The organism is Saccharothrix longispora (assembly GCF_030852425.1).
Classification (GTDB): domain Bacteria; phylum Actinomycetota; class Actinomycetes; order Mycobacteriales; family Pseudonocardiaceae; genus Actinosynnema; species Actinosynnema longispora.
The window spans coordinates 1,017,642-1,074,657 of record NZ_NSDM01000001.1; the positions used below are offsets into that span (position 1 = coordinate 1,017,642).

General features: G+C 72.5%; 52 protein-coding genes and 1 tRNA gene (2 of these 53 only partly in view). 19 read left to right on the top strand and 34 right to left on the bottom strand.

The window, feature by feature from the left end; genetic code table 11:
- Positions 1-327: the end of a FecCD family ABC transporter permease gene (locus CKY47_RS05185; RefSeq protein ID WP_306744428.1), read on the top strand. Its footprint begins 753 nt before the window's first position; 327 of the gene's 1,080 nt are visible here — the last part of the coding sequence; its start codon lies beyond the left edge, outside the window; the stop codon is at positions 325-327.
- The gene (locus CKY47_RS05190; RefSeq protein WP_306744429.1) at positions 324-1,118 is read left to right on the top strand and encodes an ABC transporter ATP-binding protein; all 795 of its coding nucleotides are present in this window, start codon (positions 324-326) and stop codon (positions 1,116-1,118) included. Before CKY47_RS05185 ends, CKY47_RS05190 begins: the two co-directional genes overlap by 4 nt.
- Before the next feature lie 4 nt (positions 1,119-1,122).
- Here the strand turns inward: CKY47_RS05190 and CKY47_RS05195 are convergent, their stop codons facing one another.
- Positions 1,123-1,944, bottom strand: coding sequence for a (2Fe-2S)-binding protein (locus tag CKY47_RS05195; RefSeq protein ID WP_306744430.1), 822 nt, complete (start codon positions 1,942-1,944; stop codon positions 1,123-1,125).
- Between the two features lie 340 nt (positions 1,945-2,284).
- On the opposite strand from CKY47_RS05195, the gene CKY47_RS05200 reads away from it, so the two are divergent.
- Positions 2,285-4,846 (top strand): ATP-dependent Clp protease ATP-binding subunit, encoded by a 2,562-nt coding sequence (locus CKY47_RS05200; protein WP_306744431.1) that lies wholly within the window; start codon positions 2,285-2,287, stop codon positions 4,844-4,846.
- 83 nt (positions 4,847-4,929) lie between these two features.
- Here CKY47_RS05200 and pcp read toward each other — a convergent pair whose 3' ends face one another.
- A complete protein-coding gene (gene pcp / locus CKY47_RS05205) occupies positions 4,930-5,556 on the bottom strand; it encodes a pyroglutamyl-peptidase I (RefSeq protein WP_306744432.1) in 627 nt (208 codons plus the stop codon).
- Between the two features lie 18 nt (positions 5,557-5,574).
- Between pcp and CKY47_RS05210 the strand changes: the two genes are divergently transcribed.
- The gene (locus CKY47_RS05210) at positions 5,575-6,546 is read left to right on the top strand and encodes an endonuclease/exonuclease/phosphatase family protein (RefSeq protein ID WP_306744433.1); all 972 of its coding nucleotides are present in this window, start codon (positions 5,575-5,577) and stop codon (positions 6,544-6,546) included.
- On the opposite strand, the gene CKY47_RS05215 is transcribed toward CKY47_RS05210, so the two are convergent.
- From CKY47_RS05215 to CKY47_RS05225, 3 genes are read right to left on the bottom strand one after another with little or no spacing between them, the layout of a single operon-like run.
- On the bottom strand, positions 6,518-7,312 hold the full coding sequence (locus CKY47_RS05215; protein ID WP_306744434.1) for an SIR2 family NAD-dependent protein deacylase: 795 nt from the start codon (positions 7,310-7,312) through the stop codon (positions 6,518-6,520). The genes CKY47_RS05210 and CKY47_RS05215 overlap by 29 nt on opposite strands.
- Positions 7,309-7,617 carry an antibiotic biosynthesis monooxygenase family protein gene (locus CKY47_RS05220; RefSeq protein ID WP_306744435.1) on the bottom strand — a complete coding sequence of 103 codons (309 nt, stop codon included), beginning with the start codon at positions 7,615-7,617 and terminating at the stop codon, positions 7,309-7,311. Before CKY47_RS05220 ends, CKY47_RS05215 begins: the two co-directional genes overlap by 4 nt.
- 10 nt (positions 7,618-7,627) lie before the next feature.
- Positions 7,628-9,091 carry a M1 family metallopeptidase gene (locus CKY47_RS05225; RefSeq protein WP_306744436.1) on the bottom strand — a complete coding sequence of 488 codons (1,464 nt, stop codon included), beginning with the start codon at positions 9,089-9,091 and terminating at the stop codon, positions 7,628-7,630.
- 17 nt (positions 9,092-9,108) lie between these two features.
- Here CKY47_RS05225 and CKY47_RS05230 point away from each other — a divergent pair, with 17 nt between their 5' ends.
- Positions 9,109-9,852, top strand: coding sequence for an alpha/beta fold hydrolase (locus CKY47_RS05230; protein WP_306744437.1), 744 nt, complete (start codon positions 9,109-9,111; stop codon positions 9,850-9,852).
- Here CKY47_RS05230 and CKY47_RS05235 read toward each other — a convergent pair.
- The 3 genes from CKY47_RS05235 to CKY47_RS05245 are packed head-to-tail and all read right to left on the bottom strand — an operon-like array spanning position 9,801 to position 11,687.
- Positions 9,801-10,298, bottom strand: coding sequence for a 2'-5' RNA ligase family protein (locus CKY47_RS05235; protein ID WP_306744438.1), 498 nt, complete (start codon positions 10,296-10,298; stop codon positions 9,801-9,803). The genes CKY47_RS05230 and CKY47_RS05235 overlap by 52 nt on opposite strands.
- Positions 10,298-11,179, bottom strand: coding sequence for an HhH-GPD family protein (locus tag CKY47_RS05240; RefSeq protein WP_306744439.1), 882 nt, complete (start codon positions 11,177-11,179; stop codon positions 10,298-10,300). The genes CKY47_RS05235 and CKY47_RS05240 overlap by 1 nt, the downstream gene beginning before the upstream one ends.
- 16 nt (positions 11,180-11,195) lie before the next feature.
- On the bottom strand, positions 11,196-11,687 hold the full coding sequence (locus tag CKY47_RS05245; RefSeq protein ID WP_306744440.1) for a beta-class carbonic anhydrase: 492 nt from the start codon (positions 11,685-11,687) through the stop codon (positions 11,196-11,198).
- Positions 11,688-11,825: 138 nt separating this feature from the next.
- Here CKY47_RS05245 and CKY47_RS05250 point away from each other — a divergent pair, with 138 nt between their 5' ends.
- A complete protein-coding gene (locus CKY47_RS05250) occupies positions 11,826-12,470 on the top strand; it encodes a hypothetical protein (protein ID WP_306744441.1) in 645 nt (214 codons plus the stop codon).
- Positions 12,471-12,541: 71 nt separating this feature from the next.
- Here CKY47_RS05250 and CKY47_RS05255 read toward each other — a convergent pair whose 3' ends face one another.
- A complete protein-coding gene (locus CKY47_RS05255; RefSeq protein WP_306744442.1) occupies positions 12,542-13,645 on the bottom strand; it encodes a LacI family DNA-binding transcriptional regulator in 1,104 nt (367 codons plus the stop codon).
- Positions 13,646-13,752: 107 nt separating this feature from the next.
- Positions 13,753-14,802, bottom strand: coding sequence for a LacI family DNA-binding transcriptional regulator (locus tag CKY47_RS05260; RefSeq protein ID WP_306744443.1), 1,050 nt, complete (start codon positions 14,800-14,802; stop codon positions 13,753-13,755).
- Between the two features lie 229 nt (positions 14,803-15,031).
- Between CKY47_RS05260 and CKY47_RS05265 the strand changes: the two genes are divergently transcribed.
- From CKY47_RS05265 to CKY47_RS05275, 3 genes are all read left to right on the top strand, one after another.
- Positions 15,032-16,288: an extracellular solute-binding protein gene (locus tag CKY47_RS05265; protein ID WP_306744444.1), complete on the top strand. Its 1,257-nt coding sequence runs from the start codon at positions 15,032-15,034 to the stop codon at positions 16,286-16,288.
- A 65-nt stretch (positions 16,289-16,353) separates the two neighbouring features.
- Positions 16,354-17,271 (top strand): carbohydrate ABC transporter permease, encoded by a 918-nt coding sequence (locus tag CKY47_RS05270; protein WP_371320611.1) that lies wholly within the window; start codon positions 16,354-16,356, stop codon positions 17,269-17,271.
- Positions 17,271-18,164, top strand: coding sequence for a sugar ABC transporter permease (locus CKY47_RS05275; protein ID WP_306744445.1), 894 nt, complete (start codon positions 17,271-17,273; stop codon positions 18,162-18,164). Before CKY47_RS05270 ends, CKY47_RS05275 begins: the two co-directional genes overlap by 1 nt.
- A gap of 185 nt (positions 18,165-18,349) precedes the next feature.
- On the opposite strand, the gene CKY47_RS05280 is transcribed toward CKY47_RS05275, so the two are convergent.
- The gene (locus CKY47_RS05280; RefSeq protein WP_306744446.1) at positions 18,350-18,754 is read right to left on the bottom strand and encodes a type II toxin-antitoxin system VapC family toxin; all 405 of its coding nucleotides are present in this window, start codon (positions 18,752-18,754) and stop codon (positions 18,350-18,352) included.
- Positions 18,747-19,022, bottom strand: coding sequence for a type II toxin-antitoxin system Phd/YefM family antitoxin (locus tag CKY47_RS05285; protein WP_306744447.1), 276 nt, complete (start codon positions 19,020-19,022; stop codon positions 18,747-18,749). Before CKY47_RS05285 ends, CKY47_RS05280 begins: the two co-directional genes overlap by 8 nt.
- A gap of 127 nt (positions 19,023-19,149) precedes the next feature.
- Between CKY47_RS05285 and CKY47_RS05290 the strand changes: the two genes are divergently transcribed.
- The 4 genes from CKY47_RS05290 to CKY47_RS05305 all read left to right on the top strand — a co-directional run bounded on the left by CKY47_RS05290 (position 19,150) and on the right by CKY47_RS05305 (position 23,110).
- Positions 19,150-20,250, top strand: coding sequence for an ABC transporter ATP-binding protein (locus CKY47_RS05290; protein WP_306744448.1), 1,101 nt, complete (start codon positions 19,150-19,152; stop codon positions 20,248-20,250).
- Between the two features lie 156 nt (positions 20,251-20,406).
- Positions 20,407-21,450 (top strand): metal ABC transporter solute-binding protein, Zn/Mn family, encoded by a 1,044-nt coding sequence (locus CKY47_RS05295; protein ID WP_306744449.1) that lies wholly within the window; start codon positions 20,407-20,409, stop codon positions 21,448-21,450.
- Positions 21,447-22,274 (top strand): metal ABC transporter ATP-binding protein, encoded by an 828-nt coding sequence (locus CKY47_RS05300; RefSeq protein ID WP_306744450.1) that lies wholly within the window; start codon positions 21,447-21,449, stop codon positions 22,272-22,274. Before CKY47_RS05295 ends, CKY47_RS05300 begins: the two co-directional genes overlap by 4 nt.
- Complete coding sequence (locus tag CKY47_RS05305; protein ID WP_306744451.1) at positions 22,274-23,110, top strand: metal ABC transporter permease; 837 nt, start codon at positions 22,274-22,276, stop codon at positions 23,108-23,110. The genes CKY47_RS05300 and CKY47_RS05305 overlap by 1 nt, the downstream gene beginning before the upstream one ends.
- A gap of 219 nt (positions 23,111-23,329) precedes the next feature.
- On the opposite strand, the gene CKY47_RS05310 is transcribed toward CKY47_RS05305, so the two are convergent.
- From CKY47_RS05310 to CKY47_RS05350, 9 genes are all read right to left on the bottom strand, one after another.
- Entirely contained in the window at positions 23,330-24,790 is a 1,461-nt protein-coding gene (locus CKY47_RS05310) for a sensor domain-containing diguanylate cyclase (RefSeq protein ID WP_306744452.1), read from the bottom strand.
- A 237-nt stretch (positions 24,791-25,027) separates the two neighbouring features.
- Entirely contained in the window at positions 25,028-26,251 is a 1,224-nt protein-coding gene (locus CKY47_RS05315) for an MFS transporter (protein ID WP_306744453.1), read from the bottom strand.
- Positions 26,252-26,612: 361 nt separating this feature from the next.
- Entirely contained in the window at positions 26,613-28,034 is a 1,422-nt protein-coding gene (locus CKY47_RS05320; protein ID WP_306744454.1) for an MBOAT family O-acyltransferase, read from the bottom strand.
- Positions 28,035-28,154: 120 nt separating this feature from the next.
- Entirely contained in the window at positions 28,155-29,123 is a 969-nt protein-coding gene (gene rlmB, locus CKY47_RS05325; protein ID WP_306744455.1) for a 23S rRNA (guanosine(2251)-2'-O)-methyltransferase RlmB, read from the bottom strand.
- Between the two features lie 4 nt (positions 29,124-29,127).
- Positions 29,128-30,522, bottom strand: coding sequence for a cysteine--tRNA ligase (gene cysS, locus CKY47_RS05330; protein WP_306744456.1), 1,395 nt, complete (start codon positions 30,520-30,522; stop codon positions 29,128-29,130).
- 45 nt (positions 30,523-30,567) lie between these two features.
- Positions 30,568-31,179 carry an HAD family hydrolase gene (locus tag CKY47_RS05335; RefSeq protein WP_306744457.1) on the bottom strand — a complete coding sequence of 204 codons (612 nt, stop codon included), beginning with the start codon at positions 31,177-31,179 and terminating at the stop codon, positions 30,568-30,570.
- A 180-nt stretch (positions 31,180-31,359) separates the two neighbouring features.
- Positions 31,360-31,833, bottom strand: coding sequence for a 2-C-methyl-D-erythritol 2,4-cyclodiphosphate synthase (gene ispF, locus CKY47_RS05340; protein ID WP_306744458.1), 474 nt, complete (start codon positions 31,831-31,833; stop codon positions 31,360-31,362).
- Positions 31,830-32,531, bottom strand: a complete 702-nt coding sequence (ispD, locus tag CKY47_RS05345; protein WP_306744459.1) for a 2-C-methyl-D-erythritol 4-phosphate cytidylyltransferase — start codon at positions 32,529-32,531, stop codon at positions 31,830-31,832. Before ispD ends, ispF begins: the two co-directional genes overlap by 4 nt.
- A gap of 30 nt (positions 32,532-32,561) precedes the next feature.
- Positions 32,562-33,050 (bottom strand): CarD family transcriptional regulator, encoded by a 489-nt coding sequence (locus CKY47_RS05350; protein ID WP_065915127.1) that lies wholly within the window; start codon positions 33,048-33,050, stop codon positions 32,562-32,564.
- A gap of 287 nt (positions 33,051-33,337) precedes the next feature.
- Between CKY47_RS05350 and CKY47_RS05355 the strand changes: the two genes are divergently transcribed.
- Together CKY47_RS05355 and radA are read left to right on the top strand one after the other, a co-directional pair.
- Complete coding sequence (locus CKY47_RS05355) at positions 33,338-34,141, top strand: copper chaperone PCu(A)C domain-containing protein (RefSeq protein ID WP_306744460.1); 804 nt, start codon at positions 33,338-33,340, stop codon at positions 34,139-34,141.
- A 212-nt stretch (positions 34,142-34,353) separates the two neighbouring features.
- Positions 34,354-35,718, top strand: a complete 1,365-nt coding sequence (radA, locus tag CKY47_RS05360) for a DNA repair protein RadA (protein ID WP_306744461.1) — start codon at positions 34,354-34,356, stop codon at positions 35,716-35,718.
- 68 nt (positions 35,719-35,786) lie between these two features.
- Here radA and otsB read toward each other — a convergent pair whose 3' ends face one another.
- From otsB to CKY47_RS05375, 3 genes are all read right to left on the bottom strand, one after another.
- Complete coding sequence (gene otsB / locus CKY47_RS05365; protein WP_306744462.1) at positions 35,787-38,321, bottom strand: trehalose-phosphatase; 2,535 nt, start codon at positions 38,319-38,321, stop codon at positions 35,787-35,789.
- A gap of 52 nt (positions 38,322-38,373) precedes the next feature.
- The gene (locus CKY47_RS05370) at positions 38,374-39,813 is read right to left on the bottom strand and encodes an alpha,alpha-trehalose-phosphate synthase (UDP-forming) (RefSeq protein ID WP_306744463.1); all 1,440 of its coding nucleotides are present in this window, start codon (positions 39,811-39,813) and stop codon (positions 38,374-38,376) included.
- A 154-nt stretch (positions 39,814-39,967) separates the two neighbouring features.
- A complete protein-coding gene (locus tag CKY47_RS05375) occupies positions 39,968-41,305 on the bottom strand; it encodes a threonine/serine exporter family protein (RefSeq protein WP_306744556.1) in 1,338 nt (445 codons plus the stop codon).
- Between the two features lie 306 nt (positions 41,306-41,611).
- Between CKY47_RS05375 and CKY47_RS05380 the strand changes: the two genes are divergently transcribed.
- A tRNA-Thr gene (locus tag CKY47_RS05380) sits at positions 41,612-41,684 on the top strand.
- Between the two features lie 173 nt (positions 41,685-41,857).
- On the opposite strand, the gene CKY47_RS05385 is transcribed toward CKY47_RS05380, so the two are convergent.
- A complete protein-coding gene (locus CKY47_RS05385; protein WP_306744464.1) occupies positions 41,858-43,468 on the bottom strand; it encodes a vWA domain-containing protein in 1,611 nt (536 codons plus the stop codon).
- 170 nt (positions 43,469-43,638) lie between these two features.
- Here CKY47_RS05385 and mgrA point away from each other — a divergent pair, with 170 nt between their 5' ends.
- On the top strand, positions 43,639-44,667 hold the full coding sequence (gene mgrA / locus CKY47_RS05390; protein WP_306744465.1) for an L-glyceraldehyde 3-phosphate reductase: 1,029 nt from the start codon (positions 43,639-43,641) through the stop codon (positions 44,665-44,667).
- A gap of 97 nt (positions 44,668-44,764) precedes the next feature.
- Here the strand turns inward: mgrA and CKY47_RS05395 are convergent, their stop codons facing one another.
- Complete coding sequence (locus CKY47_RS05395; RefSeq protein WP_306744466.1) at positions 44,765-46,228, bottom strand: sensor histidine kinase; 1,464 nt, start codon at positions 46,226-46,228, stop codon at positions 44,765-44,767.
- Complete coding sequence (locus tag CKY47_RS05400) at positions 46,225-46,926, bottom strand: response regulator transcription factor (RefSeq protein WP_306744467.1); 702 nt, start codon at positions 46,924-46,926, stop codon at positions 46,225-46,227. Before CKY47_RS05400 ends, CKY47_RS05395 begins: the two co-directional genes overlap by 4 nt.
- Positions 46,927-47,234: 308 nt before the next feature.
- On the opposite strand from CKY47_RS05400, the gene CKY47_RS05405 reads away from it, so the two are divergent.
- Positions 47,235-47,462, top strand: a complete 228-nt coding sequence (locus tag CKY47_RS05405; RefSeq protein WP_306744468.1) for an FAD:protein FMN transferase — start codon at positions 47,235-47,237, stop codon at positions 47,460-47,462.
- A gap of 158 nt (positions 47,463-47,620) precedes the next feature.
- Here CKY47_RS05405 and CKY47_RS05410 read toward each other — a convergent pair whose 3' ends face one another.
- On the bottom strand, positions 47,621-48,661 hold the full coding sequence (locus CKY47_RS05410) for an ADP-ribosylglycohydrolase family protein (RefSeq protein ID WP_306744469.1): 1,041 nt from the start codon (positions 48,659-48,661) through the stop codon (positions 47,621-47,623).
- 217 nt (positions 48,662-48,878) lie between these two features.
- On the opposite strand from CKY47_RS05410, the gene CKY47_RS05415 reads away from it, so the two are divergent.
- On the top strand, positions 48,879-51,671 hold the full coding sequence (locus CKY47_RS05415; protein WP_306744470.1) for an AfsR/SARP family transcriptional regulator: 2,793 nt from the start codon (positions 48,879-48,881) through the stop codon (positions 51,669-51,671).
- A gap of 173 nt (positions 51,672-51,844) precedes the next feature.
- Here the strand turns inward: CKY47_RS05415 and CKY47_RS05420 are convergent, their stop codons facing one another.
- The 6 genes from CKY47_RS05420 to CKY47_RS05445 all read right to left on the bottom strand — a co-directional run.
- The gene (locus CKY47_RS05420; RefSeq protein ID WP_306744471.1) at positions 51,845-52,618 is read right to left on the bottom strand and encodes an SGNH/GDSL hydrolase family protein; all 774 of its coding nucleotides are present in this window, start codon (positions 52,616-52,618) and stop codon (positions 51,845-51,847) included.
- Positions 52,619-52,857: 239 nt separating this feature from the next.
- Positions 52,858-53,856 carry an N-acetylglucosamine kinase gene (locus CKY47_RS05425; protein WP_306744557.1) on the bottom strand — a complete coding sequence of 333 codons (999 nt, stop codon included), beginning with the start codon at positions 53,854-53,856 and terminating at the stop codon, positions 52,858-52,860.
- Between the two features lie 14 nt (positions 53,857-53,870).
- Positions 53,871-55,157, bottom strand: coding sequence for a 6-phospho-beta-glucosidase (locus CKY47_RS05430; RefSeq protein ID WP_306744472.1), 1,287 nt, complete (start codon positions 55,155-55,157; stop codon positions 53,871-53,873).
- Positions 55,154-56,023, bottom strand: coding sequence for a carbohydrate ABC transporter permease (locus tag CKY47_RS05435; RefSeq protein ID WP_306744473.1), 870 nt, complete (start codon positions 56,021-56,023; stop codon positions 55,154-55,156). Before CKY47_RS05435 ends, CKY47_RS05430 begins: the two co-directional genes overlap by 4 nt.
- Positions 56,020-57,012, bottom strand: coding sequence for a carbohydrate ABC transporter permease (locus CKY47_RS05440; RefSeq protein WP_306744474.1), 993 nt, complete (start codon positions 57,010-57,012; stop codon positions 56,020-56,022). The genes CKY47_RS05435 and CKY47_RS05440 overlap by 4 nt, the downstream gene beginning before the upstream one ends.
- Positions 57,009-57,016 carry the final stretch of an ABC transporter substrate-binding protein gene (locus tag CKY47_RS05445; RefSeq protein WP_306744475.1) on the bottom strand. It continues 1,321 nt past the right edge of the window, so the window shows 8 of its 1,329 coding nt (coding positions 1,322-1,329); its start codon lies beyond the right edge, outside the window — the gene reads right to left on this strand; the stop codon is at positions 57,009-57,011. The genes CKY47_RS05440 and CKY47_RS05445 overlap by 4 nt, the downstream gene beginning before the upstream one ends.

Below are 57,016 nucleotides of genomic sequence, written 5' to 3' on the forward strand. Positions count from 1 at the left end.
CGCGGGCTGGGCGTGCGGCTCGACGGCGCGCGCACCGTGATGCTGCTGCTGGCCGTGGTGCTGGCGGCGGTGGCCACGGCGGCGGCCGGCCCGGTGGCCTTCGTGGCGCTGGCGTCGCCCCAGGTCGCGCTGCGGCTGGCGGGCACGGCCACGCCGCCGCCGCTCGGGTCGGCGGTGGTCGGCGCGCTGCTCGTGGTGGCGTCCGACCTCGTCTCGCGGCTCGCGTTCGGCGGGATCGAACTGCCGGTGGGCGTGGTGACGGCCGTGCTCGGCGCTCCTTATCTCATGTACCTGCTCGTTCGGAGTCGTCGGGAGGCTCGGGTATGACCGCGGTGCGACTCCAGGCGCAGGACCTGTCGGTCGGGTACGGGGAGCGGGCGGTCGTCTCGGGGCTGGACCTGGACGTCGTGGCCGGGTCGGTGACGGCCGTCATCGGACCGAACGGGTGCGGGAAGTCCACGCTGCTGCGCGCGCTGGGGCGGTTGCTCCCGGCGCGGGGCGGGGCCGTGCTGCTCGACGGCAAGCGCATCGACCGCACGCCCACGCGCGAGGTCGCCAAGGTGCTGGCGATGCTGCCGCAGGCGCCGCAGGCACCGGAGGGGCTGACCGTCGCGGACCTGGTGGCGCGGGGTCGCCACCCGCACCAGGCGTGGTACCGGCAGTGGTCGCCCGCCGACGAGGAGGCGGTGGGCGAGGCGCTGCGGATGACCGGGATGGCGGACCTGGCGTCGCGGACCGTCGACGAGCTGTCCGGCGGCCAGCGGCAGCGCGCGTGGATCTCCATGGCGCTGGCGCAGGGCACGGACCTGCTGCTGCTCGACGAGCCCACAACCTACCTGGACCTGGCCCACCAGATCGACGTGCTCGACCTCGTGCAGCGGTTGCACGTCGACTTCGGCCGGACCGTGGTCATGGTGCTGCACGACCTCAACCTGGCCGCGCGGTACGCGGAGCGGCTGGTGGCGATGAAGGACGGCGGGATCGTGGTCGCCGGGACGCCGGACGAGGTGCTGACCGAGGCCAACCTGCTGGAGGTGTTCGGGCTGGAGGCCCGGGTGGTGGCGGACCCGGTGTCCGGGACGCCGCTGGTGGTGCCCGTCGGGCACCGGCACCGCTGAGGCGTCAGGAGCAGACGCGCGGGCAGGTGCCGCACGCCTCGGCGTTCGGCAGGACGAAGTGGAAGCAGCAGCTCTCCCGGCGGCGGGTCCAGCCCGTGTCGGTGGCCTTGAGCGTCGACGCCGAGGTGAACGGGTCGAGCTTGGCCGGAAGCAGCAGCGCCGAGTCCATCACGCCGGCCGTCTCGTCGCCGCACAGCCGGCCTGCGGTCCACGCGGCGCTGTCCAGCGCGTCCGTGGCGGCGGCCCACAGCATGCGGCGGCCCAGCCGGACGGTGGGGCCGAAGGAGCCCACGAACCCGGCGGCGTGCGCGGCGAACCGGGTGCGGAGGAGGGCGGCGAGGGCGTTCTCGTCGGAGACGACGGTGGCGGCGGGGTGGTTGCCCGCCGGGTCCTCGGGCAGGCACGCGAAGTCGTCGGTCAGCAGGGCCACGCCGACGGTGTGCGGACGGCCCTCCGGGGCGATGCGCAGGGCGACGTCGGCGGGTCGGAGCGACGGCACCCGGCGGGCGGTGTGGAAGAGGAGGCCGCCGAGCACGCCGACGACGTTGAGGTACCAGCTCATCACGTACCCGGCGGTCGTGCGGTCGGGCGCCTCGCCGTACTGCTCGCGCAGCCACTCGGCCAGGGACTTCCGCCACACGTCGAACCGCTGGGGCTCGTCGAGGAACTCCGCGCACGTCGTCCACTCGGCCCGTTCGGCCTGGTCGACCGGGAGGCCGAACCTGAGCTCGAAGTGCGGCGCGCGCGAGGCGGCGCGCAGGAGGGACTCGGCGACCGGCGTCGTCGCCGAGGTGGTGCGTGCCCTGACCCTCGCCGGTACCGTCATCTCCAGAAGGTCCTCGTGTTCGGAGTGGTTGAGGTTTGCCTAACCTTACCCAGGTTCGCCTAACTTGCACCGTGGTGTGGTGTCGGTCACTTCGGGGTGTCGCCGAACGGTTGAATGTTCGCGTTGAGCGGACAGGACCCGTTCCGTGGAATCTGCCTGGCAGATCACGCGTTGATACCGATGTCAGAGATCCCCGCGGACGACTGCCGGCGAACGGGAACCGAGAGTGCCGGGGGCTGACGACTACAGTGGTCCCACGGTGCCGCGCTCTCCACGGTCGGCCAGACGGCCAGCCGGTGGTGAGCCCGAGGACCGCCGGCGCAGCAGTCAGGGAGTGCGAATGTTCGAAAGGTTCACCGACCGCGCGAGGCGGGTGGTTGTCCTGGCCCAGGAAGAGGCCAGGATGCTCAACCACAACTACATCGGCACCGAGCACATCCTCCTGGGGTTGATCCACGAGGGTGAAGGTGTCGCCGCCAAGGCGCTGGAGTCGCTGGGGATCGCGCTGGAGGGTGTGCGCCAGCAGGTCGAGGAGATCATCGGCCAGGGGCAGCAGGCCCCGTCCGGCCACATCCCCTTCACCCCGCGTGCGAAGAAGGTGCTGGAGCTGTCCCTCCGCGAGGCGCTCCAGCTCGGCCACAACTACATCGGCACGGAGCACATCCTGCTCGGCCTGATCCGCGAGGGCGAGGGTGTCGCCGCGCAGGTCCTGGTCAAGCTGGGTGCCGACCTCAACCGCGTGCGCCAGCAGGTCCTCCAGCTGCTGTCCGGCTACTCGGGCGGCAAGGAGCCGGCGGAGTCCGGCGGCCGCGGTGAGGGCACGCCGTCGTCCTCGTTGGTGCTCGACCAGTTCGGGCGCAACCTCACCGCCTCGGCGCGGGAGGGCAAGCTCGACCCGGTGATCGGGCGCGCCAAGGAGATCGAGCGGGTCATGCAGGTGCTGTCCCGCCGCACCAAGAACAACCCGGTCCTGATCGGCGAGCCCGGCGTGGGCAAGACCGCCGTCGTCGAGGGCCTGGCCCAGATGGTCGTCAAGGGCGAGGTGCCCGAGACGCTCAAGGACAAGCAGCTCTACACCCTGGACCTCGGGTCCCTGGTGGCGGGCTCGCGGTACCGCGGTGACTTCGAGGAGCGCCTGAAGAAGGTGCTCAAGGAGATCCGCACCCGCGGTGACATCATCCTGTTCATCGACGAGATCCACACCCTCGTGGGTGCGGGCGCGGCCGAGGGCGCGATCGACGCGGCTTCCATCCTGAAGCCCATGTTGGCGCGCGGCGAGCTCCAGACCATCGGCGCGACGACGTTGGACGAGTACCGCAAGTACGTCGAGAAGGACCCCGCTCTCGAGCGCCGGTTCCAGCCGATCCAGGTCGGCGAGCCGTCGCTGGAGCACACCATCGAGATCCTCAAGGGTCTCCGCGACCGGTACGAGGCCCACCACCGGGTCTCCATCACCGACTCCGCGCTGGTGGCGGCGGCCACGCTGGCCGACCGGTACATCAACGACCGGTTCCTGCCGGACAAGGCGATCGACCTGATCGACGAGGCCGGCGCGCGGATGCGCATCCGCCGGATGACCGCGCCGCCGGACCTGCGCGAGTTCGACGAGAAGATCGCCGACGTGCGTCGCGACAAGGAGTCCGCGATCGACGCGCAGGACTTCGAGCGGGCCGCGAAGCTGCGCGACGCGGAGAAGCAGCTGCTCGGTCAGAAGGCCGAGCGGGAGAAGCAGTGGAAGGACGGCGACCTCGACGTCGTCGCCGAGGTGGACGACGAGCAGATCGCCGAGGTGCTGGCGAACTGGACCGGTATCCCCGTGTTCAAGCTCACCGAGGAGGAGACCACGCGTCTGCTCCGCATGGAGGACGAGCTGCACAAGCGGATCATCGGCCAGGTCGACGCGGTCAAGGCCGTGTCGCAGGCGATCCGCCGGACGCGGGCCGGGTTGAAGGACCCGAAGCGGCCGTCCGGTTCGTTCATCTTCGCCGGCCCGTCGGGCGTCGGCAAGACGGAGCTGTCGAAGGCGCTGGCGAACTTCCTGTTCGGCGAGGACGACGCGCTCATCCAGATCGACATGGGCGAGTTCCACGACCGGTACACCGCCTCGCGGCTCTTCGGCGCCCCTCCCGGGTACGTGGGTTACGAGGAGGGTGGCCAGCTCACCGAGAAGGTGCGGCGCAAGCCGTTCTCCGTGGTGCTGTTCGACGAGATCGAGAAGGCCCACCAGGAGGTCTACAACACGCTGCTCCAGGTGTTGGAGGACGGCCGCCTGACCGACGGCCAGGGCCGGACGGTGGACTTCAAGAACACCGTCATCATCTTCACCTCGAACCTCGGCACCTCGGACATCTCGAAGGCCGTGGGCCTGGGCTTCACCTCGGGTCAGGACACCGCGTCCAACTACGAGCGCATGAAGAACAAGGTCAACGACGAGCTGAAGAAGCACTTCCGGCCCGAGTTCCTCAACCGCATCGACGACATCATCGTCTTCCACCAGCTCACGCAGAACGAGATCATCAAGATGGTGGACCTGATGATCGCCCGCGTCGAGCAGCAGTTGAAGAACAAGGACATGGCGATCGAGCTCACGGATCGCGCGAAGATGCTGCTGGCCAAGCGCGGGTTCGACCCCGTGCTGGGCGCCCGGCCGCTGCGCCGGACCATCCAGCGCGAGATCGAGGACCAGCTGTCGGAGAAGATCCTGTTCGGGGAGATCCAGCCCGGCCAGATCATCATCACCGACGTCGAGGGCTGGGACGGCGGGGAGAACGAGCCCGACGACAAGGCCCACTTCGTGTTCCGGGGCGAGACCAAGCCGATGCGGGTGCCGGACGCGCCCCCCGTCGACATGGCCGCTTCCGGCGGCGAGGGTGGCGGCGACTCGGAGGCCGAGTCCGCCTAGTCCCACCGAGCAGTGCCGAAACGCCCCCCGGGTCCGCCCGGGGGGCGTTCGACCGCGCGGAGCGGGTGCCGGCCCGGCGGGCGCTAGTGCAGCGTGCCGGCCGTGGTGCGCAGGTCGGTCCGCGTGGTCAGGGCGGTCCGGATGATCAGGTCCAGCGCCTTGGCGGTGGTCTCGACCGGGAGGCTGGGGGCGTCCTCGGTCTGGTCCGGCGAGAAGGGGACGTGCACGAAGCCGGCCCGGGTGCCCGGGTGCCCGGTGGCCGTCAGGTGCATCAGGCCGTAGAAGACGTGGTTGCAGACGAACGTGCCCGCCGTGTGGCTGACCGAGGCGGGGATGCCCTCGGCGGTGAGGGCGGCCACCGCCGCTTTGACCGGGAGGGTGCTGAAGTAGGCGGTGGGGCCCTCCGGAAGCACCGGTTCGTCCACGGGCCGGTTGCCCCGGTTGTCCGGGATGCGGGCGTCGTCCAGGTTGACCGCGGTGCGCTCCGGGGTGACGCCCGGCCTGCCGCCCGCCTGGCCGGTGGCGATGACCAGGTCGTAGTGCCGCTCGTCCAGGGCGTTCTTCAGGACCTCGATGGACTCGTGGAAGACGCAGGGCAGTTCCAGGGTGGTCAGGGTGTAGCCGGTGGGCTCCACCGCCTTGACCGCTTCCCAGGACGGGTTGGTGCGCTCCCCGCCGAACGGCTCGAAGCCCGTCAGCAATACCTCCATTCGGGCAGACTAGATGGCGTGGTCGACACGGTGGGACGCCGCACCAGGCGAGGGGGCGTCACCTTCCTGCTGGTGGTGGCCGCGGTGGGGTTCTCGGGGGCCGCCTTCGTCCGGCTGCTCGGGGTCGACGGCACGCGGCACATGGTGGCCACCACGGCGCTCACGCCCTACTGGACGGCCGCCGGCGTGCTGCTGGGCGCGGTGGCGCTGCTGCTGCGGCGGTGGGGCGTGGGGGTGGTGGTGCTGCTCGTCGCGCTGGTGCTGGTGTCGGCGGTGGCGCCCCGGGTCTTCCCCGACTCCCGCCCGGTGGGGGTGGGGAGGTCGGTGGTGGTGATGTCCGCGAACCTGCTGGTGGGGAAGGCCGTCGCGGAGGACGTGGTGGCGGCGGTCCGGGAGCACCGGGTCGACGTGCTCGCCCTCCAGGAGCTGACGCCCGCGATGGTGGCGGACTTCGAACGGGCCGGGTTGGGGCGGGAGCTGCCCCACCGGCACTTCCTGGACGAGCCGGGCGGGTCCGGGTCCGGGATCGCGTCCCGGTGGCCGCTGTCGCCCCGGGTCCTGACGCCGCCCAGCACGTTGCGGCAGGCCGGGGCGTTGGTGGACCTGCCGGGGGACGACGTGGAGGTGCTGTCGGTCCACCCGCTGCCGCCGGTGGTGGACGCCGGGCCGGAGGACTGGCAGCGGGACCTGGGCGGGTTGCCCGAGCGGGACCTCGACGCGCCGGTGCGGGTGCTGGCCGGGGACTTCAACGCGACGCTCGACCACGTGGGCGTGCGGCGGTTGCTGAACGGCGGGTACGTCGACGCGGCCGACCAGGTGGGGGCGGGGTTGGCGCCCACGTGGCCGGCCGGGGCCCTGTGGCCGCCGCCCGTCGTCATCGACCACGTGCTGGTGGACAACCGGTGCCCGGTGGACTCGTTCGCGGTGGTGGACATCTCCGGCACCGACCACCGGGCCGTGGTCAGCCGATTCGTCGTGCCAACTCGCTGAGGGCCTCCGCGGCGCCCATCGCCAGGGAGACGCCCCTGCCGTGGCGGACCTCGGGCTCCCGGGGGTTGATGCGGATCAGGTTCCCCGTGGTCGCGGCGGCCAGTTCCGCCTGGCGGCGGATCGTGGGGACGGCCGTGCCCGCGCCGATCTCGACGACGGTGAGGTCGCGGTGGGCGCGGCGCCAGGCGGTGAGCTCGTCCAGGGCCCGCCGGGAGCGGGTGGGGACCCAGGACCGGTCGCCGAACATGAGGATGTTCGGCCTGGCCAGGCCGCCGCAACGGGGGCACGTCGGCAGGTCGCCCGTGGCCCTCATGGTGGTGGGGTCGACGGTGACGAGGTGGTCGTTCCGCCAGACGTCGTCCGTGCACGGCCCGGTGCACTGGAGGTGGTGGATCGAGCCGTGCACCTCGGCCACGTGGGGGAAGCCGGCCTCCTGGAACTGGCCGTCCACGTTCGAGGTGAGGACGCGCGCGCCCCACGACCGCAGGACCCCGAAGCCCGCGTGGGGCGTCGTCCCGCGGTAGAGGTGCAGGCGGTGGCCGTAGAAGCCCCAGGCCAGGGCCGGGTCCTCGGCGAAGTGCACCGGGTCGGCCAGCTCCTCGAAGCCCAGGCCCAGGCGTTCGTAGGGCGGGTAGGCCCGCCAGAAACCGCTCGTGCCGCGGAAGTCCGGCAGGCCCGAGTCCACGCCCATGCCCGCGCCGGCGCACACCAGGAGTGCGTCGGCGTCGCGGACGAGGTCGGCGGCCCGGTCGAGGGCTTCGGTCAACTCTTGTTCGTGGAGTCGAGCACGACCTCGAACTCCAGCAGGTCCGAGCCGGTGCCCACGGGACGCGCGCGCTCGCCCGAGTGGGCCTCCTTGGCGCTGCCCTTCAGCCAGTTCTGGAAGTCCTCCTCGGTCTCCCACTGGGTGACCACGAAGTACCGCTCGTCGCCCTTGACCGGGCGGAGCAGCTGGAAGCCGAGGAAGCCGGGCTCGTTGTCCACGGCGCCCAGGCGCGCGGCGAACCGCTTCTCCAGCTCGGGGCCGGAACCGTCGGGCACGTGGATCGCGTTGATCTTCACAACCGCCATGGCGACGACGTTACCGCAGTGGTCCGGGGTAGAGGTGCTCGTCGGACGGGCGCTCGTCGCCGCGGAACCAGGCGGCGAAGAAGGCGTCCAGGTCCTGGCCCGAGGTCTTCCCGACGTGCTCCTCGAACTCCGGCCAGGAGGCGTTGCCGCCCCGGTGGTCGGCCAGCCAGGTCTTGAGGGTCGCGTCGAAGTGCTCGTCGCCGATCCGGCGGCGCAGGGCGTGCAGGGCGAGTTGGCCCTTGTCGTAGACGCCGCGGAACTCGTTGCCCCGGCCCATGTCGTAGAGCTTGCGGCCCCAGTAGGAGTCGCGGTCGCCCACGCGCTCCACCTCCGCCCGGTAGCGGGCGTCCAGGTCGGCGCCCCCCTTCTCGTCCCACAGCCACTGGGCGTAGCTGGCGAAGCACTCGTTCAGGCAGATGTCGGCCCAGTTCTCCAGGGACACCGAGTTGCCGAACCACTGGTGGGCGTTCTCGTGCACCACGGTGTCCAGGTCGGCCCAGCCCGCGTAGACGGGCCTGGTCTGGGTCTCCAGCGAGAAGCCGATGTCGTCCGCCAGGAAGATGCCGCCCGCGGCGGTGAACGGGTACGGGCCGAACTCCTCGGACAGGAAGGCGAGGACCTCGGGGAGCCGCCGCTGGTGCTGCCGGGCCTGTTCGGCGCCGGGGGCGTAGGCGTCGACGACGGGGGTGCCGTCGGGCAGCGCGGAGCGCTCGACGGTCCACCTGTCGATGGCGATCGTGGTCAGGTAGGTGGCCATGGGCTGGTCGGCCTCCCAGCGGAACGACGTCCAGCCGTCGGCGGTGGTGCTCCCCTTCTCCAGGCCGTTGGAGACGACCGACCAGCCCTCGGGGACCCGGGCGGTGAGGGCGAAGGCGGCCTTGTCGCGGGGGGTGTCGTTGGCCGGGAACCAGGTGGTCGCCGAGTGCGGTTCCCCCGCGGCGAAGGCGCCGCCGGTCGACGAGGTCTGCCAGCCGCTGCGGCCCAGGGCCCGGTCCTCGAAGACGGTCGGTTCGCCGCGGTAGCGGACGGTGGTGGTGAACTCCCGGTCGCGGGGGAGGGGCGTGCCCGGGGTGATCACCAGTTCGTGGTCGCCCTCCTGGGTGAAGGTCGCCGCCGCGTCGTCGGTGGTGACCTCGGTCGCCGTGAGGGCGTAGAGGTCGAGGTTGTAGCGGGACAGGTCGGCGGTCGCCCGCGCGGTGATCGTGGCGGTGCCGTCGAGCTGCCTGGTGGCGGGGTCGTAGCTGATCGAGACGTCGTAGCGCTGGACGTCGTAGCCGGTGTTGCCGTCCTGCGGGTAGTACGCGTCGCCCGCGCCGTCGCCGCCCTCGGCGTTCGCCGCGGCGGGCGCCGCCGGACCGGTGGTGGCGGGCGCCGCGGCGTCCTCGCGGGGGATGCGCGCCACCACGATCCCGGCCACCACCAGCACCAGGGCGGTGACGAGCAGGTACGGGCGCGCCTTGGTGCCGATGGCCATGCCGACATGATGCACGCATGGGCGTCGCGGAGTTCGGCGGCTCGGGTCGGGGCATCGTGCTGCTGCACGGGCTGATGAGCCGGGCCAGCACCTGGTGGACGGTGGCTCAGTGGCTGAAGCCGTACGGGCGGGTCGTCGCGCCCGACGCGCGGGGGCACGGTCGGAACCCGCGGCGGGGGCCGTTCCGGACCGAGGACTTCGCGGCCGACGCGGCGGCGGTGGTCGAGGAGCGCGGGCTGGGGCCGGCGGTGGTGATCGGGCACTCGATGGGCGGGCTGCACGCGTGGGCGCTGGCCGCCGCGCGGCCCGACCTGGTGGCGGCGGTCGTCGTGGAGGACGTCGTGCCGGACAACCGGGGGAGGACCGTGGACGAGTGGCGCTGGTACTTCGACGCGTGGCCGGTGTTCGAGTCGTTGGCCCACGTGCGGTCGGTGGTGGACGTGCCCCGGGTGGAGGAGCTGTTCGAGGAGCGCGACGACGGGTGGCACCTGATCGCGCGGATGGAGGACCTGTACGAGATCGCGGCCGAGTGGGGCGAGCGGTCCTACTGGGACCTCGTGGACGCGGTGCGGTGCCCGATGCTGGTGGTCGAGGCCGGTCGCGGCGGCATGCGGCCGGGGCAGATGGAGGAGGTCGCGCGGCGGACCGGCGCGTCGTACCTGCTGGTGCCCGAGTCCGGGCACGTCGTGCACGACCAGGCGCCCGAGGTCTACCGGGGCGCGGTGGAGGCGTTCCTGAGCGGGTCCGTGCCGCCGGTCTGAGTGTCGACGACCGCGACCTGCCGGACCCGGGCGCGGACCGGGGTCACCGGGTGGAGGGCGGCGAAGGCCCGGGCGACCTCGTGGTCCTCGCCCTCCAGGAGCGTGCAGCGGGGCGTCCAGCTGCTCGGCAGGTGGCGGGCGTCCGGGTGCTTCACGCGGCCCGCCAGGACGTCGTGGACGGCCGAGTGGACGGCCAGCAGCTCGCCGTCCACGACCGCGGCGAGGTGCAGGTGGCCCTCGGTGGCGGCGAGGGCGTGCAGCCACAGGTCGGGCAGCCAGAGGCGCGACAGGTCCTCGCGGAGCTCGGCGCGGACCTTCGGGCCGATCGTGCCCGCGGCGGCGAAGGTCAGGTGCGGCGGGTGCGGGTGGGTGGTGCCCGCCCGGCGCCAGAGGTCGCGGACGGCCTGGTCCGCCTCGGCGTCGAACAGCACCACCAGCTTGTGCATCAGTGCTCCCCGGGCAGCGCGAACAGGCCGTCGCGGGTCTGCTCGACCAGGCCGTCCACCAGCAGCGAGTGCAGGCAGCGGTCGCGCTGGCCCGCGTCGGACCAGGCCAGGTCGAGGACGGCCTTCTCCACCGGCTCGGTGGTGCCGCGCAGGACGTCCAGCAGGCGGCCCCGGACCTGGCGGTCCGTGCCCGCGAACTTCTGCGCGGCCTTGACCGGGCCGTCGTGGGCGGGGCGGCCGGCCCGCTGCCAGCGGCAGGTCGCGAGGACGGGGCAGTCGGCGCACCTGGGCGTGCGGGCGACGCAGACCAGCGCGCCCAGTTCCATCAGGGCAGCGGAGTAGGTGGCGGCCCGCTCCCGCGGGAGGAGGGCTTCGGCGTCGCGGAGGTCCCTGGTGGTGGACGGTGGCCCGGCGTCCGCCGCGCCGTGCACCGCGCGGGCCACGACGCGTCGCACGTTCGTGTCGACCACCGGGACGGCCTGCCCGTACGCGAAGGCGGCCACCGCGCGGGCGGTGTAGGCGCCGATGCCGGGCAGGGCGAGCAGCGTGTCGACGTCGGAGGGCACGACGTCGTCGTGGTCCTCCGCGATCGCCCGGGCGGCGGCGTGCAGGCGCAGGGCGCGCCGGGGGTAGCCCAGCTTGCCCCACGCCCGCAGCACCTCGCCCTGCGTCGCGGCGGCCGTCGAGGACGGCGTCGGCCAGCGCTCCAGCCAGTCCCGCCAGATCGGCTCGACGCGGTTCACGGGCGTCTGCTGGAGCATGACCTCGCTGACCAGCACGCCCCACGCGGTGCACTCCGGGCGTCGCCAGGGCAGGTCGCGGGCGGTGTCGGCGAACCAGTCGAGCAGGGTGTCGGCGGGGATGTTCGCGGAAGCGCTCATGGCACCCGACAGTGTGTCAGACGACCTCGGTCAGCTCGCCGGTGTGCACGTCGTAGACGAAGCCGCGCACCGTGTCCCGGTGGATCAGGAACGGGCTGTGCCGGACGCGGTTCATCGAGCCGCGGACGCTGTCCTTGACCTCGCGGAACGCCTCCACCGACCAGGTGGGGCGCATGCCGGAGTCCTGCTCCAGCTCGTCCTTGAAGTCGTCCTCGGTGACCAGTTCCAGGCCGCAGTTGGTGTGGTGCACCAGCAGCACCTCGCGGGTGCCGAGCTTGCGCTGGCTCAGCGCCAGGGAGCGGATGGCGTCGTCGGTCACGACACCGCCCGCGTTGCGCAGCACGTGCGCCTCACCCTGCTTGAGCCCGAAGATCTCGAACACCCGGATGCGGGAGTCCATGCAGGTGAGGATGGCGACCTGCATCGAGGGCCTGGGTGAGGATCGATCACCCGGCACCACGTTGCCCAGTTCGGCGTTGCGTCGCAGCAGTTCGTCGATCGCGGTCATGGCACACCTCCCGTTTCCCTGGGATTGGAACCCGGCTCCCGCATGCCGGCAAGTGGTTCGGGTGGACAATCACGTTCACCGCATCGTGGGACCGGGACCTACCGCGGGATTCCACGTCGCCCGGCTACCTTCGATCGCGTGACCGACCCCCCAGGACCGCACCCTACGGCGGTGTACCGGCGTCGGCGCGCGCTGGCCGTCGGCGCGGCGGTGGCGTCCCTGGTCCTCGTCGCGTGGTTGGTGGGCGCCCTCGTCGGCCACGGCGACCCGGCGTCCGTCGCGGGACCGCCACCGCCCTCGTCGTCGAGCCCGCCCGCGCAGGCCGGGACGCCGGTGGCCGCGTCGTCCTCGTCGACCGCGCCGCCGGCCCCGACGCCGACCCCCGGCCCGCCGCCGCCGTGCGGTGACGCGCAGGTGTCGGTGGTGGCCGAGGTGGGCTCGCCGTCCACGCCGGCGGGGCAGCCCGTGGGGTTCGCCATCGTGGTGTCCAACACCGGGCAGCTGCCGTGCGCCAAGGAGATCGGCCGCCGGGTGCGCGAGCTCGTCGTGACGACGGTCGACGGCGCCACCCGCCTGTGGTCGAGCAACGACTGCCTCGCCACGGCCGGGTCCGAGGTGCGCGTGATGCAGCCGACCGAGCGGTTCACCTACGGTCTCCGGTGGTCCGGCACCACGTCCCGGCCGGGGTGCGCCGAGGTCGGGCGGCTCGGTCCGGGCGACTACCTGCTGTCCGCCGTCGTGGCCGGTCTGGTGAGCGACCCGGTGGTCTTCCGGCTCACGTAGTCGCCGGGCTCCGGCCCGGGAAGCGGGGCAGGGGTCCCCGGAACCGGGAACCCCTGCCCGACGCGATCAGCTCACGGGCCGAACCAGCGCTCCTCCGCGGTGCCGCGCGGCGCGGCGGCCGTCGAGCCCGCCACCAGTTCCGTCGACAGGGTCACCGCGCGCGGCCGGGAGCGCTCCGCCGAGTCCAGGAGCAGCTTGCCCGCCGCGCGGCCCTTCTCCAGGACCGGTTGGCGCACGGTGGTCAGGCCCGCCTGCTCGGCCTCGCGGATCCCGTCGAACCCGGTGATGGACAGGTCCTGCGGGACGCGCAGCCCACGCCGCTCGGCCTCGGTCATCGCACCCAGGGCGAGGATGTCCGACGTGCACACCAGCGCGGTGATCTGCGGGTCGCGGTCCAGCAGCTGCGCGGCGGCCGAGGCGCCCGAGGCGATCGTGTGGTCGAAGCGCTCCACGACCGGGACGTCCGTCCACTCGACGTCCACGGTGCCGAACGCCTGCGCCAGGCCGGCCAACCTCGCCCGCTGCACGTGGAAGTGCGCGGAGCGCTGGCGGTCCGGCGTGACGAAACCGTCGTTGCGGTCGCGGTTCAGGCGCATGCACACGACGCCGATGCGGCGGTGGCCCAGGGAGATCAGGTGCTGCGCCATCGCGTGCATGGCCGCCTGGTCGTCGATGCCGACCCGGTCGACGTTGTCGAGGTCCGGCTGGTCGCACACGACCGTCGGCACGGGGCGTTCGAGCACCGCCGCCAGGTGCGGGTCGTCGTCCGGCACGGAGTAGACGACGAAACCGTCCACGCCCGCCCGGTGCACGGCCGCCACGTCCTCGCGCTCGGGGCTCGCGGGCACCAGGAGGAGGCCCTGCCCGGCGTCCTCGCAGGCCAGCGCCAGGCCTTCCAGGAACCCGATCGCCGCCGGGTCGCGGAACGCGTAGGACAGGTTCTCGGTGAGCAGCAGCCCCACCGCCCCCGCCTTGCGCGTCCGGAGGGAACGGGCCACCGGGTCGGGCCCGGGGTACCCGAGTCGTCTCGCTGTCTCCAACACCCGGCGTCGCAGCTCCGGCGAGAGCTGGTCGGGACGGTTGTACGCGTTGGACACCGTTGTCCGGGAAACACCCAGCTCCGCCGCCAGTGAGGCGAGCGTCGCGGGGCGTCGCACATGCATCGACCGCGCCATGAAGTGACCGTAACGGTTCAGAACCAATTACAGAAGTGGGGGTGACCGGCGTCCCTCGACATTCCCATCTGTGCAGCTAGTCGTAGGTTACCTCGTAGTACATTGGTCTAAACCAATGAGGGTGGCGAGGACGACTCCCGCACGACCAGCCTCGGCCGGAAGACGCGCGTGTAGTTGCCCGCCGGCCGCCTGCGCCGATCGGGGTCCAGGCGGTGCACCAGTTCGTCCACGGCCGCCGCCGCCATCTCCTCGATCGGCTGCGCCAGGGTGGTCAGCGACGGCGAGCAGTACGACGCCAGCGGGATGTCGTCGAAGCCCACCACGGACAGCTCGTCGGGCACCGCCAACCCGCGCCGGTGCGCCTCCCGCAGCACGCCGATCGCCATGTGGTCCGACGAGCAGATCACCGCCGACGGCCGCACGGTGTCCAGCAGCGTCGCCACCGCCGCCGCGCCGCCCTCGGGCCCGAACGGGCCGTGCGCCACGAGGTCCGACGTCGCCGGCAGCCCGTCCTCCTCCAGCGCCGCCGCCCACCCGGCCCGCTTGAGCCGCGACGGCAGCGCCCGCGCCGGCCCCGACACGAACCCGATCCGCCGGTGCCCCAGTTCCACGAGGTGCCGCGTCGCCGCGTACCCGGCGTGCTGCTCGTCCACGGTCACGTCCGGCACGTCCAGCGACGGCGTCGCCCCGTTGACGAACACCATGTGCACGCCGTCGGCCAGCAGCTTGGCGTAGTACGACGGCCGGGGCGCCTGGCCCAGGGGCACCTCGACGTTGGTGATCTCCGGCGACACGAACACCATGCCCTCGACGCCGCGCGCGAGCAGCATCCGGACGTACTCCTCCTCGCCCATGGCGGCCGACCCGGTGGCGCGGGTGTTGCACAGCAGCGACGAGTACCCCAGGCGGGCGGCGCGCACCTCCAGCGCCTCGGCGAACGCCGGGAACACCGGGTTCGACAGCTCCGGCACCAGCAGCCCGATCACCCCCGTGCGCTGGAGCGCGCCGAGCCCGCGCGGCGTGTACGGCATCTCGGCGAGGACGGCCAGCACCCGTTGGCGCGTTTCGTCGTTGACACCCGCCCGGCGGTTGAGCACCCGGCTGACCGTGGAGATGCTGACCCCGGCTGCCCTGGCGATCTCGGACAGACCGGACACCGTGCGCCTCCTCACGTGGGATGTGTGACGTGCAGCCTGCCGCCAGCGGCAAATTTTTGCAACGCCCACCTCGGTTTCGCGCGTGGAGGTGCGGCCGTTACGGCTTGGTTACCGTCGGCCCCTTGACCCGGTGCAGGTCGGCGGGATGAAATCCGCGTCAACAATTTCGCAAGTTCTTGCAAGAGCCTTCATCGCCGATGAAGGGCAGCATGGAGGGACGACAGCAACGATGCGACGTACCACCCTCGTGACCGCAGTGGCGGCAGCCTCCGCCCTCGTCCTCACCGCGTGCGGCGGTGGCGACGGCGGGTCGGCGTCCGGCGACTCCGGCGAGATCACCTTCTGGGACACCAGCGGCCCCAACGAGAGCCCGGTGTTCGCCAAGATCGCGCAGGACTGCGCGACCAAGGGCGGCTACAAGGTCAAGACCGAGACCGTCGCCTTCGACCAGGCGCTGAACAACTACCGGACCGCCGCGCAGGGCGGTCAGGGCCCCGACGTGTTCCGCGCCGAGGTCGCCTGGGTGCCGCAGCTGGCCAAGCTCGGCTACGTCGTCGACCTGACCGGCACGGAGCTGGCCGGTGACACCTCCGACTTCCTGGAGACCCCGCTGGGCTCCACGAAGTTCGACGGCAAGACGTACGGCGTCCCCCAGGTCACCGACTCGCTCGCCCTCTTCTACAACAAGAAGCTGCTGGCCGACGCCGGCGTCGAGCCGCCGAAGACCTGGGACGAGGTCGAGGCCGCCGCCGCGAAGCTCGGCGGCGAGAAGACCATCTTCATCAACAACGACGCCTACTACGCGCTGCCGTTCATCTACGGCGCGGGCGGCGACCTCGTCGACGCCGACGCGAAGAAGATCGTGGTCAACTCCGCGGAGAACGTGAAGGCGCTGGAGACCGCCAAGGGCCTGCTCGACGCCAAGGCCGCGACCACCGCGCTCGACCCGGCGAACTCCTACAACAACATGCAGGCCGCGTTCACCTCCGGCGAGGTCGCCATGGTGGTCAACGGCCCGTGGTCGGTCGCCGACTACCTCAAGGGCACCGCGTTCACCGACGCCGCCAACCTGGGCATCGCGCCCGTGCCCGGCGAGACCGCCGGCGAGGGCTCCGCGCCGGTCGGCGGGCACAACTACACGATCCGCCAGGGCACCAAGGCCAAGGACTCGTCGATCAAGTTCGTCGCCTGCATGAGCGGCGTCGAGTCGCAGGTGGCCGTCGCCAAGGAGCTGGGCCTGCTGCCGACCCGCAAGTCGGCCTACGAGAACGCCGACGTGAAGGCCAACGCGGTCGTGTCCGCGTTCGAGCCGGTCGTCACCTCCGCGCACCCGCGCGCCTGGATCCCCGAGGGCGGCCAGCTGTTCGACCCGCTGAAGATCGCCTACGCCGACGTCCTGGCCGGCAAGAAGGACGCCAAGACGGCGCTCGACGAGGTGGCCAAGTCCTACAAGGACACCGTCGTCCCCGAGTACACGGTCGGCTGATCGCGACCTCGCGGGGGACCCGGTCGGTCGGGTCCCCCGCGAGGACCGCTCGAAGGGAGGCTTCGGTGCGCAGGTTCCTGGACCGGCACTGGTACGCGTACGCCATGGTGCTGCCGGTCGTGGTGGTCATCGCCGTGCTGGTGCTGTTCCCGCTCGCCCAGGGCGTGTTCTTCACCTTCACGAACATCAACGAGGGCAACATCGCCAACCCGATCCTGGATCGACCGGCGACCTACGTCTCCGTCGGGTTGGACAACTACCTGAACATCCTGTCCGGCGACTCCAGCTACGGCGCCTTCTGGGGCACGCTGGTGCGCACGCTGATCTGGACGTTCGGCTGCGTGTTCCTGCACTACACCATCGGCCTGGGCCTCGCGCTGCTGCTCAACCGGGAGGTGCGCGGCCGGGCCGCGTACCGGGTGCTGCTGATCCTGCCGTGGGCCGTGCCCGCGTTCATCAGCGCGTTCGCGTGGAAGTACATGTTCAACGCGCAGTACGGGATCATCAACCAGGCCCTGCGGGCCGTCGGCCTGCCCGACCCGGTCTGGCTGGGCCAGTCCGACTGGGCGCTGGTCGCGGTCATGATCGTGAACACCTGGCTCGGCGTGCCGTTCATGATGGTGGCGCTGCTCGGCGGCCTCCAGTCCATCCCCGGCGACCTCTACGAGGCGGCCGAGGTGGACGGCGCGTCCCCGTGGCAGCGGTTCCGGCACGTCACGCTGCCCGGCCTCCAGGCCGTGTCCAGCACGGTGGTGCTGCTCGGCATCATCTGGACGTTCAACATGTTCGCGATCATCTACCTGGTCACCGGGCCGAACCCGAACACCCGCATCCTGGTGACCTACGCGTTCGAGCGGTTCTTCTCCGGCGCGTCCCGCGACTTCGCGGTCGCGTCGACCTACGGCGTGCTGATCCTGTCCGTGCTGCTCGTGTTCGCGGGCATCTACCGGCGGGCGCTGCGCAAGCAAGGCGAGGTGTGGTGATGACGGTCGAGGCCGCGTCCCCGAAGGCCGTCGCGGCGGCACGCCCGGTGAAGCGCTCGCAGCGCTCCCGGGTGGCGAGCGTCGGGCTGCACGCCGCGCTCGTCGTGGCGTCGCTGATCGCGGTGTTCCCGGTGTTCTGGGTGCTGGTGACGTCGTTCAAGCCCGACGCGCGGGCCGTGGAGACCACGCCGAAGCTCGTCAACGAGTCGAGCCTGGACAACTACACGCGCATCCTGTCGGGCGAGAAGGGCGACTTCCTCGCCTGGTTCGGCAACTCGGTGGTCATCGCGCTGATGACCACGGTGCTGGCCGTGTTCCTGTCGGCGACGACCGGGTACGCGGCCTCGCGGTTCCGGTTCCCCGGCAAGCGGTCGCTGATGCTGTCGTTCCTGGTCGTGCAGATGTTCCCGTTCGCGGTCCTGATCGTGCCGCTGTACAACATCCTGCTCGCGCTGGGGTTGCAGGGCACGTCGTTCGGCCTGGTGCTGGTGTACTGCACGACCGCGGTGCCGTTCTGCACGTACATGCTGAAGGGCTACTTCGACACCATCCCCACCGACATCGACGAGGCGGGGCGCGTGGACGGCCTCACGCCGTTCGGCGTCTTCTGGCGGCTCGTGCTGCCGCTCGCCCGGCCGGGCCTCGCGGTGACCGCGTTCTACGCGTTCCTCACCGCGTGGGGCGAGGTGGCGTTCGCGTCGGCGTTCCTGTCGGCGGCGGACGAGTCGAAGACGCTGGCGGTCGGGTTGCAGGTGTTCGTGCAGCAGAACCGCACCGAGTGGGGCCACCTGGCGGCGGCGTCCATCCTGGTGGCGATCCCGGCGATCGTCGTGTTCTACCTGGTGCAGCGGTTCCTCGTGACGGGCCTGTCGTCAGGCGCGGTCAAGGGGTAGCCCCGGTCCGCGGACGGCGGTCGCCCCTCGGCCGCCGTCCCACCGGACCACGTGGACCGCCGGCATGGGCATGGCCACGAGGAACGGCCGGTCCCGCAACTCCCGGCGCGCGTTAGGGGAGGGGGTTGGCGCGTGGCGGACGAGCACGGGGCCGGTGACCGTGCCTTCAGCCGTACCCCTCCCGGTCAGACCGCGATGACCTCGACCATCGACTCCAGCCCGAGGAAGTCCTTCGGGTTGCGCGTGTACAGCGGCAGGTCGTTGACCGAGGCGGTGGCCGCGATCATCAGGTCGATCTTGCGGGGACGCGGGTCGCGGTTCGCGGCGAGCGTCAGCCCGACCAGGGAGCCGTACCGGGCAGCCGCCTGACCGTCGAAGGGGAGTGGTTCGAACTCCACGATGGCCGCGCCGAGCTTCTCGGTGCGGAGTGCGCGGGTTGCCGCGTCCCTGGCCCACACGACGCCTTGGTGCAGTTCGCCCACGGACACGGCGGTGAGCCTGGGGAACTGCGGCAGCACCGCCGGGTCCAGCAGGTCGAGGTCGATGTAGGTGCAGGTGTCGAGCACGCCCGACTGGCGCCGCTCAGCCACGCTTGCGCTCCCACGGGTCGTCGTCGCCGACGCGGTCCTCGCCGAAGAACTCGTCCGACTCCGCGCGCATGGCCGCGTAGTCGACCCGAGGGAGGCGCTTGTGTCGCTCGACCAGTTCCTCCGCGGTGAACTGCCGTCGACGCGGCAGGGGGCGCACTTCGGCGATCTCGACGCCGTTGCGCGTGATGTGGAACGTCTCGCCCGCCTCCACCGCGTCCATGACGGCGGCGGAGCTGTTCCGGAATTCCCGCTGGCTGATGACCTTCACCTCGTGATTGTAGCCCTGAGTAGCACTGTCTGCTACAGCGTAGAGAACTAGACCAATCCACCTGTTCCCGTAAGCGCTTGCGATCCCTACCGTTACCCGAAAGCGTGACAGCGAAAGGTGCGTTTCCATGGCTGAGGTCGCCTACGTCAAGGCTTCGCGGGTGTTCTCCGGCAATCCGCCGGTCCGCGCGGTGGACGAGTTGTCCCTGGATGTCACCGACGGTGAGTTCCTGGTCCTGGTCGGTCCGTCCGGTTCCGGCAAGTCGACCGCCCTGCGCATGCTCGCGGGCCTGGAGGACGTCGACGAGGGTGCCATCCACATCGGCGGCAAGGACGTCACCAACGTCCCGCCGAAGGGCCGCGACATCGCCATGGTGTTCCAGTCCTACGCGCTGTACCCGCACATGACCGTCGCGGAGAACATGGGCTTCGCGCTCAAGCTGCGCGGGGTGAACAAGGCCGAGATCAAGGAGAAGGTCGCCGAGGCGGCCAAGATGCTCGACCTCACCAAGTACCTCGACCGCAAGCCGAAGGCGCTCTCGGGCGGCCAGCGGCAGCGCGTCGCGATGGGCCGCGCCATCGTGCGCGAGCCCTCCGTGTTCCTCATGGACGAGCCGCTGTCCAACCTCGACGCGAAGCTGCGCGTGGAGACCCGCGCGAACATCGCCGCGCTCCAGGCCCGGCTCGGCACCACCACGATCTACGTCACGCACGACCAGGTCGAGGCCATGACGATGGGCCACCGGGTCGCCGTGCTCAAGGACGGCCTGCTCCAGCAGTGCGACACCCCGCGCGCGCTGTACGACAAGCCGGCCAACGCGTTCGTCGCCGGGTTCATGGGCTCGCCCGCGATGAACCTCAAGACCGTGCCGCTGACCTCCGAGGGCGCGAAGCTCGACGGTGTCGTCGTGCCGCTGGAGCGCACCTACCTCGACCGGGCCGCCGCCGAGGGCCTGTCCGAGGTGACGTTCGGCATCCGGCCCGAGTCGCTGGCCCTGGTCGGCTCCGCCGAGCAGGGCATGGACATGACCGTCGAGCTGGTCGAGGAGCTGGGCGCGGACGCGCTCATGCACGGCTCGGTCCGCATCGGCGACGTCCCCGAGCGGTTCGTGGTCCGCGTCGACGGCCGCACGCCGCCCACCCTGGGGCAGACGGTCAAGGTCGCCGTGCGCGACGCCTCCGAGGTGCACCTGTTCCACCCGGAGTCGGGCGCCCGCCTCACCGACTGACGCACACCCGCGCACAGGGGCCGTTCCCGCACCGGGAGCGGCCCCTGTGTCGTGAACTACACCCGGTCGGTGGGTCCGCTGGTCGCGGAGCGTTCTAAACTGAACTCGACAACGGTTTCCATTGCCTGTACGTGTGCCCAGTCGAGGAGTGCTCTGATGACCGTCCGCAACGCGATGCTCGGCGCGGTGGCCGCCGTGACCGCCGTCGCCCTGACCGCCTGCGGCGGTGGCCAGGACACCCCGGCCGCCTCCGACGGCAAGATCAAGGTCGTCGCCTCCACCAACGTGTGGGGCAGCGTCGTGGCGGCCGTCGGCGGTGACGACGTCGCGGTCACCTCGATCATCGACGACCCGTCCGGCGACCCCCACTCCTACGAGGCCAAGCCGTCCGACGTGGCCGCCGTGCGCGACGCGCAGCTCGTGATCTTCAACGGCGGCGGCTACGACGACTTCTTCGCCACCCTGCTCGGCCCCGAGACCGAGGGCGCGAAGAAGATCGAGGCGTTCCCCCTCTCCGGCAAGGCCGACGAGCACGCGTCCGAGGAGGCCCACGCGTCCGAGGAGGCCCACGCGTCCGAGGAGGCCCACGCGTCCGAGGAGCCGCACGCGTCCGAGGAGCCGCACGCGTCCGAAGAGGCGCACGCGTCCGAGGCGCCGGCGGACGACCACGGCCACGACCACGCCGTGAACGAGCACGTCTGGTACGACTTCGAGACCGTCCGCGAGGTCGCCGACCAGGCCGCCGCCGACCTCGCCGCCATCGCGCCCGACAAGAAGTCCTCCTTCGAGGCCAACGCGAAGACCTTCACCGACGGCGTCACCGCGCTGGAGGAGAAGGCCAAGGACAAGGGCGCGGGCAAGAAGGTGCTGGAGACCGAGCCGGTCGCCCACTACCTGCTCGACACCGCGGGCGTCGAGAGCGCCACGCCCGAGGCGTTCGCCGATGCCGTCGAGGAGGAGGGCGACGTGCCCGCCGCGGCCCTGGCCGAGGTCCTGACGCTGGTCGAGCGGAAGCAGGTCGTCGCGGTGGTCAACAACGCGCAGACCGCCAACGCCGCCACCGCCCAGGTCCTGGCGAAGGCCGGCGAGGCCGGGCTGCCCCTCGTCGAGGTGACCGAGACGCTGCCCGAAGGCGCCACCGGATACCTTGACTGGATGACGAAGCAGGTGGACTCCCTGGTGGGGGCGCTCGCCGCATGACCCCTCCGGCCAGGACGGCCCAGCTCACGGACACGCGCGCCGCGGTCTCCCTCCGCGGCGCGCGGCTGTCCTACGGGGACCGGGTGCTGTGGGACGGCCTCGACCTCGACGTGGCGCCCGGCGAGTTCGTGGCCGTCCTCGGCCCCAACGGCTCGGGCAAGACGTCGCTCATCCGGGTGCTCCTGGGCCTCCAGCCGCTCAGCGGCGGCACCGTGCGCGTGGCGGGCGGCAACCGGCGCATCGGGTACGTCCCGCAGCAGCGCGCCCTCGACACCGCCCTGACGCTGCGCGGGCGCGACCTCGTCGGCTTCGGCCTCGACGGCCACGAGTGGGGCCTGGGCCTGCGCGGCAGGCGCGAGCGGCGGCGGCGGGTCGACGAGGCGCTGGCCGCCGTCGGCGCGACCCGGTACGCCGACGAGCCGGTCGGGCTGCTGTCCGGCGGCGAGCAGCAGCGGCTGCGGGTCGCGCAGGCGCTGGTCGGCGACCCCGAGGTGCTGCTGTGCGACGAGCCGCTGCTCTCGCTCGACCTCGCCCACCAGCGCGTGGTCAGCGACCTGATCGACGCGCGGCGGCGGTCGGCGGGCACGGCCGTGCTGTTCGTGACGCACGAGATCAACCCGATCCTGCCGCTGGTCGACCGGGTGCTGTACCTGGTGGACGGCCGGTTCCGGATCGGCACGCCCGCCGAGGTGATGACCTCCCGGACCCTGACCGGGCTGTACCGCACGAACGTCGAGGTGGTCCGCGTGCGCGACCAGATCCACGTGGTCGGCGCGCAGCACGTGTGCGAGGACGAACCGCACCACGTGGTGGATGGGGACTGATGGAGAACTTCTTCGACTGGCAGCTCACGGCGGAGCTGCTGGGCTACGACTTCGTGCGGCAGATGTTGATCGCGGGCGCCGTGCTGGGCCTGGTGGCGGGCGTCCTCGGGCCGCTGGTCGTCACCCGCAAGATGGCGTTCGCCGTGCACGGCACGAGCGAGCTGGCGTTCACCGGCGGCGCGGCGGCCCTGCTGCTCGGCGTCGGCGTCGGGTACGGCGCGCTGGCCGGGTCGGTCGTGGCCGCGCTGCTGCTGGGGCTGCTGAGCAGGCGCGACTCCGACCGCGACTCGGTGATCGGCGCGATCCTGGCGTTCGGCCTCGGCCTGGGCGTGCTGTTCCTCGCCCTCTACAAGGGGCGCGCGGCGAACAAGTTCGGCCTGCTCGTCGGGCAGGTCGTGAGCGTGGGCTCGACGGACCTGTGGCTGCTCATCGGCGCCTCGGTGGCGGTCCTCGCCGTGCTCGCGCTCATCTACCGGCCGCTGCACTTCGCGAGCGTGGACGCCGCCGTGGCCACCGCGCGCGGCGTGCCGGTGCGCACCCTGGCCGTCGTGTTCGCACTGCTGGTGGGTGTGGCGACGGCCCTGAGCGTGCAGGTCGTCGGCGCGCTGCTCGTGCTGTCGCTGATGATCACCCCGGCCGCCGCGGCGGCGCGCGTCACGGCGAGCCCGCTGCGGGCGACCGTGCTGGCCGTGGTCTTCGCGGAGGCGTCCGTGCTGATCGGGATGCTGCTGTCGCTCGCGCCGGGCGTGCCGGTGAGCGCGTTCGTCACGGCGGTGTCGTTCCTGATCTACCTGGTGTGCCGGCTGCTGGGCCGGACGGGGGAACGTGTGCAGTGACACGTTTGGGGTTCGCCGATCTGGGGTAGGTGAGACTCCACAGGGGCACCCTGGCCCGTTCCCGGGCCACGCGGAAGCGAGTGCCACATGGGACGGTCCTGGGCGTTACCGGAGCAGCGCGGACGTCGCCGCGGTGGCGATGACGCACGTCCTGGGCACGCACGTCCTGGGCACGCACGTCCCACACGCCCGGACGGAGCGGGGCCGGGCCGGACGGGCTTACGCGGAGCGGGTGGCCTCGGCCTGCTCCCGGGCCTCCTCGACGCCACCGTCCAGGCGCGGCGCGGGCAGCACGCGGATCTCGCCCGCCGACACCCGGACCTGGTTGCGGCCGTTCTCCTTGGCCGTGTAGAGCGCCGCGTCGGCGCAGTGCTGGGCCTCGAGCAGGCAGTCGCCGTTGTCCGGCATCACGGCCACGCCGATGGACGCCGAGATGGAGCGCACGTCCGGGCCGTCGGCGGTCAGCGGCAGGTTGCGGCCGCGCAGCGTCACGGTGTTGCGGTGCTTGTCGGTCGTCACGACGGACATCTCGCCGATCGCCTCGCGCACCCGCTCGGCGATGGCCGTGCCCTGGGCGAGGCCCGTGTCGGCGAGCACCACGACGAACTCCTCGCCGCCGTCGCGCCCGGCCACGTCGCCCGGCCGCAGCTTCTCCCGCAGGATGCGGCCCACCTCGGCCAGCACCGCGTTGCCCGCCGGGTGGCCCCACGTGTCGTTGATGCGCTTGAAGTGGTCCAGGTCGATGGCCAGCACGGTCACCGGCTGCGAGTCGCGCCGGCAGCGCTCGGCGAGCCGCGCCCCGTACTCGGCGAGGCCGTTGGTGTTGAGCAGGCCCGTCCGGTAGTCGGTGTGCGCGTCCTCGGCCAGCCGCGCCTGGAGCTGCTCCTGCTCGCGCAGCAGCCGTTCGAGGTGCGCACGGCGCTCGGTGGCGCGGTAGAGCAGCGAGTTGACCAGGACGACCGGGAACACCAGCAGCAGCGGACCGATCCAGTGCGTGGTCATCAGCATGCCGAGCATGGCGCCCGCGCCGAGCGTGGACAGCTCCAGCATGTTGTCGGCCCGCGAGCCCAGGAACTCCTTGATGCGGGTGTGCGGGGTGACGATCTTCAGCGCGACGGCGATGTTCATGCCCTGCGCGCCCCAGTTCACCACCGCGGCCACGATCAGCACGAGCACGAGGCCCAGGTCGGGCAGGATGCTCCCGGTCGCCAGCAGCGACAGGCCGGACAGGTGCACGACGAGCCAGGCCAGCAGCGTGCCGCCCAGGATGCTCGCCGAGGAGAACACGAACCGGTGGGGCTGTCGCCGCGCGATCGGCTGGATCAGGATGCGCATCCAGATCGTGGCGAGCACGGCGAGGGCGCCCGGCAGCGCGATGGCCGCCGCGAACGTCCAGACGGACGTGAGGTCGATGTGCGGGCCCGCCGACTCGTTGCGGCGCGACTCCTCGGCCCGGCGGACGATCATGAGGTGCACGGTGATCGCGAACATGACGGCGCCGAACCGCAGCCAGTCCGCGTCCGACACGGTGCCCAGGCTCGTCAACAGCCAGATCGACACGGCCGCCACGGCCGACTCGACCAGGAAGAAGTAGGTGAGCGCGGCGGGCCGCAGCGTCCACAGGTCCCAGTTGCGGATCGAGGAGAAGCCGACTGCCCGGGACGGGTTCTGGCCAGTCACACTGTTCTTCACCACGACCCCCTGCCCTCTGCCCGGCACCGCGCGGTGGACGTCGTCCGCAGCCGCGCGTCGGTGCCCGGGACGCGTTCCGAGGAGGTGTCCGCCATGCGCAACCGCGACATGTAGACCACCTTCCCTCCATCCGGACCGGACGTTCACCGTACGTGCCCGCTGGCTAGCGGGCCGCAGCCGAGGGGCCCTTCATGTTTGACAATCGCGATATGTGATGGCTCCGTTTCAGATCGCCACCGCCTCCGGGTCGTGCCGGGAGCGCGCCCGCCGCCAGGCCACGGTCGCCTGGGTGGCGAGCAGCAGCCCGATGCCGCCCGCGCCCGCGATGGTCGCGGTGACCGATCCGATCGAGTGCGCGACCACGCCGGCCAAGGCCATGCCGCCCCCCTGGGAGGAGCGCAGCGCCGCCCGGCCGATGCCGTACGCCCGCCCGCGGTACGCGTCGGGCAGGATGCGCATCCAGGCCGACCGCGCCGGCGTGTGGTACGCGCCCGCCATACCGGCGATGACCAGCAGCACGATGGTCCAGGTCAGGTTGGGGTTCAGCGCGAACATGACCAGCGGGGCCAGCGACAGGATGGCCAGCGGCCCGATCAGCCGCTCGCGCTTCGCGGGGTCGCGCACGAGCCGGAACAGCACGGCCACCCCCAGCACGTTGGCCGCCGGCTCGATCGCCAGGATCAGGCCGACCGCCCAGATGGCGTCCAGCTTCGCCGCCAGCGGCACGGCGAGGCCCTCGGGGACCATCGCCAGCCCGGCCAGCAGGCGCATGCCCATCAGGCTGCGCAGCCGGGGCTCGGTGACCAGCAGCGCGAACGCCCCGCGCGGACCTTCGGGGTCCCGATGCGCGCCCCGCGGGTCGGCGGCCGGTCGGTGCTTCACCGAGAGCTGCACCACGATCGCCACCCACACGAACGTCACCGCGTTGATGCCCAGCGCGACGTTGGGGCCGGCGCCGGTGACCAGGAAGCCCGCCGCGGCCAGGCCGGCCATCTGCGCGACGTCCACCGACGTGCCGAACAGCGCCACGCCGTCGTCGTAGCGCTCGTCGGAGAGCACGGACGGCAGGCTCGCCTCCTGCGCCGCGAGGAACGGCGAGGAGATCATCAGCACCACGACCAGCAGCACGATCATGATCCACAGCGGCATGCCGGGCACGGCCATGAGCGCCATCAGCGCCGCTTGGAGCCACGCGCAGCACACCATCACCGTGCGGCGCGGGAAGCGGTCCGCGACCCAGCCCAGCAGGGGGCCGGAGATGAGCGGCGGGAAGAGCGTCAGCGACCACGTCAGCGCGGTCCACGCGGCCGACTGGGTGCGCTCGAAGACCAGCAGGGACAGCGCCACGGCGGCGAGCTGGTCGCCCACGGTCGACACCGTCGAGCCGATCCACATGCCGCGGAACTCGCGGTTGCCCACGAGCGCGCGGAGTGTTCCCCCGGAAGTCACAACTCCTCCAGGTCGGTCGACCCCGATGAGCGAGTCACGTTACCCCCACCCGAAGTAACAATTCCCTCGGTTAGCACGGTAGAAGCTGCCGGATCTACAATCTCTGTCCTACCACACTGTGTACCCGAACGGAGCAGGTCGGTTACATAAAGTAGTTGTGGAGGCGGAAAACCGGCTACTTGTTCTTCACAGTTGACGGTAGGTGACCCGGCGTGAGCAATACTCGCCTACCCTACGTCGAACGGAGCCCCCAATGGGGTCGGTTCCGCTGGGCCGACCGGTGGAGCACGTGCCCGCGGTCGCGTCGTCCGCGCCGGGCCGACCGTGCGTCAATGGGCGAAACCGCGCGGCTTGTCGATCTTCAGAACTGGTAGTAGAGGAACGGGCTGAACGTACCGCTCGCGACGAGGATCGCCGCGTACCCGACGCCGGCCGTCATCAACGACACGCGGGCCGCCGTGGCCACCTTCGCGCGGGAGGACTCCAGGTAGGGGCCGGTCACGGGGTGGTCCGGCAGGGCCACGACGGCCAGTGCGACGAGCAGCAGGACAATGCGCTGATTGGTCGCCGCGGCGCCCACCGCTTCGGTCAACCCGCTGAAATCCGGCAACATCATGTGGCCGAGCATTGTGAACGCGGTACCCAGGTCCGGCGACCGGAAGAACACCCACCCGATTACCACCAGCAACATGGTGAGGACGCGTCGGGCAATTCGGGTACGCGTAGTGACGGGAGCCGATTCCCACCCGAAACGGCGTTCGACGACGAGCAGCGCGCCGTGGAACAAACCCCACACGAGGAACGTCCAGTTCGCCCCGTGCCAGAAACCGGTGAGGACGAAAACGATCGTCAGGTTCCGGTAGGTCCGCAGCACGCCGCCGCGGTTGCCGCCCAGCGGGATGTAGACGTAGTCGCGGAACCAGCGCGACAGCGACATGTGCCAGCGCCGCCAGAACTCGGTCGCGGTGACCGACGAGTAGGGGCGGGCGAAGTTCTCCGGCAGCCGGAAGCCGAGCATCCGACCCAGGCCGATCGCCATGTCGGAGTAGCCGGAGAAGTCGAAGTACAGCTGGAGGGTGTAGGCGACGGCGCCGAGCCACGCGACGGCCGTCGTCATCTCGTCCGATGGGGTGGCGAAGCAGGCGTCGACCACCGGCGCCAGCGAGTCGGCGATGATCACCTTCTTGCACAGGCCGAGCGCGAACCGGGGGAACCCCGCGGCCACGTCGTCCCAGCGGTGGGTGCGCTCCTGCGGCAGCTGGTCGGCGATCTCCCGGAACCGCACGATCGGGCCGGCCACCAGCTGCGGGAACATCGCGATGTAGGTGACGAACGAGACGGGGTCGCGCAGCGCGGGCCGCTCGCCCCGGTACACGTCCACGACGTACGAGATGTGGTGGAACGTGTAGAACGAGATGCCGATCGGCAGCGCCAGCTCCAGCACCGGCAGGTCCGCGCCCACCACCTCGGCGATGTCGTGCAGCTGCTGCGTGGCGAACCCCGCGTACTTCCACACCAGCAGCACGCCCAGGTTCAGCGCGATCGTGCCGACCAGCACGAGCCGCCGGTCACCGGGGCTGTCCGGCTCCAGCCGCCGGCCCGCCAGGTAGTTGGCGACCATGCAGCCGAGGAGCAGCAGCGTCGTGCCGCCCGCGCCGGAGGCGTAGAACAGCAGGCTCGCCACGGCGACCACGACGTTCCGCCTGCGTCCGGGTGCGACGAGGACGGCCGCGAGCACGACCGGGAGGAAGAACCACAGGAAGAGGGGCGTGGCGAAGGACATCGCCGCAGACTTTAACCGGCCCGCCCCGCCGCCCGACCCGGAACCGCGACGAACTCACACCACATTCCCGGACGCGGAACTCCCGGGGGTGGTGAGTTCCGCGTCCGGGGCCGGTTCGGGTCAGATCCGGGCTTCCACGCGGCGGCGGCGGGCGATCTCGGCCAGGACCACGCCGGCCGCCACCGAGGCGTTGAGGGACTCCACGCCCGCCGACATCGGGATCGACACGGTCTGGTCGCACGTCTCGCGCACCAGCCGGGACAGGCCGCGGCCCTCCGAGCCGACCACCACGACGAGCGGGCCGGTCGCCAGCTCCAGGCCGTCCACGTCCACGTCGCCGTCCGCGTCCAGGCCCACGACCATGAGCCCCGCCTCTGCCCATTCCTTGAGCTGGCGGGTCAGGTTGGTCGCCACCGCGATCGGCATCCGCGCCGCCGTGCCCGCGCTGGTCCGCCACGCCACCGCCGTGATGCCCGCCGAACGGCGCTGCGGCAGCACGACCCCGTGCGCCCCGAACGCCGCCGCCGAGCGCACCACGGCGCCCAGGTTGCGCGGGTCCGTCACGCCGTCGAGCGCCACCAGCAGCGGCGGGTTGCCCGACTCGGTCGCGATCCTGAGCAGGTCGCGCGGCTCGGCGTACTCGTACGGCGGCACCTGGAGCCCGAGGCCCTGGTGCATCGCGCCGCCCGTGATGCGGTCCAGCTCGCCGCGCTGCACCTCCAGCACGGAGATGCCCCGCGACGCCGCCAGCTGCACCGCCTCGGCGACCCGGTCGTCCGCGTCGATGCCCAGCGCCACGTACAGCGCCGTCGCCGGGATGCCCGCGCGCAGGCACTCCACCACGGGGTTGCGCCCGGCGACGGTCTCCGGCCCGGTCTCGGCGGCCCGGCGGCGCTGCGCGCGCTGCTGCTCGACCTTCGCGGTCGCGTTCGCCCGCTTGTACGCGGGGTGGTTGGGTCGTTCGGCCGCCTTCGGCGTCGGCCCCTTGCCCTGCAGGCCCTTGGACTTCTGCCCGCCGGAACCGACGACCGCGCCCTTCTTGGAACCGGGGTTGCGCATAGCGCCACGGCGCTTGGAGTTACCAGCCACGAGCTCAGTCGTCCTTCAAAGTCCACATCGGACCGTCGGGGGTGTCCTCGACGGCGATCCCGGCCAGGACCAGGCTGTCGCGCAGGGCATCGGCCCGTGCGAAGTCCCGGTCCTCGCGGGCCTGCTGCCGCTCTTCCAGCAGCCGCTCCACCAGCACGCCCAGCGCCTGCCGGCCCGCGCCGCCACCCGACGCCGCGTCGTGCCACCGCTCCGAGAGCGGGTCCAGCCCGAGCAGGCCGGTCATCGCCCGCACGGACGCCGCCGCGGCGCGCGCGCCCGGGTCGTCCCCGGACTCCAGGGCGGTGTTGCCCTCGCGCACCCGCCGGTGGATCGCGGCCAGCGCGCCCGGCGTGCCCATGTCGTCGTCCATCGACGCGACGAAGGTCTGCGACAGCGCGCCGTCGTCCTCCACCGCGCCGGTCCGCTCGACCACGCGCCGCAGGAACGACTCGATCCGCCGGTAGGCGGACACCGACTCGTCCAGCGCCTCGGGGGAGTACTCGATCGTCGACCGGTAGTGCGGGCCGACCAGGTAGTAGCGCAGCTCGGGCGCGCGCACCCGCTCCAGCATCGCCGGGATGGTCACGGTGTTGCCCAGCGACTTCGACATCTTCTCGCCGGACAGCGTCACCCAGGCGTTGTGCATCCAGTACTCGGCGAAGTGGTCGCCCGCCGCCCGCGACTGCGCCTGCTCGTTCTCGTGGTGCGGGAAGATCAGGTCGATGCCACCGCCGTGGATGTCGAACGACGACCCCAGGTAGGCGGTCGCCATCGCCGAGCACTCCAGGTGCCAGCCCGGACGTCCCGCGCCCCACGGCGTCGGCCACGACGGCTCACCCGGCTTCGCGGCCTTCCACAGCGTGAAGTCGCGCGGGTCGCGCTTGCCCGTGGCCGCGGTCTCGCCCTGCTGCACGTCCGCGAGCTTCTGCCCGGACAGCGCCCCGTACTCGGGGAACGAGGTCACCGAGAAGTACACGTCGCCGTCGGCGGCGTACGCATGACCCTTCCCGATCAGCCGCTCCATCAGGTCGACCATCTGCGTGACGTGGCCCGTCGCGCGCGGCGAGGCCGACGGCGGCAGGCAGCCCAGCGCGTCGTACGCGGCGTCGAACGCCCGCTCGTGCTCGTACGCCCAGTCCCACCACTGCCTGCCGTGCTCGGCGGCCTTGGTGAGGATCTTGTCGTCGACGTCGGTGACGTTGCGCACGAGGTGCACGGTCGAGCCGTCGCGGCCCAGCCAGCGGCGCAGCACGTCGAAGTTCAGGCCGCTGCGCACGTGCCCGATGTGCGGAACGCCCTGCACGGTGGCCCCACAGACGTAGATCGACGCCGTTCCGCTGACCTGCGGGACGAACTCCCGCATGGACCGGGTCGCGGTGTCGAAGAGGTGGAGGCTCACACCGGAATGGTACGGGCGTTGACCAGAGGGGGTTGAATCGACCGGTCAGATGTGCTTGCGGAGCACCTGCAGGAGGCCGTCCGGCCGAGCGGCCGTGGGCAGCGGGTCGACGATCTCGACGACGCAGCCGATCGCCGCCGCGCCCCCGTCCGCCTCGGGGCTGTCGCCGACCATCAACACCTCCGACGGGTGCACACCAAGCCGGTCGCAGGCGATGCGGAACAGCTTGGCGTCCGGCTTGGCGAAGCCCTCCTGGTACGAGAGCACGTACTCGTCCACGCGGGTGTCGACGCCGTGGCGGGCGAAGACGGCCCGGACGTCCCAGGCGATGTTGCTGACGACGGCCGTCGGCAGCTCGGTGCCAAGCGCTTGCGCGGTGTCCGGGTAGGGCTGCCAGAACGGCGGGCTGCACAGGTTCTCGTAGAACGTCGCAGGGTCCGGCGCGCCGGCCTTGGCCAGCACGGCCAGGTGCATCTCCCGGTGGGCGACCGGGTCCAGGTCGCGCCGCTCCCACTCGTCGAGGGGGATGTCGAGCCCCTCGGCGACGCCGACGGGTGCGGTGAGCGCGCGCATCAGCTCGGCGTGCGCGGCCAGCGAGTCGTGCTCCAGCCGGAACAGCGTGCCGGAGAAGTCGAAGAGGACGGCGCGGATCGTCACCGGTGAGACGCTACTGGTCTGGACCTCGGAGGTCTCGACTCGAACACGAACGGAGACCAGGGTCACGGACCGCTCGGGCGGCGTCGCCGGTGGCCTTCGTCGGCGCGAGCCGCACGACCCGGACCGCGCCGGTGGGGGTGATCCGACACGACCCCGGGCCGACGCGTCAGGGCAGCGGCGTCAGGACAGCGGCACGAGCAGGGCCGTCGCGACGGCGGCGATGCCCTCGCCGCGCCCGGTCAGGCCCAGGCCGTCCGTCGTCGTCCCGCTGACCGAGACGGGACCGCCCACGGCACCGGACAGGACCCGCTGGGCCTCGTCCCGGCGCTTGCCGACCTTCGGCGCGTTGCCGATGACCTGCACGGCGGCGTTGCCGACCCGGTAACCGGCCTCCTCGACCAGGCGCCGCGCCTCGGCCAGGAAGTCCACGCCGTGCCGCCCGGCCCACCGGGGGTCGCTCGTGCCGAACACCGCGCCCAGGTCGCCCAGACCCGCCGCCGACAGCAGCGCGTCGCACAGGGCGTGCGCGGCCACGTCGCCGTCCGAGTGCCCGGCGCAACCGTCCTCGCCGTCCCAGCGCAGGCCCACCAGCCAGCACTCCCGCCCGGCCTCGACCTGGTGCACGTCGGTGCCGATGCCGACCCTCGGGATCACTGCGCTCCTCGTGCCGCCGACCCGACCAGCAGCGCCTCGGCCACCGCCAGGTCGAACTTCGTGGTGATCTTCATGGCGTCCTGGTGACCGGGGACCGTGACGACCGGCACACCCATCCGCTCCACCAGGCCCGCGTCGTCGGTCGCGTGCAGGCCCGACCCGTGCGCGCGCAGCAGCACGGCCGCGTCGAAGCCCTGCGGGGTCTGCACCACGCGCAACGACGCCCGATCGGGTGTGTCGATGACGACACCTTCCGGGTCGACCCGCTTCACCGTGTCGGTGACCGGCAACACCGGGATGACCGCCGGGTGCCCGGCCGCGACGGCGTCGATCACGGCCCTGACCACCTCGGGAGGGGTGAACGCGCGGGCCGCGTCGTGGACCAGCACGATCGTGGTGCCGGGGATCTCGCGCACCGCGTGCTCCAGCGCGAGGCGCACCGAGTCCGAGCGCTCGGCGCCCCCCGGAAGCACGTGCACCGCCCCGCCGGCCTGGGCCAACGGGGCGGTGACGGTGTTCACAGTGGCCACATCGGACGGAGGAGCGGCGATCACGACGTGCCGCACGCCGGCCTCCAGGAGGCCGCGCACGGCACGTACCAGCAGCGGAACGCCGTCGACCGGCACGAGCGCCTTGGGCATCCCGTAGCCCAGCCGCTCACCCCGGCCCGCCGCGGGCACGAGCGCGACAACACCCATGTTCGCGGTGTCCGTGTGCGGGTCCGCCGGTCAGGAAGCGGTGGCGAGGACTTCGTCGAGGAGGACCTCGGCCTTGTCCTCGTCGGTGCCCTCGGCCAGCGCCAGTTCGCTAACCAGTATCTGTCGAGCCTTCGCCAGCATCCGCTTCTCACCAGCGGACAGTCCGCGATCCTTCTCGCGCCGCCAGAGGTCGCGCACCACTTCGGCCACCTTGTTCACGTCACCGGACGCGAGCTTCTCCAGGTTGGCCTTGTACCGCCGCGACCAGTTGGTCGGCTCCTCCGTGTGGGGAGCACGCAAGACCTCGAAGACCCTGTCGAGACCCTCCTGGCCGACGACGTCACGCACGCCCACGATCTCGGCGTTGTCGGCGGGGACGCGAACCGTGAGGTCGCCCTGGGCGACCTTGAGGACGAGGTACTTCTTCTCCTCGCCCTTGATCACACGGGTCTCGATCGCTTCGATGAGGGCGGCACCGTGGTGCGGGTAGACGACGGTCTCTCCGACCTTGAAAACCATGTGTCCTCTGCCCCTTTCGCTAACCCCATCCTAACACGACGGGCAATCCCCTCATCGGCGTCCGGAGATCGGTTAGCGCTGGTCAGGGCCGCGAGGGGGTTGACAAACCACCCCGGTGCGTGCAACGGCCGAGGTCGATCTTGCTCCACTGTGGACGGGGGCGACGGCCTGCGAGGTACCACGTGCCGCCGAGTCGGCGGGTCCCCGTTAGGCTCCTCAACGGTGTCGGACCCGTTGTCACCGGGGACGACCCTGCCTGTCAGCACATCGGGAGGGATCGAGCAGCCGTGGGTCGCGCACACCAGAAGTCCGCAGCGCCTCGCCGCCTGGCCGTCGTGGCCGCGCTGGCGACGGGACTCGGTCTGTTCGCCGCAGGCTGCGGCGCGGGGCAGATCACCCAGACCGACCAGCAGGTCGCCGCGGTGAACGGGGCCAGCGGCCAGGCGGGCGTGATCACCGTCCGGGACGCGCAGTTCCTGTTCCCCGCCGAGCACGGCGCGTACGAGGAGGGCGACGACGCCCAGATCGTGGTCGTGATCGCCAACAACGGCACCGAGGCGGACAGGCTGCTGGCCGTGACCAGCGAGTCCGCCGACCCGGCGCAGATCGAGGGCGACGTCGAGCTGGAGCCCGGCTCGTCCATCCTGGGCGGTGGCGACCCCGGCACCGCCGGCGACGGCGAGACGTCCTCGGTGAAGCCGACCTCCTCGTCGGTGAGCCCGACCTCCGGTTCGTCGGCCCCGTCGTCGGGCTCGGTCTCGACGACCGGTTCCGCGTCGTCCACCGGTTCCGCGTCCGGTTCCGCCACGACCACGACCGGTTCGCCCACGCCCGACCCGTCGGTCACCACCACGACGGGCGGCAACACCTCGATCTCGAACCCGCCGACGACCTCGGGCAAGAACCCGTCGTCGGCCGAGCCGGTCGAGCCGGGGCAGGTCAGGATCGTGCTGAAGAACCTGAAGAAGACCCTGCGGCCGGGCGAGACGATCCGGGTCACGTTCCTGTTCGAGAAGGCGGGCGAGGTGACGCTGGAGCTGCCGATCGGCGCGACCTCCGAGCCGCGCGAGGACGCGCCGTCCGGGCACTGAACCGGCGCTGACGGCGGTTCGCCACCCGTTCGGGTGGAGCCTCCGGCCGCGAGCCGCGAGCATCCGACGTCCACAGGGGTCCCCCGTCCAGGGGGACCCCTGTGGTCGATTCCGCCGGCGGACACCGACGACCCCGGGTCGTCGGCCGCGCGGCTGTGGACAACCGGTGTGCCGGGCGACCCTGTCGGGGGCGGCGGCTAGCCTGCCTCACCGTGGCGAAGACAGTGCGTGCGGCCAAGCCCACCTACCGGTGCGCCGAGTGCGGGCACGAGGTGGCGAAGTGGGTCGGCCGCTGCCCCGAGTGCCAGGCCTGGGGCACGGTCGAGGAGCGGGGCGCCCCGGCTCCCGCGCGCTTCCTCGCCGGCACGCCCAGCAGCGCGGCCCGGCCCATCGCGCAGGTCGACGTCGAGTCCGCCCGCGCCGTCCCGACCGGCGTCGGGGAGCTCGACCGGGTGCTCGGCGGCGGTCTCGTGCCGGGCGCGGTCGTCCTCCTCGCGGGTGAACCCGGGGTCGGCAAGTCGACGCTGCTGCTGGAGGTCGCGCACCAGTGGGCGTCCTCGGGCAGCCGGTGCCTCTACGTCACCGGTGAGGAGTCGGCCGGTCAGGTGCGGCTGCGCGCCGACCGGACCGGGAACCTCCACGAGGAGATCTACCTGGCCGCCGAGAGCGACATCTCCGCCGTCCTCGGGCAGGTCGACGCGGTCAAACCGGGCATGCTGATCGTCGACTCCGTGCAGACGATGTCCTCCCCGAGCGTGGACGGCACGCCGGGCGGCGTCAGCCAGGTCCGCGCCGTCACGTCCGGCCTGATCGCGGTGGCCAAGGAGCGCAACCTGCCGATCGTGCTGGTGGGCCACGTCACGAAGGAGGGCTCGGTCGCCGGTCCGCGCGTCCTGGAGCACCTGGTGGACGTGGTGCTCCAGTTCGAGGGTGACCGGCACTCCTCGCTGCGGCTGCTGCGCGGCATCAAGAACCGGTACGGCGCGGCCGACGAGGTGGGCTGCTTCGAGCTGCGCGACGACGGCATCGTGGGCGTGCCCGACCCGTCCGGGCTGTTCCTGAACCGGCGCGAGCAGGCGGTGTCCGGCACCGCGGTCACCGTGGTGGTGGAGGGCAAGCGGCCGATGCTGGGCGAGGTGCAGGCGCTGGTGGCGCCCACCGCCCTGCCCGCGCCCCGGCGCGCGGTGAGCGGGCTGGACTCGGCCCGCCTGGCGATGGTCCTCGCGGTGCTGGAGAAGCGCGGCAAGGTCGCGCTCGGCAACAAGGACGTGTTCACCGCGACGGTCGGCGGCATGCGGCTCACCGAGCCCGCCGTGGACCTCGCGGTGGCGTTGGCGGTCGCCTCGGCCGCCATCGACGTCCCGCTGCCGCACGACCTGGTCGTCGTGGGCGAGGTCGGCCTGTCCGGCGAGCTGCGCCGCGTCAACGGCGTCGGTCGCAGGCTCAGCGAGGCGGCCCGGCTCGGCTACACCAAGGCCCTGGTGCCGCCGGACGCCGGGAAGCTGCCCCCGGAGACCCGCGCCCTGGTCGCCAACGACCTGTTCGAGGCCCTCCAGCTGCTCAAGCTCAAGAAGTGACGAACGGCCCCCACCGGGCGGTGGGGGCCGTTCGTCGGGACGCACCCGGCAGCGCCTGCCGGGACGGCCTACTTGGACGCCGCGAGCAGCTGCGCGCAGCGGATCAGGCCCAGGTGGCTGTACGCCTGGGGGTGGTTGCCCAGGGAGCGCTCCGCGATGGGGTCGTACTCCTCGGGCAGCAGGCCGGTGGGGCCGGCCGCGTCGACCATCTGGGCGAACAGCTCCTCGGCCTCGGTGCGACGGCCGGTGAGCAGGTAGGACTCGATCATCCACGCCGCGCAGAGGTGGAAGCCGCCCTCGTCGCCGGGCAGGCCGTCGTCGCGCCGGTAGCGGTAGACGGTGGACCCGGAGCGCAGTTCGGCCTCGATCGCCGTCACGGTGGCCTGGAAGCGGTCGTCGGCGGGGTCGATCAGGCCGGACAGGCCGACGTGCAGGGAGGCGGCGTCGAGGTCGTCGCCGTCGTAGGCGGTGGTGAACGACTGCGCTTCCTCGCTCCAGCCGTGCTTGAGCACGTCGCCCGCGATGGTGTCGCGCAGCACCGGCCACGACGGGTCGACGTCGCGCCCGTAGGTCTCGGCGAGCCGCACCGCCCGGTCCAGCGTCACCCAGCACATGACCTTGGAGTACACGTGGTGGCGCGGCGCGTGCCGCTCCTCCCAGATGCCGTGGTCGGGCTCGTGCCAGCGGCGGGCGACCGCCTCGGCCATCGCCTGCACCATCAGCCAGTCCTGGTCGGTGAGCGTGCCGCGGGCCGCGGCGAGCTGCACCACCAGGTCGACGACCGGGCCGAACACGTCCAGCTGGACCTGCTGGTTGGCCAGGTTGCCGACGCGCACGGGGCGTGAGCCCGCGTAGCCCGGCAGGGTGTCGATGACCGCTTCCGCGCCCAGCATGGTGCCGTGGAGCGTGTAGAGCGGGTGCAGGCGCTCGGGGCCGGGCAGCGTGGCCAGCACGCCGTGCACCCAGCCCAGGAAGGCCTCGGCCTCGCTCGTGGAGCCGACGGAGACCAGGGCCTGCGCGGTGAGCGCGGCGTCGCGCAGCCAGCAGTACCGGTAGTCCCAGTTGCGGATGCCGCCCAGCTCCTCCGGCAGCGAGGTGGTCGCGGCGGCCATGATCGCGCCGGTGTCGTGGTGCACCAGGCCCTTCAGCGTCAGGGCGGAGCGCACGACGAGGTCCGGTTCGACGGCGGGCACCTTGAGCGTGGCCGCCCAGTCCGACCAGTACGAGCCCGCGCGGGCGCGGCGCTCGGCCTCGCCCAGGGTGGCCTCGGACAGGTCGTCGGTGCCGCAGCGCAGCTCCAGCAGGATCGGCGCGCCCTCGCGGGGCCGGACGACCGCGGTGGCGGTCTCCTGCTGGCCGTCGGAGGTGATCTGCCAGTCCACGCCGGGGGAGCGCAGCACCATCGGGTCCGAGGTGCCGACCACGCGCAGGCCGTCGCGCTCGCGCAGCAACCTGACCGGCACCTGCCCGAACTCCGGGCGCGGCGCGAAGGTGATCACCGCGTTGGTCGAGCCGGAGATGCGCCGCACCAGGTCGGTGCGGTGCGAGGCCAGGTCGTGGTCGAGGTAGTCCGTGACGAGCAGCCGTGACCAGCGGGTCTCCACGATCATCGTGCCGGGCACGTAGCGCTGGCCCAGCGGCAGCGACCCGTGCTCGGGCTTGATCGAGAAGTGCCCGGCCGAGGGGCCGCCGAGCAGGTCGGCGAACACCGCCGCCGAGTCCGGCTCCGGGTGGCACAGCCAGTTCACCCGCGCGTCGGGGGTGAGCAGCGCGACGGACCGCTCGTTGGCGAGCATGGTCAGCCGCTCGATCGGCACGGCCTGGTCGCCGTGCAGCCACGCCCGGCGCTCCTCCAGCAGGAACGCCAGCACCGTGGCGACGTCGTTCGGGTCGCCGACGAAGTACTCGGCCAGCGACTCGCCCTCGCCGACCTTGATGCCGACGTCCGGACCGGCGAGCCGGGCGAACGCCTTCTCGTCGGTCACGTCGTCGCCGACGAACACGGCCGCGGTGGCCGACGCGCGGTGCCGCAGGACGTCGAGGGCGTGGCCCTTGTCCGTCTGCACCACGGCCAGCTCGATCACCGCCTTGCCCTCGGTGACCTGCACGCCGTCCCGGGTCGCGGGACCGGTGCGCACGGCGTCCAGAACCCGCTCCCCCACGGAGGGCTCGGCACGCCGCACGTGCACCGCGATGCTCGCGGGTTTCACTTCGAGGCCGACGCCCTCGTGCCCGGCGACGACCTCCTCCAACTCGGTTTCCAAACGGCGGTGCAGCGCTCGCGCGTCGGCGTCGAGCGCGTGCACGAAGCCGACGTCGAACTCCGAGCCGTGCGAACCGACCAGGTGCACCTCGGACGGCAGGCGCGACAACGTCGCCAGGTCGCGCAGCGCGCGCCCGGAGATCACCGCGGTCGTCGTCTCGTGCAGACCGGCCAGCGAGCGCAGCGCGCCCACCGACTCGGGCAGCGGGCGCGCGTCCTCGGGGTTCGCCACGATCGGAGCCAATGTCCCGTCGTAGTCGCAGGCGACCAGCAGGCGCGGTGTGCGCGCCAGCTGCACGATCGCACGACGAAGTTCGGCGGGGAGGGCCTCGGCGGTCAACGCCCCTCCTCAATGCTCGGTGGGACAGGTCGGTGGTGTGGTCTGAACTGATTCAGATCGCGGGCTGCGTGCCCAGTGCGTCGAGGAACGATCGCGCCCATCGGTCTACGTCGTGTGTCAGAACTTGGCGTCGCAGCGCGCGCATCCTACGGCGGCCTTCGGCCGGATCGAGCGTGAGGGCGGATTCGAGCGCGTTCTTTACCCCGTCGAGATCGTGCGGGTTGACGAGGAACGCGCTCGTCAACTCGGCCGCCGCGCCGGCGAACTCGGAGAGGACGAGCGCGCCGCCGAGGTCGTAGCGCGTCGCCACGTACTCCTTGCACACGAGGTTCATCCCGTCGCGCACCGGCGTCACCACCATGACGTCGGCGGCCGACATGAAGGCCGTCAGCTCCCGCTTGTCGACCGATTGGTGCAGGTAGTGGACGACCGGGTGGCCGACGGTGGAGAACTCGCCGTTGATCCGGCCCACCGCCTGCTCGATCTCGCCGCGCATCTGCTTGTAGTGCTCGACGCGCTCGCGGCTCGGCGTGGCGAGCTGGATCATGGTCACGTCGGCGGGGTCGACCCGGCCGTCGGCGAGCAGTTCGTGCAGCGCGCGCAGCCGCACGTCGATGCCCTTGGTGTAGTCGAGGCGGTCCACGCCGAGGAGGATCTTCTTCGGGTTCCCGAGGTCTTCCCGAATTTGTTTCGCGTGCTTTTGCACTTCTTTGTCGCGGGCGAGCGCGTCGAGGCCGGCGGAGTCGATCGAGATGGGGAACGCGCCGACCCGGACCGTGCGGTCGCCGACCTGGACGACACCGGGGCGGGTGCGCACGCCGACCGCGCCGCGGCTCGGCTCCAGGCCCACCAGGCGCCGGGCCAGCCACAGGAAGTTCTGCGCGCCGCCGGGCCGGTGGAAGCCCACCAGGTCCGCGCCGAGCAGGCCCCGGATGATCTCCGTGCGCCACGGCAGCTGCATGAACAGCTCGACCGGCGGGAACGGGATGTGCAGGAAGAAACCGATGCGCAGGTCGGGGCGCAGCTCGCGGAGCATCGCGGGCACCAGCTGGAGCTGGTAGTCCTGCACCCACACCGTGGCGCCGTGGGCGGCGACCTTCGCCGTCACGTCGGCGAAGCGCTGGTTCACCCGCACGTAGGCGTTCCACCAGTGCCGGTGGAACGCGGGCGGCGCCACCACGTCGTGGTAGAGCGGCCACAGCGTGCCGTTGGAGAAGCCCTCGTAGTAGTCGGCCACCTCGGCCGCGCTGAGCGCCACCGGGTGCAGCTGGAGGCCGTCCTCCTCGAACGCCTCCACCTCGGCGTCCGCGATGCCCGGCCAACCGACCCAGGCGCCGCTGCGGGTGCGCAGGAACGGTTCCAGCGCGCTCACCAGCCCACCGGGGCTGTGCTTCCAGCGCTGGGTGCCGTCGGGCAGGCGCTCCAGGTCGACCGGTAGGCGGTTGGCCACGATCAGGAACTCCGCGCCGTTCTCGCCGATGCTGCTGCTCACCGGGTAGCGCCTCCTCAGGGAATCGTCTCGCCCACGTCGAGGTTAGTGGGAACGCGCAGGTTGGATGCCCTGTCGTCGACCCCGTCACACTGTGTTGACTTGACGAAAGTCCATCAGGTGAGCCTTCTCACGTGGAAAACCGGTGTTCAGGGCCTCACCTGCGGGATCGGGCCACGAGGCGGCCCAGCCCGGTGCGCACCGGGCGCCCCAGGTGTTCACCCAGGACGACGCCCGCCGCGAGCGCGAGCGCCGTGCCCGCGGCCAGCACGAGCGTCGACAGGCCGGCCGGGTCGCCCTCGGCGGTCAGCTGGTACAGCCCCCGGTAGGTCGTCCAGCCGGGCAGCAGCGGCACCATGCCCGCGACCGCGACCACCAGGGGCGGGGTGCGCAGCCGGCGCGACACGACCTTGCCGCCGAAGCCGACCGCGGTGGCCGCGACGGCCGCGCAGGTGATCGCGTTCGTGCCGGTGAGCGCGAGCAGGCCGTACGTGGTGGTGCCGATCCCGCCCGCGGCGGCGGCGACGAGGAGCGCGCGCGGCGGGGCGTAGCTGGCCAGGGCGAAGCACGCCGACGTGGCCGCGCCGGTGGCGAGCTGCACCGGCACGTCGCCGATCAGCGGCGGCAGCGGGTCGGAGATGGTCGTCCGCACGCCGAACTGGACGCCCGCGCGCAGGGTGAGCGCGATGCCCGCGATGAGGCCCGCGGTGAGCAGGGCCACCTCGACCGTGCGGCCGGCGGCGGTCACGTTGTAGCCGGAGATCGCGTCCTGCACCGTGCCGACCAGGGACAGGCCGGACAGCAGCACCACGATGCCGGCGGCCACCAGCAGCGACGGGCGCGTGCCGGGCAGCAGGTCGGTGGCGTACATGGCCAGCGCCGCCGCCGTGGCCAGCGCCCCGCCCACGACCTGCTGGAAGAAGAACGGCAGCTCGCGGCGGTTGAGGAACCGGCCGACCCGGTCGATGACGGCGGTCACGAGGGCCGCGGTGGCGGCGAGCAGCGGTCCGCCGCCGACCAGCAGCGCCACCGACGCCGCCATGCCCGCCCACGCCAGCGTGGCGACCCAGCGCGGGTACGGGTGGTCGGCGCGGGTGACGCGGTCGATCTCGGCGTACGCCTCGGTCGCGGAGACCCGGTCGGTGGTGATCCGGCCGATCAGGTCCTCCACGGCCGTCAGCCGCGTGTAGTCCAGGCCGCGGCTGCGGACCACGCGCATCGACGTGACCGGCGCGGCCTCCGTGCCGCGGTGGCAGGACGCGGTGATCGAGGTGTAGATGACGTCGACCTCGGTGTGCGGCAACCCGTACGCGCCCGCGACCGCCTGGATCGTGGCGGTGACGTCCGCCGCGCTCGCCCCGCCGGCCATCTGCGCCTCGCCGACGCGCAGCGCGAGGTCCAGGACGAGGTGGACGGTCGAGTCGTCCGGGAGGGACGGTCCCTCGACCGGTCGTGCCTGGTGGTGGACGTTGTGCTCGCGACGCCACAGCCGCACGCGCCACGCCTCCTCGGGTCTTCCCACCTGCGGGTGGACCCCTCGCGGGCGGCCGCCACGCCCGACCGTGTCAGATTCGAGGCTGTGTCATGCGCCACCCCCGGTCGGGGTACCCGAGGCGGGTGAGTTGATCACTGTCCGTCTAATACTGTTGATACTGCTGGCCAGCGGTTTTACCGCCCGGCAAGGCCACCCGGACGGTACCCCGCCCTCCGGACGGACCAACCCGGGCCCACCCTGAGCAGACCGTTCGCCGCAGGTGGCACCCCGTGCGGGCGCTTACGATGTTCCCGGTCTCCGGGCCGTGCCGGTGTAGCTCAATTGGCAGAGCACTCGCCTTGTAAGCGAAAGGTTGCGGGTTCAAGTCCCGCCACCGGCTCCGAGATGATCATGACAGGCCCTCGCGGGGCCGCACCGCGCCACCGGCGGGTGGTGCGCGGTCCGGACGCGGCGCCCGTTTCCGAGGTGCTCGGGTCCCGCCGCGCGTCGGGGCCGAAGCGGTGGTGGTGATCGCGGCCCGCGTCGGGGCGGCGGGCCGCGATCACCGCACGCCTACTCGCGGTCCGTCAGGACCTGGTAGGCGACGCCGCCGTGGTCCTCGCCCTCCACGAACTGGACCAGGCTGGTCAGGTACTCGCCCGGCGCCTCCGGGGTGAAGGTCAGCTCCGCGGTGTGCCGCTCACCCGGCTTGAGCGGGATGCCGAACAGGCCCGCGCGCTGCGGGTCGAACTGGAACGCGGTCTCGCCGACCTGCTTCACGCCCGCCGACTGGCCGCCGCCGACGCGCCAGCGCTCGAGCAGTTCCCGGCCGAGGTCGACCACCAGGGTGCCCCGCACCGGCTTCTCGGCGGTCAGCACCAGGTCGGTCTTGGCGTCCCGCCCGGTCGCGTTCCCCAGGGTGAACCAGGACCGCACCGGCTCCAGCACGCGCCCGCGGATCGTCTGGAAGTTCTTCCACGCGATGTTGTTGTTGTTCTTGGTGTTCAGCGCGGTGTTCGGGCCCTCCGCGAACGTCATCGGGTCCGTCGCCGACACCCAGCGCGCGAGCAGGCAGAAGTGGCCCGGACCCGGGATGTCCGCCCACGGGATCTTCGCCACCGTCACGCCCGCGGGCACGGTCAGCGCCTGCTGGCCGATGAACACCCAGTCGCCGTTCGTCGCGTTGTTCCACGTCGTGCCGCCGCCGGCGGGCGTGCGGTAGACCTTGAGCACGCCGGACGCCGTGCCCGCGCCGTACGGGCCCGGGTTGTTCAGCCGGACGTGGACGTAGTTCGTGGCGCCGACGACGGGCTGGGTGCCCGCGCCGCAGTCCGCGAGACCCGGGCAGACCTTGATGTCCGGGCTGTTCCACACCGTCCCGTTGGGGTTGGCCTCGACGCCGGTGTCGCTCACCTGGTCGCGCATGAACACGTCGGTCTGCCGGCAGTCCGACAGCAGCTTGCGGATCGCGTCCGCCGTGCCCGCGCCGGTCGCCGTGGTCTGCGTGAACACGCCGCCGGTGGTGGTGGCGTAGTTCTGCATGATCGGCGTGATCACCGGGGTGAAGGCCGGCGACGTGGGCACGTGCACCGGGCTGATCTTGATGCCCTTGCCGAGGGCGTCGTTCGCCCACTGCGCGGCGTTGGCGACGTCCACGGCGCCGTGCGCGTCGTCGAACCCACCGGGGCGGGCGTCGGTCACCAGCACGACGAACTTCATCGCGTTCGAGCGCCACGTGCCGTTGAAGTCGACGTTCTGCGGTCGACCGGCCGCCGCCCGGTTGTTCACGACCGTGTTCAGGGCCTCGTCGGACGCCTCGGGCTCACCACCGCCGCCGCCCGCGGCGAGGGTGTTGGTGACGTAGTTCGTCACCGCCGCCGCGTTGCCGGGCGCGAGGTCGTTGTGGATGGTGACGTTGTCCTTGAACGTCACCAGGCCGAACTGGTAGTCGCCGCCGGACGCGGTGACCACGTCGTTGACGATCGAGTTGATGCCGGTCTTCAGGTTGGCGATCGCGCCGCCCATGCTGCCGGTGTCGTCGAGGACGAACGCGACGTCGAGGGGACCGCATTTGGAGACGGCCGCGGCGGCGGGGTCCGCGACCGCGGGGGAGGTGAGCTGGACGGCGGAGACGGCCAACGCGGCGACCGCTAACAGCGCGCCGCGTCTGCGGGAGGGACGCATGTGATCTCTTTCCGCTCGTTCTGCCGGGCGCAGGGGCCCGGGCGGCCGGACACCGGTGTCCGGCCACGTCAAGCGGATGCTCCGGAGGTCCCCCGAGTACGGTCCGACAAGAGCAACTTCAGGCCGTCTCCGGTGAGGCGAACGGAAGCCGGGCGTGCCAAGGTGGGGAGGTGGCCTACCAACCCGCCGAACAGCGCTACGACCGGATGACCTACCGCCGCTGCGGGCGCAGCGGGCTGAAGCTGCCCGCCGTGTCGCTCGGGCTGTGGCACAACTTCGGGGACGACCGCCCCCTGGAGAGCGGCCGGGCGATCGTGCGCCGGGCGTTCGACCTCGGCATCACGCACTTCGACCTGGCCAACAACTACGGGCCGCCCTACGGCAGCGCGGAGGTCAACTTCGGCCGGGTGCTCGCCGAGGACCTGCGACCCCACCGCGACGAGCTGGTGATCTCCACCAAGGCGGGCTACGACATGTGGCCCGGTCCGTACGGGAACTGGGGCTCGCGCAAGTACCTGCTGTCCTCGCTCGACCAGTCGCTGGGTCGGCTCGGCCTCGACTACGTGGACATCTTCTACTCGCACCGGTTCGACCCGGACACGCCGCTGGAGGAGACGGTCGGCGCGCTGGTCAGCGCCGTGCAGCAGGGCAAGGCGCTGTACGTCGGCATCTCGTCGTACTCGGCGACGAAGACCCGCGAGGCGGCCGAGCTGCTGTGCGCGGCGGGCGTGCCGCTGCTGATCCACCAGCCGTCGTACTCGATGCTGAACCGGTGGATCGAGCGCGAGTTGCTCGACGCGCTCGGCGAGCTGGGCGTGGGCTGCATCGCGTTCTCGCCGCTGGCCCAGGGCATGCTGACCGACAAGTACCTGCACGGCGTGCCGGAGGGGTCGCGCGCCACCCAGGGCAAGTCGCTGTCCGGGGACCTGCTGAGCGAGGCGAACCTGGCGCACGTGCGGGCGCTGAACGAGGTGGCCGCCGCCCGCGGCCAGTCCCTGGCCCAGCTGGCCCTGTCCTGGGCGCTGCGCGACGCGCGGGTGACGTCCGTCCTGATCGGCGCGAGCGGCGTGGGGCAGCTGGAGGACAACGTGGCCGCCCTCGACGGCCCGCCGCTGACCGACGACGAGCTGGCCCGCATCGAGGAGCACGCCGTCGACGCGGGCATCGACATCTGGGCGGAGTCCTCGAACGCCGGCTGACCCCGCGAGAGTCCGACGCCGAGGTCGCGAGAGTCCGACGTCCGGGAGTCCCGAGTTCCACGTTCGGGTCTCCCGCCGTCGCTCCCGGACGTGGAACTCACCGGTCCCGGGGGGTGGACTCCCGCGACCCGGGGGTCGGACTCCCGGGGTGGTGGGGGAGGTGGACGGTGAAGGTGGTCGAGCCGGGGTTGCTGGACAGGGAGACGGTGCCGCCGTGCGCCACCACCAGCGAGCGGACCACGGCCAGGCCCAGGCCGCTGCCGCCCCGGTCGCGGGTGCGGGAGTCGTCGACCCGGTAGAAGCGGTCGAAGATGCGGGCCTGGTCGCCCCGCGGGATGCCGGGGCCCGAGTCGGCCACCCGGATCACCACGGCGCGCGGGGTGGTCGAGACCGACAGCGCCACGGCGGTGCCCGGCGGCGTGTGCACGGCGGCGTTCGTGAGCAGGTTGTCCACCACCTGGCGCAGGCGCATCGGGTCGAACGCGAGCGGCACGGGGCCGGGCGGCAGGGACAGGCTCAGCGGGTGCGCCGGGCGGGCCGCCCGGAACGCGTCCGCCGCCTCGCGCGCCAGCGCCGCCACGTCGCCGTCGGTCACCCGCAGCGACGTCTCCACCTCGGCCGAGTCGAGCCGCGCGAGCAGCAGCAGGTCGTCCAGCAGCACGCTCATCCGCGCCGCCTCCGACCGCAGCTTCTCCAGGTGCGCCTCGCGCTCGCCGGGCTCGTTGGCCGCCGCGTACCGGAACAGGTCGGCGTACCCGCGGATCGAGGTCAACGGGGTGCGCAGCTCGTGCGAGGCGTCCGCGATGAACCGCCGCAACCGCTGCTCCGCGACCGTCCGGGCGGCCAGGGACGCGTCGATGTGCTCCAGCATCGTGTTGAACGCCGACCGCAGCTCCTCCACCTCCGCACCGCCGTCGCCGCCCTCCGCGCGCACCGCCAGCCGCGCCGAGTCGGTCAGGTCGTGCGAGGTGATGTCGTGCGCCGTGCGCGCCATGTCGCTCAACGGCTGCAACCCGCGCCGCAGCACGGCCCGCCCGATCACCACGAACGCGATCAGCGCCAGCAGGAACGCCGCCACCTCCACCAGCACGAGCTGCCGCACGGTGGTCGTCATGTCGTTCATCGGGGCCGCGCTGACGATGACCACGCCGTCCGCGATCTGGCAGCCGCGCAGCCGGTAGGCGCCCAGGCCCTCCAGGTACTCGGTACCGTACGAGGGCTCCTCGCCGCCCATGACCCGCAGCGCCACCTCGGCGAACGGGGCGGAGTCGTCCGGCAGGCCCTCGGGGTTCACCGGCCGCGCCTGGCCGTCGCGCACCTCGTACAGCGCCGAGTACCAGCCGTAGCCGGAGCTCTTGAGGCCGTTGTTGCGGTCGTACTCCTTCTTGAGCGACACCTGCGTGGTGGCCATCTGGTCGTCCATGCGGCGGGCCAGGAACTCCTCCATGCTCGTGGCCATCACCGTGCCGACGACCGCGAACACGGCGAGCGCCAGCGCGCCCAGGCCCAGCGCGAGCCGCGTGCCCAGGCGCGTGCGCTTCCACCGCGAGCGGAACGTCACTCCGCGGCTCGTCGCAGCACGTACCCGACGCCGCGGACGGTGTGGATGAGCGGTTCGCCGCTGCCGTCGTCCAGCTTGCGCCGCAGGTGCGAGACGACCAGTTCGACCACGTTGGACCGGCCGCCGAAGTCGTACTCCCACACGTGGTCGAGGATCTGCGCCTTCGTCAGCACGGCGGGCGAGCGGCGCATCAGGTAGCGCAGCAGCTCGTACTCGGTGGGCGTGAGCGTGACGAGCCGGCCGCCGCGGCGCACCTCGCGGGTGTCCTCGTCCAGGGCGAGGTCCGCCACCTTCAGCACGGACCGCTTCCACGTCGGCCCCGTCGACCGCCGCAGCACGGCCCGCAGCCGCGCCATGAGCTCCTCCACCGAGAACGGCTTGACCAGGTAGTCGTCGCCGCCGCGGGTGAGGCCCGCGACCCGGTCCGCGGTGCCGTCGCGCGCGGTGAGGAACACCACGGGCACCATCGCGCCCGCCGACCGCAGCCGGTCCAGCACGGTGAAGCCGTCGACATCGGGCAGCATCAGGTCGAGCACCACGATGTCCGGGTGGAAGTCGGCGGCCGTGCTGAGCGCCGCCTCGCCGCTGCCCGCCGTCGCGGCCTGCCACCCCTCGTACCGCGCGACCGTCGCCACCAGGTCGGCGATGTGGGGTTCGTCGTCCACCACGAGCAGTCGAACCGGATTGCCCTTGTCCACGTGCCCATGGTGCGGCACCGCCGCGGGGGCGGGCGAGGCGATCCGTCGCCGCTGGGCGGATCAACAGCGTTTCGACAGGTCCGCGACAGCCCCGGCTCGGCTTCGCGCAGCAGGCTCGACCGCGGACCAACCCGAGGAGCTCGTCCGGGACGACCACCGACGAGGTGCCGGCTGGACCGGGGCGAACTCGACCCGGCGGACGTCAGCGCCGACCCGGCCCACGTGCCGGACCTGTGCGCGCACTACGAGCGGGCCACCGGCGGCGCGTTCAGCGCCCGCGTCCCCGGCCGTCCCTCGACCCGTGCGCCGTGGTCAAGGGCTGGGCCGTGCGGCGCGCCGCCGACCTGCTCGCGGGGGCGGGCGCGACCGGCTTCGCGGTCAACGCGGGCGGCGACGTCGCCACCGCCGGCGGCCCGTGGCGCGTCGGCCTGCGCCACCCGCTGGACCCGACCGCCTTCAGCGCCGTCCTCGCACACCGGGACCGCCGGTCGTCGCCTGACGCGCCCCGTCGGTCCACAAAGGTGGGCCGCCTGTGACCGGTCGCGTGCGCCCTGCTACGGTTCCGCCACGGGTTTCCCGCTCCACGGCAGGTCAGCCGGATTTCGCGCTCGGGGCGTGCTCCAGTGCGGACCACGTGGAGAGCCGGCCTCGGTCGCACGCATTCGGGAACGTGCGTGCCGAGGCCGGCTTTTCCTTACGCGTACCGGCTGTGGTCGAAGTCCAGACCGGTCACCGAGCGCCCCAGGTCCGACCCCAGTTGGGTGAGCAGGTCCACCAGTTCGAGGCCGGCCAGCCAGTCGCGCGGCAGCGCGGCGGTGCCGTGCAGCGCGCCCAGGATGTTGCCGGTCAGCGCCGCCGTCGCGTCGCTGCCGCCGGAGTGGTTGGCCGCCGCGCGCAGGGCGTCCACGAAGTGCGCCCGCTTCGGGTACACCAGCACCGTGTGCACGGCGATGGCCAGCGCCTCGGGGCCGGTCCAGCCGCTGCCGAGCCGGTCGACGCGCACCGACTCGAAGCCCAGCGCCCGGTGCTCCTCGGCGAACACCACGGCCCGGTTGAGCGTGTTCGCGGTGTACGGGTCGTCGCGCAGCACCCGGCCGATGACCTGGTCCACGGCCTCCCGGAACGGCCTCCCGCGCACCGCGAGCAGGTGGATGAGCAGCGCGAACGCCCCGCCGGACACCCAGCCGCCGGTGCCGCCGTGGGTGAGCGCGGCGAACCGGCAGCCCAGGTCGTAGGCGATCTCGGCGCTCGGCGCGAACCCGGCGGGCGCGGTGCGCGTCACGCCGTTGCAGCCGGACGACTCGTTGTGCGGCTCCTCCGGCGTGGGCGGCGTGTCGGCGGCGAGCGCGCGCAGGCACGTCAGGCCGGGGGACCGGCTGGAGTACAGCCGCTCGTCGCCGATCAGCCCCGTCGTGCCGGGCTCGGGCGCGGCGAACTGCTGGGTCAGCAGCCACCGGCGGTAGCTGTGCCACACGGTCTCGATCGGCTCCCACTCGCCGGTCGCCCGCCCGCGCACCCACGCCCGCAGGTAGCCGTCCGCGGTGAACAGCGTGAGCTGCGTGTCGTCGGTGACCAGGGCGGGCCTCGGCGGTTCGAGCACGCCCTCCGGCCCGTGGTCGCGCTGGATGTCCGTCCAGCCCAGGTACTGGACGGGCGCGCCCAGGGCGTCGCCCAGCGCACCGCCCAGCAGGCAGGCGGCGCCCCGGTCGACCACGCTCATCGCCTCGCGCGGCACTTGCCCTCCTGCACTCGCCCGAACCCGACCGGTGTCCCGGACTTCGGCCGGGACTGTCGGGGCCAGAACCCTAGCCGTCGCGGTCGCGACCGGATCACGGGAGCACGCTAGTTGAGCACGCAACATCTACTCGCAGGTATCCACCGGGTGCCGGGACGCACCTGATCCAGTGACCGAGCCGTGAGCCAGTGGCGATCAGCGCGAGGCGGGGAGGGGCATGGCCGACCGGGGCAGGAACGGGTTGGAGTTCGGCGTCCTCGGGCCGTTGCAGGTGCTCGCGGACGGCCGGCCGGTCGTCATCGGCCGCAAGGGGATGCGGGGCCTGCTGGCCATGCTGGTGCTGCGGGCCAACCGGGTGGTCCCGATCGACGAGATCGTGGACAGCCTGTGGGTGGACGACCCGCCGGCCACCGCCCGGACCATCGTGCACGGGTACGTGTCGCGGCTGCGGCGGATGCTGGGGCAGGCCGACCCGACCGGTTCGGCGCGCATCCTGACCACCCCGCCCGGCTACCAGCTGGCGGTCGACCCGTGGCGGCTGGACTTCCACCGGGCGCGGCAGCTGGTGTCGTCGGCCCGCGGGAAGCCCGCGCCGATCCGGGCGCGGCTGCTGCGCGAGTCGCTGGGGCTGTGGCGGGGGCCGGTGCTGGCGGACGTGCCGGGCGAGCCGGTCACCACCGACCTGGAGGAGCTGCGGCTGGCCGCCGTCGAGGAGCGCGTCGAGGCCGAGCTGGAGCTGGGCCGCCACCTGGAGCTGGTGGGCGAGCTGCGGCAGCTGGTCACCGAGCACCCGTTCCGGGAGCGGCTGGTCGACCACATGGTGCGGGCCCTGTACCGGTCGGGGCAGCGGGCCGACGCGCTGGAGGCGTACCAGCGGTTCCACCGGCGCGTGGTGGACGAGCTGGGCATCGACCCCGGTCCCGGCCTGCGGCTGCTGCACGAGCAGGTGCTGCGCGACGACCCGTCCCTCAGCTCGCCGGGCGTCGTCGAGCAGGTCGTGCCGCCGCGCCCCGGCGTGGTCGTGCCCGCGCAGCTGCCCGCCGCGGCCACCGGGTTCATCGGCCGCGACGAGGAGCTGGCCTGGCTGGACCGGCTGTGCGACGCGCGCGACCCGGCGGCGACCACGATCGCGGTGGTCAACGGCGCGCCGGGCATCGGCAAGAGCGAGCTGGCCGTGACGTGGGGGCACCGCCGGGCCGGTCAGTTCCCCGACGGGCTGCTGTTCGCCCCGCTCAACGGGTTCGCCCCGGACCGGGAGCCGGTGGAGCCGCCCGAGGTGCTGGCCCGGTTCCTGCTGGCGCTGGGCGTGCCCGCGGACGGCGTGCCGCGCGACCTGGGCGACCGGGTCGGCCTGTACCGGTCGGTGCTGGCCGGGCGGCGCGTGCTGGTGGTGCTGGACGACGCCTGGGACCCGGAGCACGTGCGGATGCTGCTGCCGCCCGGCGCCGGGTCGGTCGTGCTGGTCACGTCGCGCCGCCGGCTGGAGTCGCTGGTGGTCAGCAACGGCGCCCGGATGCTGACGCTGGACACGCTGACCGAGGCCGAGTCGGTGCGGCTGGTGGACGAGGTGGTCGGCAAGCCGGTGTCCGACCAGGAGCCCGTGGCCGCCCGGATGCTGGTCGAGCTGTGCGGCAACCTGCCGCTGGCCCTGCGGATCTCGGCGGCTAAGCTGATGTTCAGTCCGGAGTGGACGGTCGAGGACCTGGTCGCGCGGCTGTCCGACGACGACTCGCGGTTGCGGACCCTGGACCTGGCCGACAGCGGTGTCGGGGTGGGGCGCGCGCTCGCCGTGTCGTACCGCAACCTGCCACCGGAGCTGGCGGAGGCGTTCCGGGCGGCCGGGGTGGTGCCGGGCCGCTGGGTGGGCCCGCACGCCATCGCCGCCGTGTGCGGCGTCGACCTGGGCACGGCCGCCGGGCTGCTCGCGGACCTCGCCGACGCGCACCTCGTCGTCGAGCAGTGGCGTGGCGGGTTCGTGCTGCACGACCTGGTGCGCCTGTACGCCCGCGAGGTGCTGGGGGAGCACGAGCGCGACGGCGCGCTGCGCCGCCTGATGGAGCACTACCTGGCGGCGTGCGACCACGCCCGGCGGCTCATCCGGCCCGTGTCGGACGGGCTGGACTTCGCCGGCTCCACGTCGGCGCGGCCCGCCACCGCGGCGCAGGCGCTGTCGTGGTTCGACGAGGAGTGGGCCAACCTCACCGCCCTGGTGCACGCGGGCGCCGAAGCCGGCTTGCACGAACAGGTGTGGCAGCTCGTGCGGCTCGTGCACACCTACTGCGTGACCAGGCTCGTCGGCCGCCAGTGGCGCGCCGTCGCCGAACTCGGCCTCGCCTCCGCGCGGGTGGTCGGCGACCGGCGCGGCGAGCTGCTCGTGCTGCACGCCGCCCAGGACGTCGACAACCGCACCGGGACGCCGCGCGGCGGCCTGGAGCGGGCCGAGTCCGCGCACCGCCTCGCCGTCGAGCTGGGCGACCCGCGCCACCTGGTGATGGCGCTGGACAAGCTGGCGCTCGCGCTGCGGGCGGAGGGGCGTGCGACCGAGGCCCTGCGGCGCCACCGGGAGGCCGTCGAGACGGCCCGCCGCGAGGGCGACGCGGTCAACGAGGCCACCGCGCTCAACAACCTCGCGCAGACCGAGCAGCGGCTGGGCCGGTACGACACCGCCGCCGAGCACCAGGTGCAGGCGGTGGAGCTGTACCACCGCAACGGCGACGAGCGCGCCTACGCGGTCGCGGTGAACAACCTCGCCGAGCTGTACGCCGAGCTGGGGCTGATCGCCGACGCCGAGGAGCACGCCCGGCAGGGGGTCGAGCTGGCCCGCGGCGGGTCCATGCAGTTCGAGGAGGCGTTCGGCCGCCAGGTGCTCGGGTCCGTGCTGGCCAAGCGGGGCGAACGCGTCGCGGCGCAAGCGGAGCTCGCGGAATCGCTTCGGCTGTTCGAACGCCTCGGCTCACCCCGGGCGATGTTGGTCCGAACGGCGCTTGAAGCGTTGACCACCGGGGTTTAGTCGGTGTTTAGCACGATGCGGCCCGATCGTGGGAACTTTGAACAGCGCTGATCGGGCCAGTCGTGTCAGCGCACGGGTGGCTCTTGGGAGGGGGAACCCAGGGGGGACGGCCACCCGACCCCGGCTGGGGCGGCGTTCGGGGGAGAGCGCCGGCCCAGCCGGTGGTGCGCCGGCTAGCGGTGGTCCGCGTGGACCGGGGTCAGCTCCGGGCGCTTCGGGGCCAGGCCGTCGCCCATCGACCCGCCGCGCAGCTGCCGCCCGATCCACGGCACCACGTGCTCCCGCGCCCACTTCAGGTCCTGCCGGCGCTGGGTCATCCAGGCCTCGCCCGCCAACGGCGGCCACGCGGCGTTCCACTTGTCCTCGGGCGTGAGGCCCAGCACCTCGGCGGCCCGCAGCGCCACCCGGCGATGACCTTCCGGGGACAGGTGCAGCCGGTCCTCGCTCCACGCGCGCCGGTCGTGCAGGACGGTCATCGACCACAGGTCGACCACCCGGCAGTGGTACCGGTCGGCCACCGACCACAGGTGGCTGTTGTAGATCGCGATCTTGCCGCGCAGCGAGCGCAGCAGCGGCGTGTGCTTCGTGTCGAAACCGGTGAAGATGAGCACCTCGGCACCCGCGGCGCGCAGGTCGGCGACCGCGATCTCGTAGACCTCGGCCACCGCGTCCGGGTCGCTGCCGGGCACCATGATGTCGTTGCCGCCCCCGCAGAACGTCACCAGCTTCGGCTTGAGCGCCACCGCGAGCGGGATCTGCTCGTCGACGATCTCCTGGAGCATCTTGCCGCGGATCGCCAGGTTGGCGTAGCGGAAATCCCGCCGGTGGGCGGAGATCATCGCGGCCAGGCGGTCCGCCCACCCCGCGTACGTGCCGTTCGGCGTCGGGTCGTCCATGCCCTCGGTGAAGCTGTCGCCCACGGCGACGAGGCTGTCCAGGTCCTGCATCGTGCCTCCCCTTCGCGCGGCACCCCCATGACCGCGCACGACAGCATGCAACGCCATCCCGCTCCCGCGCCACCAGCGGTTGGTGACCCTGTCACCAAAGCGTCACCCAACGGTGTGGACCAGTGTCGGCAATGGGTGATTCACCAGGTTCAGGACCCGTCGGGTGCGTCGCAGATCACGCCGAGGAGGGGACCGGTGCGCGAGGCCGGCCGCCGCCGGACGACCCCGCGCCCCGGGGCTCAGCCGCCGGCGACCAGGTCGGCCGGCGTTCCGTACGCGCTGCGCAGCCGCGGTTCCGCGCCCGGCGCGGCGCCCAGCGCGTCCAGGCCGAGCAGCGCGGCGCCGACGACCGGCGGCACGTCGACCACGCGCACGCGCACCGCGGGCGCGGCGGCCCGGAGCCGCTCCTCGACCGCGTCCACGACCCGCCGGTCGGTACCGGTCAGCACGCCGCCGCCCAGCACCACGTCCACCGGCTCGTCCAGCAGCGCGAGCCTGGTCAGCGACACCCGCGCCAGCAGCACGACCTCCTCCACCAGCCGGTCCACGACCGACCCGGCCACCGCGTCGCCGGCCGCCGCCACCTCGAACAGCAGCGGGCACAGGGCGTGCGGGTCGAACTCGACCCGCTCGAAGTGCAGCGCCTCCACCACCTCGGCCAGCGTCGCCGTGCCGTAGTGCGCGAGCAGCGCCCCCACCAGTGCGGTCGGCTCGCCCCGGCCGTCCTCGGCGCGCACCGCGTGCCACAGCGCCTCGGACCCGAGGTGCCCGCCACCGCCCCAGTCGCCGGAGATGCGGCCCAGCGCCGGGAACCGGTGCGTGCGACCGTCCGGCGCGACCGCCACGCAGTTGATGCCCGCGCCGCACACCACGGCCACGCCGACGCCGTCGGACGTGCCCGCCCGCAGCAGCGCGAACGTGTCGTTGCCGACGACCGTGGTCGCCGACCAGCCGCGCGCCTCGATGGCCGCGCGCAGCTCGTCCTCCTCCCGCGGCAGGTCCGCACCGGCCAGGTAGGCGGCGGTGTGCGCGGCGATCGGCCCGTCCGGCGGCAGCCCCGCCCGGCGGGCCACCTCGCGGGCCAGCCCCTCGAACACCTCCAGGCTGCGCTCCAGGCCGATGTTCTGCGGTGACGCGCCCGGGCCGCGCACCTGCGCGAGCACCCGCCCGGTCACGTCGACCAGCGCCATGGCCGTCTTGCTGTTCCCGCCGTCGACGGCGAGCACCCGCCGCGCCACCGCGCCCCGCTCCGTCACCGTGCCCCCTTCCCGCTGGCGCCCCTCGCCCACGGCAGGAAGTCCGCGTTGCGCGCCACCAGCTCGTCGGCGAGCCGGTCGGCCACGGCGTGCTGCCCGACCAGCGGGTGCGCGAGCAGCGCGTCGGCCACCCGGTCCCGCCCGCCGTGCAGCGCCGCGTCCAGGGCCAGCTGCTCGTACGCCGTGACGTGCGCGATCAGCCCCGCGAACGCGGGCGGCACGGGCGGCACGGGCAGCGGCGCGGCGCCCCCGCCGTCCACCGCGGCCGGCACCTCGACCACCGCGTCGTCGGGCAGGAACGGCAGCGCGCCGCCGTTGCGCACGTTGACCACGTGCTGCTCGGCGCCGCCCCCGCCGGTCAGCGCGTGCACCAGCTGCACGGCCGCCTCCGAGTAGTACGCGCCGCCGCGCCGCGACAGCTGCTCGGGCTTGGTGACGACGGTCGGGTCGGCGTAGACGCCCAGCAGCTCCTCCTCCACCCCGGCCACGACCTCGGCGCGCGGCGGCTCGACGTGCTGCCGCCGCACGACCTCGTCGTGCTCGTAGAAGTACTTCAGGTAGTACGACGGCACCGCGCCCAGCCTGCGCACCAGCGACCCCGGCAGGCCGACGTGCCCGCCCAGCGCGTCGGCGTGGTCGGCGAGCAGCTCGGGCAGCCGGTCGACGCCGTCCACGAACACACCGGTCTCCCAGCTCAGGTGGTTGAGCCCGACGTGCCCCAGCCGCACCGAGTCCGGCGGCACGCCGAGCAGCCCGGCCGTCCACCGCTGGAAGGTGATGGCCACGTTGCACAGCCCCACGGCCCGGTGCCCGGCCCGCAACAACGCCCTCGTCACGATGCCGACGGGGTTGGTGAAATCCACGATCCACGCGTCGTCACCCGCCACCCGCCGCACCCGGTCGGCGATGTCCAGCACCACCGGCACGGTCCGCAGCGCCTTGGCCAGCCCGCCCGCGCCGGTCGTCTCCTGCCCGACGCAGTCGCACACCAGCGGGAACGTCTCGTCCGACGCCCGCGCCGCCTGCCCGCCGACCCGCAGCTGGAGCAGCACGGCCGACGCGCCGTCCGCGCCGCGCTCCAGGTCGGTGGTCGTGGTGACCCTCGCGGGGTGCCCGGCGTGCGCCAGCAGCCGCCGCGAGAACGCCCCCACCACCTCCAGGCGGCCGACGTCCGGGTCGACGAGCACGACCTCGTCCACGGCGAGGCCCACCCGCCGCCCCGCGATGCCGTCGATCAACTCGGGCGTGTACGTGGACCCGCCCCCGACAACGGTGAGTTTCACCCTTTGACTCCAGTGAACGTGATGCCCCGGACGAACGAGCGCTGCGCGAAGGCGAACAGCACGACCGCCGGGAGCATGATGAGCAGCGTGACGGCCATCGCCAGGTTCCACTGCACGTGGTGCATTCCCTTGAACGAGGCCAGCGCCAGCGACAGCGTCCACCGGTCCGGCACCTCGCTCGTGTAGAGCAGCGGTCCGAAGTAGTCGTTCCACGTGTAGAGGAAGCAGAACAGCGCGGTGGCCGCGATGCCGGGCCGCGCCATCGGCACGACGACCCGGACCAGCGCCTGGAACTCCGAGCACCCGTCCACCCGCGCCGCGTCCACGTAGGACCGCGGGATGGTGAGGAAGAACTGGCGCAGCAGGAAGACGGAGAACGCGTCGAACAGGAAGTACGGCACGATCAGCGGCCACAGCGAGCCGGTCAGGCCCAGGCTCGACCACGTGTCGTACAGCGGCACGGCGACGACCTGCGGCGGGAGCATCATCGCGCCCACCACGAGCAGGAACGCGACGTTCCGCCCGCGCCAGCGCAGCGTGGCCAGCGCGTAGGCCGCCGGGATCGAGGACAGCAGCATCCCCGCCGTGGCCAGCAGCGAGTACAGCAGGCTGTTGCCCAGGTACTCCAGCAGCGGCGCCCGCTCGAAGACCTCCGCGAAGTTGCCCCAGTGCCACTCGCGCGGCCACAGGTCCTTCGTGAACGCCTGGCCGTCCGACATCACGGCGGTGAGGAGCACGAACACGATCGGCAGCGCGAACATCAGCGCCAGGGCCAGGCCCAGGCTGTGCACCGCGACCCAGTGCAGCGCGCCGCGCCAGTCGCGGGGCCGCCGCGGGGCGGGTGCGCCGAGCACCGCGGTCGTCATGCCCCCGGCCCCCCTTCCTCCTGGTGGGACGCCGTGCGCAGCCGCTGCACGAGCAGCGCGGTCGCCGCGAACGACACGACGAACAGGACGGTCGCCATCGCCGCCGCGTAGCCCATGTCGAAGTAGCGGAAGCCCTGCGTGTAGAGCCACACCGGGAACGTCAGCGTCGAGTTCTCCGGGAAGCCCAGGTTCTTCGTGCTGCCCGTCACGTCGGCCGACCCGCTGGCCGCCGACCCGGCCACGACGGCCTGGGTGAACAGCTGCAGCGCCAGGACGATCGAGTTGACCACGCCGAACACCAGCACCGGCGAGATGGTCGGCAGCGTGATGTGCCACCACCGGCGCAGCGCGCCCGCACCGTCCAGCCCGGCCGCCTCGTACTGCTCCTTCGGCACGTCCAGGATCGCGGCCAGCATGATGATCATCAGGTCGCCGGACGCCCACAGCACCACCGCGGCGATCCCGGGCTTCGACCACGCCGGGTCCGAGAACCACAGCGGGCCCTCCACCCCGAACCAGCCGAGGAAGGTGTCCACCGGCCCGTCGTTCGGGCGCATGACCAGGAAGAACACCAGCGTGGCGGCCACCGGCGGGGCGAGCGAGGGCAGGTAGCACAGGGTGCGCACCAGGCCGACGCCCGACCGGAGCCGCGCGACCACCGACGCCACGCCCAGCGCGAACGCCACGCGCGCGACCGTCAGCACGACCACGAACCACAGGGTGTTGTGGACGGCCGTGCGGAACAGCTCGTCGGAGAACATGTAGGCGTAGTTCGCCAACCCGATCCACTCGGGCGGGTTGATCAGGTCGTACCTGGTGAACGAGAACGCGACCGTGGCGACCAGCGGGTAGCCGAAGAACAGCAGGAAGCCCAGGCCCGCGGGCGCCAGGAACGCCAGGACGGTGAGGCGGTGCCGGGTCCGCGAGCGGGACCGCCCCGGTGCGGGGGCGGTCCGCGCCACGTCCACGCGGTCGAGCGCGGCCGTCACTTGC

Excerpts from the sequence above, each read along its gene's own strand:
- CKY47_RS05190 (WP_306744429.1), top strand. The coding sequence starts at position 324 with ATGACCGCGGTGCGACTCCAGGCGCAGGACCTGTCGGTCGGGTACGGG.
- CKY47_RS05195 (WP_306744430.1), bottom strand. The coding sequence starts at position 1,944 with ATGACGGTACCGGCGAGGGTCAGGGCACGCACCACCTCGGCGACGACG.
- CKY47_RS05200 (WP_306744431.1), top strand. The coding sequence starts at position 2,285 with ATGTTCGAAAGGTTCACCGACCGCGCGAGGCGGGTGGTTGTCCTGGCC.
- pcp (WP_306744432.1), bottom strand. The coding sequence starts at position 5,556 with ATGGAGGTATTGCTGACGGGCTTCGAGCCGTTCGGCGGGGAGCGCACC.
- CKY47_RS05220 (WP_306744435.1), bottom strand. The coding sequence starts at position 7,617 with ATGGCGGTTGTGAAGATCAACGCGATCCACGTGCCCGACGGTTCCGGC.
- CKY47_RS05225 (WP_306744436.1), bottom strand. The coding sequence starts at position 9,091 with ATGGCCATCGGCACCAAGGCGCGCCCGTACCTGCTCGTCACCGCCCTG.
- CKY47_RS05230 (WP_306744437.1), top strand. The coding sequence starts at position 9,109 with ATGGGCGTCGCGGAGTTCGGCGGCTCGGGTCGGGGCATCGTGCTGCTG.
- CKY47_RS05235 (WP_306744438.1), bottom strand. The coding sequence starts at position 10,298 with ATGCACAAGCTGGTGGTGCTGTTCGACGCCGAGGCGGACCAGGCCGTC.
- CKY47_RS05240 (WP_306744439.1), bottom strand. The coding sequence starts at position 11,179 with ATGAGCGCTTCCGCGAACATCCCCGCCGACACCCTGCTCGACTGGTTC.
- CKY47_RS05245 (WP_306744440.1), bottom strand. The coding sequence starts at position 11,687 with ATGACCGCGATCGACGAACTGCTGCGACGCAACGCCGAACTGGGCAAC.
- CKY47_RS05255 (WP_306744442.1), bottom strand. The coding sequence starts at position 13,645 with ATGGCGCGGTCGATGCATGTGCGACGCCCCGCGACGCTCGCCTCACTG.
- CKY47_RS05265 (WP_306744444.1), top strand. The coding sequence starts at position 15,032 with ATGCGACGTACCACCCTCGTGACCGCAGTGGCGGCAGCCTCCGCCCTC.
- CKY47_RS05275 (WP_306744445.1), top strand. The coding sequence starts at position 17,271 with ATGACGGTCGAGGCCGCGTCCCCGAAGGCCGTCGCGGCGGCACGCCCG.
- CKY47_RS05290 (WP_306744448.1), top strand. The coding sequence starts at position 19,150 with ATGGCTGAGGTCGCCTACGTCAAGGCTTCGCGGGTGTTCTCCGGCAAT.
- CKY47_RS05295 (WP_306744449.1), top strand. The coding sequence starts at position 20,407 with ATGACCGTCCGCAACGCGATGCTCGGCGCGGTGGCCGCCGTGACCGCC.
- CKY47_RS05300 (WP_306744450.1), top strand. The coding sequence starts at position 21,447 with ATGACCCCTCCGGCCAGGACGGCCCAGCTCACGGACACGCGCGCCGCG.
- CKY47_RS05305 (WP_306744451.1), top strand. The coding sequence starts at position 22,274 with ATGGAGAACTTCTTCGACTGGCAGCTCACGGCGGAGCTGCTGGGCTAC.
- CKY47_RS05320 (WP_306744454.1), bottom strand. The coding sequence starts at position 28,034 with ATGTCCTTCGCCACGCCCCTCTTCCTGTGGTTCTTCCTCCCGGTCGTG.
- ispD (WP_306744459.1), bottom strand. The coding sequence starts at position 32,531 with ATGGGTGTTGTCGCGCTCGTGCCCGCGGCGGGCCGGGGTGAGCGGCTG.
- CKY47_RS05350 (WP_065915127.1), bottom strand. The coding sequence starts at position 33,050 with ATGGTTTTCAAGGTCGGAGAGACCGTCGTCTACCCGCACCACGGTGCC.
- CKY47_RS05385 (WP_306744464.1), bottom strand. The coding sequence starts at position 43,468 with ATGCGTCCCTCCCGCAGACGCGGCGCGCTGTTAGCGGTCGCCGCGTTG.
- CKY47_RS05415 (WP_306744470.1), top strand. The coding sequence starts at position 48,879 with ATGGCCGACCGGGGCAGGAACGGGTTGGAGTTCGGCGTCCTCGGGCCG.
- CKY47_RS05420 (WP_306744471.1), bottom strand. The coding sequence starts at position 52,618 with ATGCAGGACCTGGACAGCCTCGTCGCCGTGGGCGACAGCTTCACCGAG.
- CKY47_RS05435 (WP_306744473.1), bottom strand. The coding sequence starts at position 56,023 with ATGACGACCGCGGTGCTCGGCGCACCCGCCCCGCGGCGGCCCCGCGAC.